At 65.7% G+C, this 42,849-nt stretch carries 47 protein-coding genes, 3 pseudogenes and 2 riboswitches; of the genes and pseudogenes, 24 read left to right on the top strand and 26 right to left on the bottom strand.

Going from position 1 to position 42,849, the window contains the following annotated elements:
* Together ACTS1X_RS01755 and ACTS1X_RS01750 are read right to left on the bottom strand one after the other, a co-directional pair.
* Positions 1-444, bottom strand: a pseudogene (locus ACTS1X_RS01755) (hypothetical protein); the annotation flags it as partial.
* Positions 445-455: 11 nt separating this feature from the next.
* Positions 456-1,259 (bottom strand): DUF72 domain-containing protein, encoded by an 804-nt coding sequence (locus ACTS1X_RS01750; protein WP_442612669.1) that lies wholly within the window; start codon positions 1,257-1,259, stop codon positions 456-458.
* A gap of 29 nt (positions 1,260-1,288) precedes the next feature.
* Here ACTS1X_RS01750 and ACTS1X_RS01745 point away from each other — a divergent pair, with 29 nt between their 5' ends.
* From ACTS1X_RS01745 to ACTS1X_RS01735, 3 genes are all read left to right on the top strand, one after another.
* A complete protein-coding gene (locus ACTS1X_RS01745) occupies positions 1,289-1,975 on the top strand; it encodes a hypothetical protein (protein ID WP_442612668.1) in 687 nt (228 codons plus the stop codon).
* 525 nt (positions 1,976-2,500) lie between these two features.
* The gene (locus tag ACTS1X_RS01740) at positions 2,501-2,683 is read left to right on the top strand and encodes a PspC domain-containing protein (RefSeq protein ID WP_176870028.1); all 183 of its coding nucleotides are present in this window, start codon (positions 2,501-2,503) and stop codon (positions 2,681-2,683) included.
* 93 nt (positions 2,684-2,776) lie between these two features.
* A complete protein-coding gene (locus ACTS1X_RS01735) occupies positions 2,777-3,193 on the top strand; it encodes a hypothetical protein (protein WP_442612667.1) in 417 nt (138 codons plus the stop codon).
* Here ACTS1X_RS01735 and ACTS1X_RS01730 read toward each other — a convergent pair.
* A complete protein-coding gene (locus ACTS1X_RS01730; protein ID WP_442612666.1) occupies positions 3,190-3,600 on the bottom strand; it encodes a GFA family protein in 411 nt (136 codons plus the stop codon). The genes ACTS1X_RS01735 and ACTS1X_RS01730 overlap by 4 nt on opposite strands.
* Before the next feature lie 230 nt (positions 3,601-3,830).
* Between ACTS1X_RS01730 and ung the strand changes: the two genes are divergently transcribed.
* Positions 3,831-4,538, top strand: coding sequence for a uracil-DNA glycosylase (gene ung / locus ACTS1X_RS01725; protein WP_442612665.1), 708 nt, complete (start codon positions 3,831-3,833; stop codon positions 4,536-4,538).
* On the opposite strand, the gene ACTS1X_RS01720 is transcribed toward ung, so the two are convergent.
* From ACTS1X_RS01720 to ACTS1X_RS01700, 5 genes are all read right to left on the bottom strand, one after another.
* Positions 4,535-5,347: a hypothetical protein gene (locus tag ACTS1X_RS01720; RefSeq protein WP_442612664.1), complete on the bottom strand. Its 813-nt coding sequence runs from the start codon at positions 5,345-5,347 to the stop codon at positions 4,535-4,537. The two genes, ung and ACTS1X_RS01720, sit on opposite strands and share 4 nt — an antisense overlap.
* Entirely contained in the window at positions 5,334-6,698 is a 1,365-nt protein-coding gene (locus ACTS1X_RS01715) for a flavin-containing monooxygenase (RefSeq protein WP_442612663.1), read from the bottom strand. Before ACTS1X_RS01715 ends, ACTS1X_RS01720 begins: the two co-directional genes overlap by 14 nt.
* Before the next feature lie 135 nt (positions 6,699-6,833).
* Positions 6,834-7,436 carry a DUF427 domain-containing protein gene (locus ACTS1X_RS01710; RefSeq protein WP_442612662.1) on the bottom strand — a complete coding sequence of 201 codons (603 nt, stop codon included), beginning with the start codon at positions 7,434-7,436 and terminating at the stop codon, positions 6,834-6,836.
* The gene (locus ACTS1X_RS01705; RefSeq protein ID WP_442612661.1) at positions 7,429-7,806 is read right to left on the bottom strand and encodes an EthD domain-containing protein; all 378 of its coding nucleotides are present in this window, start codon (positions 7,804-7,806) and stop codon (positions 7,429-7,431) included. Before ACTS1X_RS01705 ends, ACTS1X_RS01710 begins: the two co-directional genes overlap by 8 nt.
* Before the next feature lie 17 nt (positions 7,807-7,823).
* Positions 7,824-8,291, bottom strand: coding sequence for a hypothetical protein (locus tag ACTS1X_RS01700; protein WP_442612660.1), 468 nt, complete (start codon positions 8,289-8,291; stop codon positions 7,824-7,826).
* 53 nt (positions 8,292-8,344) lie between these two features.
* Between ACTS1X_RS01700 and ACTS1X_RS01695 the strand changes: the two genes are divergently transcribed.
* Positions 8,345-9,001, top strand: a complete 657-nt coding sequence (locus ACTS1X_RS01695; RefSeq protein WP_442612659.1) for a lysophospholipid acyltransferase family protein — start codon at positions 8,345-8,347, stop codon at positions 8,999-9,001.
* A gap of 34 nt (positions 9,002-9,035) precedes the next feature.
* Here ACTS1X_RS01695 and ACTS1X_RS01690 read toward each other — a convergent pair whose 3' ends face one another.
* A complete protein-coding gene (locus ACTS1X_RS01690) occupies positions 9,036-9,518 on the bottom strand; it encodes a DUF2505 domain-containing protein (protein WP_442612658.1) in 483 nt (160 codons plus the stop codon).
* Positions 9,519-9,700: 182 nt separating this feature from the next.
* Here ACTS1X_RS01690 and ACTS1X_RS01685 point away from each other — a divergent pair, with 182 nt between their 5' ends.
* Complete coding sequence (locus tag ACTS1X_RS01685) at positions 9,701-10,153, top strand: ferritin-like domain-containing protein (RefSeq protein WP_442612657.1); 453 nt, start codon at positions 9,701-9,703, stop codon at positions 10,151-10,153.
* Between the two features lie 141 nt (positions 10,154-10,294).
* Here the strand turns inward: ACTS1X_RS01685 and ACTS1X_RS01680 are convergent, their stop codons facing one another.
* On the bottom strand, positions 10,295-10,945 hold the full coding sequence (locus ACTS1X_RS01680; protein ID WP_442612656.1) for a TetR/AcrR family transcriptional regulator: 651 nt from the start codon (positions 10,943-10,945) through the stop codon (positions 10,295-10,297).
* Between ACTS1X_RS01680 and ACTS1X_RS01675 the strand changes: the two genes are divergently transcribed.
* Positions 10,944-11,393 carry an ester cyclase gene (locus tag ACTS1X_RS01675; protein WP_442612655.1) on the top strand — a complete coding sequence of 150 codons (450 nt, stop codon included), beginning with the start codon at positions 10,944-10,946 and terminating at the stop codon, positions 11,391-11,393. The genes ACTS1X_RS01680 and ACTS1X_RS01675 overlap by 2 nt on opposite strands.
* A gap of 65 nt (positions 11,394-11,458) precedes the next feature.
* Here the strand turns inward: ACTS1X_RS01675 and ACTS1X_RS01670 are convergent, their stop codons facing one another.
* Entirely contained in the window at positions 11,459-12,754 is a 1,296-nt protein-coding gene (locus ACTS1X_RS01670; RefSeq protein WP_442612654.1) for an O-acetylhomoserine aminocarboxypropyltransferase/cysteine synthase family protein, read from the bottom strand.
* A gap of 128 nt (positions 12,755-12,882) precedes the next feature.
* On the opposite strand from ACTS1X_RS01670, the gene ACTS1X_RS01665 reads away from it, so the two are divergent.
* The 3 genes from ACTS1X_RS01665 (at position 12,883) to ACTS1X_RS01655 (ending at position 14,915) form a co-directional block, all read left to right on the top strand.
* The gene (locus ACTS1X_RS01665) at positions 12,883-13,104 is read left to right on the top strand and encodes a DUF2945 domain-containing protein (protein ID WP_442612653.1); all 222 of its coding nucleotides are present in this window, start codon (positions 12,883-12,885) and stop codon (positions 13,102-13,104) included.
* A gap of 77 nt (positions 13,105-13,181) precedes the next feature.
* A complete protein-coding gene (locus ACTS1X_RS01660) occupies positions 13,182-14,672 on the top strand; it encodes a S41 family peptidase (RefSeq protein ID WP_442612652.1) in 1,491 nt (496 codons plus the stop codon).
* A 105-nt stretch (positions 14,673-14,777) separates the two neighbouring features.
* Positions 14,778-14,915 carry a hypothetical protein gene (locus ACTS1X_RS01655; protein WP_442612651.1) on the top strand — a complete coding sequence of 46 codons (138 nt, stop codon included), beginning with the start codon at positions 14,778-14,780 and terminating at the stop codon, positions 14,913-14,915.
* 84 nt (positions 14,916-14,999) lie between these two features.
* On the opposite strand, the gene ACTS1X_RS01650 is transcribed toward ACTS1X_RS01655, so the two are convergent.
* Entirely contained in the window at positions 15,000-15,521 is a 522-nt protein-coding gene (locus tag ACTS1X_RS01650) for a nuclear transport factor 2 family protein (protein WP_442612650.1), read from the bottom strand.
* A 226-nt stretch (positions 15,522-15,747) separates the two neighbouring features.
* Between ACTS1X_RS01650 and ACTS1X_RS01645 the strand changes: the two genes are divergently transcribed.
* From ACTS1X_RS01645 to ACTS1X_RS01630, 4 genes are all read left to right on the top strand, one after another.
* The gene (locus ACTS1X_RS01645) at positions 15,748-16,185 is read left to right on the top strand and encodes a GFA family protein (protein WP_442612649.1); all 438 of its coding nucleotides are present in this window, start codon (positions 15,748-15,750) and stop codon (positions 16,183-16,185) included.
* Between the two features lie 20 nt (positions 16,186-16,205).
* Positions 16,206-16,598: a hypothetical protein gene (locus tag ACTS1X_RS01640; RefSeq protein ID WP_442612648.1), complete on the top strand. Its 393-nt coding sequence runs from the start codon at positions 16,206-16,208 to the stop codon at positions 16,596-16,598.
* Between the two features lie 68 nt (positions 16,599-16,666).
* Entirely contained in the window at positions 16,667-17,101 is a 435-nt protein-coding gene (locus ACTS1X_RS01635; protein WP_442612647.1) for a GFA family protein, read from the top strand.
* Positions 17,102-17,395: 294 nt separating this feature from the next.
* A complete protein-coding gene (locus tag ACTS1X_RS01630; RefSeq protein WP_442612646.1) occupies positions 17,396-18,031 on the top strand; it encodes a DUF2726 domain-containing protein in 636 nt (211 codons plus the stop codon).
* Positions 18,032-18,141: 110 nt separating this feature from the next.
* Here ACTS1X_RS01630 and ACTS1X_RS01625 read toward each other — a convergent pair whose 3' ends face one another.
* Entirely contained in the window at positions 18,142-18,546 is a 405-nt protein-coding gene (locus ACTS1X_RS01625) for a type II toxin-antitoxin system death-on-curing family toxin (protein ID WP_442612645.1), read from the bottom strand.
* A 231-nt stretch (positions 18,547-18,777) separates the two neighbouring features.
* Positions 18,778-19,005: an AbrB/MazE/SpoVT family DNA-binding domain-containing protein gene (locus ACTS1X_RS01620; protein ID WP_442612644.1), complete on the bottom strand. Its 228-nt coding sequence runs from the start codon at positions 19,003-19,005 to the stop codon at positions 18,778-18,780.
* An 83-nt stretch (positions 19,006-19,088) separates the two neighbouring features.
* On the opposite strand from ACTS1X_RS01620, the gene ACTS1X_RS01615 reads away from it, so the two are divergent.
* Positions 19,089-20,132, top strand: a complete 1,044-nt coding sequence (locus ACTS1X_RS01615; RefSeq protein ID WP_442612643.1) for a restriction endonuclease — start codon at positions 19,089-19,091, stop codon at positions 20,130-20,132.
* 158 nt (positions 20,133-20,290) lie between these two features.
* Here the strand turns inward: ACTS1X_RS01615 and ACTS1X_RS01610 are convergent, their stop codons facing one another.
* Both ACTS1X_RS01610 and thiC read right to left on the bottom strand, forming a co-directional pair.
* Complete coding sequence (locus ACTS1X_RS01610) at positions 20,291-20,521, bottom strand: hypothetical protein (RefSeq protein WP_442612642.1); 231 nt, start codon at positions 20,519-20,521, stop codon at positions 20,291-20,293.
* A 225-nt stretch (positions 20,522-20,746) separates the two neighbouring features.
* Positions 20,747-22,537: pseudogene (gene thiC / locus ACTS1X_RS01605) on the bottom strand (phosphomethylpyrimidine synthase ThiC); the annotation flags it as partial.
* Positions 22,538-22,579: 42 nt separating this feature from the next.
* Positions 22,580-22,694, bottom strand: a riboswitch (TPP riboswitch).
* 106 nt (positions 22,695-22,800) lie between these two features.
* On the opposite strand from thiC, the gene ACTS1X_RS01600 reads away from it, so the two are divergent.
* Positions 22,801-24,855: a prolyl oligopeptidase family serine peptidase gene (locus ACTS1X_RS01600; RefSeq protein ID WP_442612641.1), complete on the top strand. Its 2,055-nt coding sequence runs from the start codon at positions 22,801-22,803 to the stop codon at positions 24,853-24,855.
* A 171-nt stretch (positions 24,856-25,026) separates the two neighbouring features.
* Here ACTS1X_RS01600 and ACTS1X_RS01595 read toward each other — a convergent pair whose 3' ends face one another.
* From ACTS1X_RS01595 to ACTS1X_RS01555, 9 genes are all read right to left on the bottom strand, one after another.
* On the bottom strand, positions 25,027-26,583 hold the full coding sequence (locus tag ACTS1X_RS01595) for a flavin-containing monooxygenase (protein WP_442612640.1): 1,557 nt from the start codon (positions 26,581-26,583) through the stop codon (positions 25,027-25,029).
* A 108-nt stretch (positions 26,584-26,691) separates the two neighbouring features.
* Positions 26,692-27,072 (bottom strand): hypothetical protein, encoded by a 381-nt coding sequence (locus ACTS1X_RS01590; RefSeq protein WP_442612639.1) that lies wholly within the window; start codon positions 27,070-27,072, stop codon positions 26,692-26,694.
* A 27-nt stretch (positions 27,073-27,099) separates the two neighbouring features.
* Positions 27,100-27,741 (bottom strand): hypothetical protein, encoded by a 642-nt coding sequence (locus ACTS1X_RS01585; RefSeq protein ID WP_442612638.1) that lies wholly within the window; start codon positions 27,739-27,741, stop codon positions 27,100-27,102.
* Positions 27,742-27,839: 98 nt separating this feature from the next.
* Positions 27,840-28,961, bottom strand: a complete 1,122-nt coding sequence (gene dinB / locus ACTS1X_RS01580) for a DNA polymerase IV (protein ID WP_442612637.1) — start codon at positions 28,959-28,961, stop codon at positions 27,840-27,842.
* Positions 28,958-30,112, bottom strand: a complete 1,155-nt coding sequence (locus ACTS1X_RS01575) for a serine hydrolase domain-containing protein (protein WP_442612636.1) — start codon at positions 30,110-30,112, stop codon at positions 28,958-28,960. Before ACTS1X_RS01575 ends, dinB begins: the two co-directional genes overlap by 4 nt.
* A 15-nt stretch (positions 30,113-30,127) precedes the next feature.
* Positions 30,128-30,517 carry a DUF2141 domain-containing protein gene (locus ACTS1X_RS01570; protein ID WP_442612635.1) on the bottom strand — a complete coding sequence of 130 codons (390 nt, stop codon included), beginning with the start codon at positions 30,515-30,517 and terminating at the stop codon, positions 30,128-30,130.
* Entirely contained in the window at positions 30,486-31,277 is a 792-nt protein-coding gene (locus ACTS1X_RS01565; RefSeq protein WP_442612634.1) for a sterol desaturase family protein, read from the bottom strand. The genes ACTS1X_RS01570 and ACTS1X_RS01565 overlap by 32 nt, the downstream gene beginning before the upstream one ends.
* A gap of 187 nt (positions 31,278-31,464) precedes the next feature.
* Positions 31,465-32,397, bottom strand: a complete 933-nt coding sequence (locus ACTS1X_RS01560; protein ID WP_442612633.1) for a cobalamin-binding protein — start codon at positions 32,395-32,397, stop codon at positions 31,465-31,467.
* Positions 32,397-34,319, bottom strand: coding sequence for a TonB-dependent receptor plug domain-containing protein (locus ACTS1X_RS01555; protein ID WP_442612632.1), 1,923 nt, complete (start codon positions 34,317-34,319; stop codon positions 32,397-32,399). The genes ACTS1X_RS01560 and ACTS1X_RS01555 overlap by 1 nt, the downstream gene beginning before the upstream one ends.
* A gap of 173 nt (positions 34,320-34,492) precedes the next feature.
* Positions 34,493-34,713, bottom strand: a riboswitch (cobalamin riboswitch).
* 109 nt (positions 34,714-34,822) lie between these two features.
* Between ACTS1X_RS01555 and crtY the strand changes: the two genes are divergently transcribed.
* The 4 genes from crtY (at position 34,823) to ACTS1X_RS01535 (ending at position 39,147) form a co-directional block, all read left to right on the top strand.
* Entirely contained in the window at positions 34,823-36,022 is a 1,200-nt protein-coding gene (gene crtY, locus ACTS1X_RS01550) for a lycopene beta-cyclase CrtY (RefSeq protein ID WP_442612631.1), read from the top strand.
* Positions 36,019-37,500 carry a phytoene desaturase gene (locus ACTS1X_RS01545; RefSeq protein WP_442612630.1) on the top strand — a complete coding sequence of 494 codons (1,482 nt, stop codon included), beginning with the start codon at positions 36,019-36,021 and terminating at the stop codon, positions 37,498-37,500. Before crtY ends, ACTS1X_RS01545 begins: the two co-directional genes overlap by 4 nt.
* 116 nt (positions 37,501-37,616) lie before the next feature.
* A complete protein-coding gene (locus tag ACTS1X_RS01540; protein ID WP_442612629.1) occupies positions 37,617-38,519 on the top strand; it encodes a phytoene/squalene synthase family protein in 903 nt (300 codons plus the stop codon).
* A gap of 148 nt (positions 38,520-38,667) precedes the next feature.
* Positions 38,668-39,147, top strand: a complete 480-nt coding sequence (locus tag ACTS1X_RS01535; RefSeq protein ID WP_442612628.1) for a hypothetical protein — start codon at positions 38,668-38,670, stop codon at positions 39,145-39,147.
* A gap of 194 nt (positions 39,148-39,341) precedes the next feature.
* On the opposite strand, the gene ACTS1X_RS01530 is transcribed toward ACTS1X_RS01535, so the two are convergent.
* Positions 39,342-39,875 carry a sterol desaturase family protein gene (locus ACTS1X_RS01530; RefSeq protein WP_442612627.1) on the bottom strand — a complete coding sequence of 178 codons (534 nt, stop codon included), beginning with the start codon at positions 39,873-39,875 and terminating at the stop codon, positions 39,342-39,344.
* A gap of 238 nt (positions 39,876-40,113) precedes the next feature.
* Between ACTS1X_RS01530 and sucC the strand changes: the two genes are divergently transcribed.
* The 4 genes and pseudogenes from sucC to ACTS1X_RS01510 form a co-directional block, all read left to right on the top strand.
* Positions 40,114-41,307 carry an ADP-forming succinate--CoA ligase subunit beta gene (sucC, locus tag ACTS1X_RS01525; protein WP_442612626.1) on the top strand — a complete coding sequence of 398 codons (1,194 nt, stop codon included), beginning with the start codon at positions 40,114-40,116 and terminating at the stop codon, positions 41,305-41,307.
* A gap of 82 nt (positions 41,308-41,389) precedes the next feature.
* On the top strand, positions 41,390-41,767 hold the full coding sequence (locus tag ACTS1X_RS01520; protein ID WP_442612625.1) for a hypothetical protein: 378 nt from the start codon (positions 41,390-41,392) through the stop codon (positions 41,765-41,767).
* Positions 41,768-41,810: 43 nt separating this feature from the next.
* Positions 41,811-42,557 (top strand): electron transfer flavoprotein subunit beta/FixA family protein, encoded by a 747-nt coding sequence (locus ACTS1X_RS01515; RefSeq protein WP_442612624.1) that lies wholly within the window; start codon positions 41,811-41,813, stop codon positions 42,555-42,557.
* Between the two features lie 101 nt (positions 42,558-42,658).
* Positions 42,659-42,849 (top strand): annotated as a pseudogene (locus ACTS1X_RS01510) (electron transfer flavoprotein subunit alpha/FixB family protein); the annotation flags it as partial.

Raw genomic sequence — 42,849 nt, 5'->3', positions numbered from 1 at the left:
CGCCGTTTCGGGTGCCGCGCCGCATCGCATGCGGATCGACATGCTGCCGTCGGGCGTGCTGACGGTCAGCCGTTCGCCGTCCGCGTCCAGCTCATAGGCGAGCGTTTCCTGCCATTCCTCGCCTTCGCCCGAAAAGCGGTGCACGACGGTGAGCGTCTCGGGTCCGGTCCGGGTGATCGTTTCCGGCGTGGCGGCGCTTTCGTAGTAGGCGATGCGGTCGGCCGCGATGTCGAGCCGCATCTCGCTCGCCGGGTCGCGGCAGGTTTCTTCCGAGAAATCCCAGCGGCCGTGAAAGTCGTCCGGCATCGCATCGAGCGTTTCGGCCGCGACCGCGGAGCCGTTCTCCATCCCGGCAGCGCTCGTATCCGGCCGGTCCTCGGGTTCGCTTCCACCCGAACATGATGCAACGGCCAGCGCGGCCAGTATGCTTGCGACACGCACCATCGTGGATCTCCTCATTGCGTAGTGCGGGCGATCAGCGCCTGGGCGGCCGCCGGCGCGCGCACCTTCGCCCCGTTGATGAAAAACATATAGACGTCCCGCCCGTCCGGCGCCGGCTCTTCCGGGGCAAGATAGGCCGGTCCGTCCGGACGGCGTCCTTCGGCCCATGTTCGCGCGGTATCGGCCCAGGCGTCGAGCTCGGCCTCGGGATAGCCGGTTTCAACGTCTTCGCGCGCGCCCAGCAGCCGGGCATAGGAAAAGTCCGCCGTCTGGTCGTCGATGCGCGGATATTTCCCGCTATGCGCGCAGACGATCGCCGCATTGTGCTGGCGCGCCAGTTCGACGAACGCGGCGCAGACGAAACTTTCATGCCGCACCTCGAGCGCATGGCGCAGCTCGATCCCCGCATGTTGCTTCGGCAGCATCGCGAGGAACGCGCCGAACTCCTCGGGATCGAATTTCTTGGTCGGCATGAACTGCCAGAAGAGCGGTCCGAGCTTGTCGCCCAGTTCGGCGATGCCCTGTCCGAGGAATTTCCCGATGCTCTCTTCGGTCTCGCGCAGGTCCTTGCGGTTCGTGCAATAGCGCGACGCCTTGACCGTGAACTTGAACCCGTCGGGCGTCGCGTCGCGCCACTTGGCGAAGCTTTCCGGCTTTTGCAGCCGGTAATAGGTGCCGTTGATCTCGATCGCGCCGAGCCGGCTCGCCGCATAGTCGAGTTCGTCGGCCTGGCGCAGGCCCTTGGGATAGAAGGTGCCGCGCCAGGGCTTGTACGTCCAGCCGCCGATCCCGGCCCGAATCCTGCCCGTGTCCGTCATCGCGTTCCTATGCCTCAAGCAAGCGCGGCGTGAAAGCCGCAAGCTGTCCGGTGATCCGGCTGGCGCATCGTCCGGTCTCCCGCTACGGTTCGGCCATGATCCGCATCTCCTCGTTTCCACTTCTCGCCGCCGCGCTGCTGCTTTCGGCCTGTTCGTCCCCGGACGACCGGTCCTCCCCGCTCCACACCGATCCCGATCCGCAGGTGGCGTTCACGGAGCGGCTGTTCGAACTGTGCGGACAGGCCTTTGCCGGGCGGCTGGTGTCCGACGATCCCGCCGATGCCGAGATCGCGGCCGAGCGCCTCGTCATGCACGTTGCCGATTGCGCGCCCGACCGGATCCGCATCCCGTTCCATGTCGGCGACGATCGTTCGCGGACCTGGGTGATCAGCGATACCGGGACCGCGCTGCTGCTCAAGCACGACCACCGGCATGCGGACGGCAGCGCGGACGCGGTCACCCAATATGGCGGCGAAACGGCCGATCCCGGCAGCGCGACCCGGCAGGAATTCCCGGTCGACGCGGAATCGATCGCGCTGTTCGAGCGCGAAGGGCTGGCGGCTTCGGTCACCAATGTCTGGGCGATGGAGGTCGACGACGCCCGTTTCGCCTATGAGCTGCGCCGCCCGGCGGGCGAGAATGAGCGCTTCTTCCGCGTCGAGTTCGACCTGACCGAACCGGTCGAGACGCCGCCGCCCGCCTGGGGCAGCGAATAGCCGCTCTCGCCGATCGCGTCGGATATTCGGCCAAAATTGCCCCACTGTTTGGGAAAAATCGCCAATAGTTTGGGCGCAACTATATGTCGCGAAACGCCGATTTTCGCGCAACCATATGAAAAACAACGATATCCGAAAACTGGCACGGTCCCTGCTTAATGTTGGATGAACCGGCGGACCGTCCGCCGGGCCAACAGGAGAAACACCATGTCGATCAATTTCAGCAATCTGCAGAGCGCCGCTTTTTCCGCCGTCGCCGCCTTCATCGTCAGCGCCGTCTGCATCAGCGCCGCCGTCGGCCCGGTTCTTCCCGTCGCCTGATTGGGCGCGGGACAACCGGGATACCATCCCCCTCTTTACGAAAGACACATCATGACCTTCAATCTCTCCACCCTGCAGAGCACCGCCTTTTCGGCCGTCGCCGCCCTGCTCGTCAGCGCCCTGTGCATTAGCGCTGCCATCGGCCCGGTCGTTCCGGTCGCGTAAATCGTCCGGAACCCCCAACCCCTTACGAAAGACAAATCCATGGCCCAGAATTTCGCCCTCGACCGCAGCAACGCCAAACTGATGGGCGTGTGCGCCGGCTTTTCCCGCTGGACGGGCTGGAACGTCATGGCGATCCGCCTCGGCCTCATCGCGTTGACCCTGTTCGCCCTCGGTCCCGTCGCGATCCTCGCCTATCTGCTCGTCGGCTGGGCCGCCGACTAGGCCCCTCGCCGCCCCGCGCGGCCGCTTGCCGAATGTTAACCTTCTGCCGTCTAGAATCGGGACCGGGTCGTTCCGATTGGAGGTTGCGGGACCATGTTCGCCGACATCCGGGCATTGTTCGAGGAGATCAAGCTCATCGCCGAGGCCTTTAACGGGCTCGAGACGCTGGAGCCGGCCGAAAAGGCGCGCGAACTGATCCGCCTGCGCCGCGACTATTCCGAAAAGAACGCCAGGGTGGCCACGCTCGTCGAGGCGCAGATCTGCGGTCCGCTCGAAAGCCGCGCCGACGCGCAGCCGCTGCTCCGCCGCTATCGCGAGACGGTGAACGAGGCGCGCGGCGCCGTTGCCGAGCATCAGGCCAACTGGCCGGCCACCAAGATCGATACCGATCCCGACTCTTATCACCTCTCCGTCCACCGCATCTCCGAGATGCAGTCGGCGCACCTCGCCTGGAAGATCGACACGTTCCTGCCCGAGGCCGAGCGGCTGCTGCGGGCGGCCGCCGCCTAGCCCGCCGGCGGATTGGCGTCGAAACGCGGCAGGCTCTCGTCGATCTCGATCCAGCCCTGCGCGCTCTTGCACCAGACATGGGTCTGCGGCGCGACCGCCGCTGTATCGTCGAGCGTCCCGGCCTTGAGGAAGGCCAGCCCCGGCATCGCCGACAGCGTCGAATAGAGCGGCGACCCGCAACTCCCGCAGAAATGGCGATGGACGAGATTGCCGCTCTCCGCCGTTTCGTCGAACACCTTCAATTCGCCCTCGCTCTCGATCGCCGCCTCGAGCACGCCGATATTGGTCGAAAAAGCGCTGCCCGATTGCCGCTGGCAGCTCTTGCAGTGGCAGACCGCAGTCATCATCGGCTCGGCCGCGATGCTGTATCTGTATTGCCCGCACAGGCATTGCCCGCTCATCGTCATCGTCCATCTCCCTCAAATCGCGCCATAATCCGTCCAGTTGTCACAAGAAGTCCCGCCTCCCCGCGCGCGAGGCGGCCCGGCCGGGCGGGGGCGGGAAAGGCGGAGGCGGCGCATATCCCGCCATCGGGACCAGCATGGCATAAAGGCGGGCGTGTAGGACAGCGCGAAATAGACAGGGGGCGGCCCGGCGGCGATTGCTCCGGCTGCCCGGTCCCGGCATAACGCCGGGCATGGCCGACGCGATCAAGCTTCACGACAGCTGGAAGAGACCGCTGCGGGGCGAATTCGAAGCGCCCTATATGCAGGCGCTGCGCGGCTTCCTGGTCGGCGAAAAGGACAATGGCAAGCGCATCTTCCCGGCCGGTTCGCTCTGGTTCCACGCGCTCGACGCGACGCCGCTCGACAGGGTGCGCGTCGTGATCCTCGGCCAGGATCCCTATCACGGCCCGGGCCAGGCGCATGGGCTGTGTTTCTCGGTCCGCCCCGGCGTCCGCCCGCCGCCGAGCCTCGTCAACATCTACAAGGAGATGGAGAGCGATCTCGGTATCCCGCCCGCACGCCACGGCCATCTCGAGCATTGGGCGCAGCAGGGCGTGCTGCTCCTCAACAGCGTGCTGACCGTCGAGCAGCACCAGGCCGCTTCGCACCGCGGCCGAGGCTGGGAACAGTTCACCGATGCGATCGTGCGATTGGTGGCGGAGAAGGAAGAGCCCGTCGTCTTCCTCCTCTGGGGCAGCTACGCGCAGAAAAAGGCAGCGTTCGTTCAGAGCGTCGAACAGGGCGGGCGGCACTGCGTGCTGAAGGCGGCGCATCCGAGCCCGTTATCGGCGCATAACGGGTTTTTCGGGTGCAAGCATTTCTCGAAGGCGAATGCGTTTCTGGAGAGCGTGGGCAGGGAGCCGATTGAGTGGGCTTTGCCGGGAGAATCCTCAACTTAACCTTTGCTAGGGCTAATCGGCTTTAACTGGCTATAGAAAGCGAAAAGGTGTGGCATTGTGTCTTCGAGATGCGAAAGAGCTTCAGGCTGGGTGACCTTTTCAACCATGTTGTTGTATCGTTCACGCATCCAAGAATATTTCACTCGTACGTGCGCTCGCCCATGATGGCTCGACCCCATTAGGCCTTTGCGGATAATATCTCCAAGCGCTTCGATGTATTGCGGGAAATCTAGATCGGGATCATTCAGCTCGCCGTGGGCTTTGTAGAAATAGTCAACGTAGTACATCCCATCAGAATCCTGCTCAAGCAGCGACCGGACGTAGTCCTTCTCATCCCGAGCAGAATGATGGTCAGCCCGAGCCTTGCCTGCTAGCTGAATCACCTCTCGGTCAAGTATAACTCGCGGATACTGAGCCGCCCTTGACTCAAGATTGTATGCTTCGATTAGCGCTGGGCCAAATACAAATTTGTTGGTGTGCAGAAGCTTGCCGCTGACCACCGCGCCACGCAGAAGAATGCCCCGCCATATCATGCGCATGATTAGGTGTTTGATTTCCAAAAGTGTCCAAAAAACCTGACTTTGTCCCTTGATATCAGCGGATACTACTATTGTATCAGAGAATATCGAAACCTGCTTTTCGCCTTCAGTCTCATCGGGGTTCCAAACTGACCGGATGACCTCATACGCTTCGTAGACAAAATCGATTTGCTCCTCGACGTCGTTTTTATTTTTGTCGATTGTACCGTCGATTATCTCTTGAAACCTCAAGACATCAATAAAGGCGACAATCCGATTATCGTATTGCATGTGCTCCTCTCCCTTTGCCCCGCCCAATCTCCTTCGCCAAATCTCGGCAATAGGTCCCGAAATCGACCTGGATCGTGTGGCGCTTCGAGGCGTAGAAATGGCCGAGATGGATTTTCTCGTCTTCGACGATCACGCGTTCCATCTCCGCTGCGTCCGGAAACGCATAGTCGCCGGTCAGCGCGGCGGCGACCAGCTTGCTCTGCTGCTCGGCCAGATTGACCAGCGTCGGTAGCGGCTGGGCGAGGCCGAGGAAGAACAGGCTTTCATAGCCCGGCTTCACCATGCGCTTGTAGAGCGGATAGGCGTTGTCCTTGGGCTGCAACTCGGGGTCCCTGAAAAACGGAAAGCTGATCTTGTAGCCGGTGGCCCAGATGATCGCGTCGAGTTCCTCCCGGCTGCCATCGGCGAAGACCACGCCGTCGCCGTCCAACCGGTCGATCGCGCCCTTCGGAATCACATCGCCGCAGCCGACGCGGGCGAGGAATTCTTCCGAGACGGTCGGATGGCCTTCGAGCGGTTCGTGGTCGGGTTTGGGGAGGCCGTAATCCTCCATCCGGCCGATGCGTTTCTTGATGAGCCGCTGGGCGATCCTGCGGCCGAGCTTGCGCGGCATCCATGCGGGCAGCACGGCCTTGTCCGCCGGCTGGCCGTTGGCATATTTGCTCAATACCCAGACGCCGCGCCGCATCGATACGAAGAGCTTTTCGGCGATCGGTTTCTGCGACAGCTCTGACGCGATATCCATCGCCGAATTGCCGCCGCCGACCACCATCACGCGCTTGCCCCGGAAATCATAGGGCTCGAACGGGTCGCAATAGGCGTGGCTGTGCATCTGGTGGCCGTGGAACTCGCCCGGATAGTCGGGCGTGCGCGGGTCCCAATGATGGCCGTTGGCGACGATCAGCGCGTCATATGTGCGGCTCTCGCCGGTCGAGAGCGTCACCTTCCAGCGCCCGTCGCCCTGCCGCTCGGCCGTCTCGACGCGCGTGTCGAAGGTGATGGCGTCGCGCAGCCCGAAATGATCGACATAATCGTGGAAGTACTGGAGCATCTGCGCATGGTGCGGGAAATCGGGCCAGTCCTCGGGCACCGGATAATCCTCGAACGCCAGGCGGTATTTCGAGGTGTCGATATGGAGGCTCTGGTAGCAGGCCGACATGCCGTTGGGATTCTTGTAATACCAGTTGCCGCCGATATCGTCCGACGCCTCGAACTGGTCATAGGCGAGGCCATGATCCTTCAGCCGCTTGGCCATGGTGAAACCCGAACAGCCCGCGCCGATGATGCAGATGGAGGGGGCGGGCGTTTCGGTGTCGGGCATTTCCGTATCGGGCATTTCCGTATCGGGCATGGGCGGCATCTTCTCTTTTTCGGTTCGGACCGGGCTTGTCGAAGCCCTGTTCTTCCTTTTCAACCATCTAAAGTGAAGGACGGCCCTTCGACAGGCTCAGGGCAAACGGTTTCGCGTTTCTGGAGCCGCCCTCCCTCACCACCCCTCGGTTCCCGGCGCGCCCTTGACCGGGCCCCTGATCGCGTCGGTCACCCAGCCCGCATAGAGGCCGCCGGGCTGTGGGCGGACGCGTTCGCCGTCGAGATAGCAGGCGAGCTTCGCCGGATAGAAGCCGAACCAGCCCGCGATCCGAGCAAAACCACGACCCAGATCGTCGAACGGATCGGAATAGGCGAAGGCCGCGTGGCGGACGGTCTCGCTCGGAGCGACGAGATCGAAATGCACGGCCGCGCCCTTCCATTCGCAGACAGTGACATGATCGGTCGGAACGAGCCAGTCGGTGCGGACGTCGTCGGGCGGGAGATAGTGGACCGGCGCGCCGGCCGTTTCGACGATGTTGAGCGCGCGGCCGCTCTGCGCCAGCACCCCGTCGGCGCACCGAATCTCGATTTCGCCGTCGGTCTCGCGGAGGGCGGGCGGGCGCGGATAGGTCCAGACCGATTCCTCGCCGGGGCCGGCGGGTTCGATTTTTTCGGGCCGCCTGCCGTTATCCCAGCCGGCGCGGTGCGGGATCGCGCGGCGCAGCAGGGCGGCCTTGTCGGGGAGCGACGGCAGTCCGTCCATAGCTGGATCAACCATCGCCGATCACGACATTCTCGTGCGCGAAGAAGAGGCGCGAGCGCGCAAAATCGATGAAGCGCGCTTCGTCCTTGGCGAGGATCGCGCCATGCCTGCGGCCCTTCTCGGTCTGCGTCGCGGCGAGCAGCGCGTCCTCGCTGTCGTACCAGAGTTCGGCGACGCCGTCATAGTCCCGCGCGTCGAGCCCGCGCCCGTCGCGGATCGCGGCGTCGATCGCGGTCGGGACCGTGTGCGACTGGACGTAACGGCGGATGCCGAGCGCCTGCGCCGCCGCGCGGACGAGCGGCGCATGGGTTTCGCGCCAATAAGCGTGGAACTCTGCGCGCGACAGCTCGGCGCGCCGGACGAGGCAATAGGTGAGCTTGAGCATGGGCGCGAGCCTAGCGGCTAGTGCGCATGGTCGCCATGGGGTCCGTAGGAGAATTCGCCGATGACGAGGCTGGCGATCTCGAAGGCCCAGCGTCCGGCGATGATCCGCTCGCCGACCGGCACCGCGCTGGAGGGCACCGTGCCGTAACCGCCATTGCCGGTGCGGTCGGCCAGCGCGTCGAAATAGAGGACCTCGCCGGTGCCGTTCTCCATCTCCAGCCAGGTCTCGCCGGCATCGGTATAGAGCACCGCGCGGACCTCGCCGGGCGCGAGCGGCGTCGCCAGCGCTTCCTCGCCGCGATGGCGGACGAGCAGCAGCTGGTGCGAAAACCCTTCGCCGAAGCCGAACACGACGCCTTCGCCGGGAGCGAGCGCGATCGAATCGACTTCCATGTTCGGATCGGTGACTTCCTGCCCCGCCGCCGCGGCGAGCGGCACGACCGCGCAGGCGATGGCGATCAGGATCGGTATCAGGCGCATCGGCATCTGCCCCCGGATCGGCTTGGACGACGCCGGCACGATAGCAGATATGGCCGGCCATGTCTGCGCCCGTCTCATATGGCGATTATGCCCATGGCAATTGCCCGGCCCTTGGTGCAGAGCGTTACGCGATGGAAACGAACGCCCGTCCCGATGCGCCGCCGATGGGCCTGCTCGCCCGGCTTGTCCGCCGCATCCTGATCTTCATCTACCGCCGGCACGGCTTCGAGGCGGTCGGCACGCCGCCCGAACCGCGCCGCTTCGTGATCATCGCGGTGCCGCACACCAGCAACTGGGATTTTCCCAACTATGTCGGGCTCACCGACGCCTTGGGCCTGCACACCCATTTCATGGCGAAGGACACGCTGTTCAAATGGCCGATCGGGCGCTTCATGCGGCAGGTCGGCGGGGTGCCGGTCGAGCGTTCGGCCAATCGCGACATGGTCCAGCAGATGATCGACGAGTTCGCCCGGCGCGACGAGTTCGTGCTGACCGTGGCGCCAGAAGGGACGCGGCAGAAGGTCGCCGGCTGGCGCACGGGTTTCTACCGGATCGCCCATGGCGCGGGCGTGCCGATCGTCTGCGGGTTCATGGACTATGCGCGCAAGCGCGCCGGAATCGGGCCGGTCATCGTGCCGACCGGCGATTACGAGGCGGACATGGCGCCGGCCTTCGCCTTCTATCGCGACATGCTCGGCAAGCGGAGCGGCATCTGAACCGGGCCGGCCGAACCGAGTTACCCGAACCGGTCTAGGCGTGCGCCGCGATCCAGGCGAATTCCTCCGCGATCTTCGCATCGGAATCGGTGATCATCAGCTTTTCGACCTTGCCGCCCATCAGCGGGATCGCGCAGCGCGCTTCCATCGTCGCATCGCAGCGGCATCCGTCGCCGTCGGCACTCAGCGTGGTTTCGCCGCGCATCGTCGCCGGCATGCCGACCGGCTGGACGTCGACCTCGGCCGTGTAGGGTCCGCCCGGCCCGCCGGTCCAGCGCTCGGTCTGGCGCACGCGCTGGCTGTCGCCGACCGCTGCCTGGAGCGGACCGGACACGTTGACCGGCACGGTCCGTTCGATCGTGACGACGGTTTCGCCATCCGCTTCGCTCACATCTATCTCGATATCGCGCGAGCCGAGCGCCTCGAGCTTCGCGCGGACCAAGGCGGGATCGGTGAAGGCGGCATAGACGGCATCGACGCCCCGGGCGAAATCATGGCGGTGGCTGCTGTTTCTCATGCGCCGCTCCTAGCCGCTCGCATCCGCGCCGCCAACCGTCATCCCGCCTGTTCGCCGGTCCGGCGGCCTCCGCCATGAATGCCGTAACATAACTGAAATATAAAGATTTTTCGGATCGATTTCGCGATTGGCGCGTTGACCCGATATCCGCAGCCCTGAAATGAAGTAAGAGGAGTTTCATCATGTTCAACGACAATGTCCGCACGCTCAACGGCCTGATCGCGACGACGCTCGACAGCGTCGACGGCTACACCAAGGCCGCCGACGATGCGACGAGCGAACGCTTCGCGCAGCTGTTCCGCGACCGCGCCGCCGAGCGCCTGCAGGTCGCCGACCAGCTCAAGGCGGAGGTCCGCCGCCACGGCGCCGAGCCGGAGGACGACGGAACGATCCTCGCCGCCGCGCACCGCGCCTTTCTTGGCTTGCGCGACGCGGTGACCGGCACCGACGACGAGGCGATCGTCAAGGAGGTCGAGCGCGGCGAAGACCATATCAAGGCGAAGTTCGAAGATGCGCTGCGCGACGACGATCTCGAGCCGCAATCGCGCGCCGTGGTCGAGCAATGCTTTACCTCGGTGCAGCAGGGCCATGACCAGATGAGCGCCATCCAGAGCATGATGGACCGGGCCGACTGACCCGGCCGCCCATCGTCGATGCGAACAGGGGCCGGCTCTATAGCCGGCCCCTTTTTTTGCCGATTACTACGGCCGAGCCGAATATCGTGAGTCTGGCGGAGCGTTTCGGATGCCAGGGGCATAACCTTCTAGCGGTCGGTCTCACCGATTGGTGGCACCGGTTTGCTTTTCACCGACCAAAAGATCGTACAGCACTTCCATATTGCGAATGCGCTCATCCCGGGTACGCGATACTGCGGCCGAGTATTCGCCGAGCCAGGATGAATAGGCGACGGGCGCCAGGCGCGTCGCTTCTGCCTTTTGCAAACCGATCTGTTGCAATAGCGCGGCTATATAGGCTGTCCGGCGCTCATCGACCTCCGCCACCACCGATTTCGCATCGGCATTATCAGCCATCCAGAGACGGATACCGACTTCGAAGCGACCATCATCTTCCGCACAGGCGATCAGCAGCCGTCGCAGCTTTTCCCTAGGGTCGCCGCCTGCGTCTTCATTTCGCGTTATCACCGACTCAGTTTGCCGATCTCGCCATCTGTGCAGCACCATCTGCATCAGGTCTGCGATATTCTTGAAATGCCAGTAGAAGCCGCCGCGCGTTACGCCCAGCGTCTTGGCGAGGCGATCGACCTTGACCGCGTCGACCCCGCCTTGCTCGAAGGCTTCGTATGCGGCGATGATCCAGTGGTCGCGCCCCAGCGTCTTCCGGCCTTTCTTTTCCATACAGGGTGTATTGACAAGCTTGCGGGTGAAAGGCAAATCGGTGCCATACACCCTGTATGGAGATTCGATCATGCTGCACTCCGCCGAGATTCGGTCTCCGCTTGAAAGGCGGCGGGTCGATGTGGCGTGCGGGATGTTCCGTGACGGATGGGGCGCAAATCCGGGATGGCAGGCTGTGTGGGAGGCCCATGCCGCGCCCGACATGATAGGATTTTTCAACGGGCAGCCTGAACCGAACAGGGGACGAAAGGCCTTTATCGCCTTTCAAGAGGCGCTGTTCGAAGGATTTTCAGACCTGAGTACTGATGTCACCGGCGTGACCGTCGAGCGAGAAACGGTCGTCGTGCAGTCGGTGCTGGATGGCGTCCAGAACGGAATGTTTCTGGGCGTGCCGCCGAGCGGCAAGCATGTGCACGTTCCCGATGTAACGATATTTCGATTCACGGAAGAGACCATTTGCGAGGTGCGCTATTTTACCGACCTGCTCTTGGTCATGAAAACCATTGGGGCCGTCGGTTGACTGCCCCCGGTCAATCAAAGGGCCTTGCCGGTCAGCCTGGAAACGCACCGCTCCCGGCGCCGGGATTATTGCGCCGCGGTCAGCGCCTGGTCGATATCGGCGATGATGTCGTCGATATGTTCGAGCCCGATCGAGAGCCGGACATAGCCGGGCGACACGCCGGTCGCCAGCTGCTCCTCGGCGGCGAGCTGGCTGTGGGTCGTCGAGGCGGGATGGATGGCGAGGCTGCGCGCATCGCCGATATTGGCGACATGGTAGAGCAGCTCGAGCGCGTCGATGAACGCCTTGCCGGCCTCCGCTCCGCCGGCCAGCTCGAAGCCCAGCAGGCCGCCGAGCCCGCCGGTCAGCACCGCCTCCGCCCGCGCCTGCTGTTCGCCCTCCAATAGCGAGGGATGGATGACCCGGGCGACGCCGTCGCGGCCGGTGAGCCAGTCCGCCACTTTCTGCGTGTTCTCGCAATGCCGGGGCATGCGCAGCGCCAGCGTCTCCAGCCCCTGGAGGAACTGGAAGGCGTTCATCGGGCTCATCGCGGCGCCGAGATCGCGCAGCAGCACGGTGCGCGCGCGCAGGATATAGGCGATCGGCCCCAGCGGCGCCGCCGCTTCGGTCCAGACCGCGCCGTGATAGCTGGCGTCCGGCGTGTTCAACAGGGGCTGGCGTTCGGCATGCGCGGCCCAGTCGAAATTGCCGCCATCGACGATCAGCCCGCCGATCGAGGTGCCGTGCCCGCCGATATATTTGGTCGTCGAGTAGACGATGATCGCGGCGCCGTGATCGAACGGCCGGGCGATCAGCGGCGCGGCCGTATTGTCGACGATCAGCGGGATGCCCATCGGCCGGCCCGCCGCCGCGATATCGGCCATGGGCGCGACGACGAGCTTCGGATTGGGCAGCGTCTCGACGTACCAGGCGCGGGTCCTGTCGTCGCTCGCATCGACGAACGCCTGCGGATCGGCCGGATCGACGAAGCGCGTCTCGATGCCCAGATCCTTCAGCGTGTTGGCGAAGAGATTGTAGGTGCCGCCATAGAGATCGGTGCCGCTGACGATATTGTCGCCCGCCCGCGCGAGATTCTGCACCGCATAGGCCGAGGCCGCCTGGCCCGAGGCCACGGCGAGCGCCGCCGCGCCGCCCTCGATCGCCGCCATCCGCTCCTCGAGGATCGCCGTCGTCGGATTGCCGATCCGGGTGTAGATATTGCCGAGCTCGGACAGCGCGAACAGGTTGGCCGCATGGTCGGTGCTGTCGAACTGGTAGCTCGTCGTCTGGAAGATCGGCGGCGCGACCGCGCCGGTGCCGGGATCGGCGCGCCATCCGGCGTGCAGCGCGAGCGTTTCGGGGTGGAGCGTCTTGTCGGCCATGGTCGTCTCCTCTTGCATCCGGCCGGTCCTAGCGCAGCCGCGCCGGGGAAACACCCGTCAAAATCACGCAACTTCCGTGGGCCGGCGTGCGTTGAATGGACGACAGGGGAAGACAGGAGATATCCGCAATGGCGAACAGCTTTCAGACCGATCAGTATGTCGAATGGGACTGGGGTTCCGGCACGGCCAAGGGCCAGATCGCGGACCGGTTCGAGCGCGAGGTGACGCGCACGATCCACGGCACCAAGGTCACGCGCAACGGGTCCGAGGACGATCCGGCCTATCTGATCCGGCAGGAGGATGGCGACGAGGTGCTGAAACTGGGCTCGGAAATCCGCGCCGCCGACTGAGGCGGGCATCTTCCGTCTTGCGCGCCGCTCATCTCCGGTTCAACCTGTTGCGAATAGAGGCCGATTCACGGTTCGGCATGCGGCAGGGAGGCGGGGCGATCAGGAGACCGGGAAAAATCGGCACGGCGCTGAGTGCCCTCGCGCTGCTCGCGGCCTGTGGAGGCGGCGGTGGCGGGGGCGGCGCGAGTTCCGCAGCACCTCCGCCGAGCGCCAGCGCGCCGCCCCCGCCGTCGCCGGCGAGCAGCCCCTGCTCGGTCGCCGCGCGCCAGCAATGGGCCGGAGCGCAGATCGACGAATGGTATCTGTTTCCCGAGACGCTGCCCGCCAACCGCAGCCCGGCCGGCTTCGCGACGGTCAGCGCCTATATCGACAACCTCACCGCCACCGCGCGTTCGCAGGGCCGCGACCGCTTCTTCACCCATTTGACCTCGATTGCCGAGGAGAATGCCTTTTTCCAGCAGGGCGCCAATGCCGGCTTCGGCATCCGGCTCTCCTATGACGGCGCGGGGCGGCGCCTGTTCGTCTCCGAAGCCTTCGAAGGCGCGCCGGCGCTGGCCGCCGGGATCGATCGCGGCACCGAGATCCTCGCCATCGGCACGAGCAGCGCGGACCTGCGCACGATCAGCCAGATCGTCGCGAACGGCGGACAGGCCGCGTTGACCCAGGCGCTCGGCCCCTCGTCGGCGGGCGTGCAGCGCACCTTGCGGGTCAAGGATCCGGTCAACGGCACGCGCACGCTGTCTGTCACCAAGGCCGATTTCGATCTCGACCCCGTCTCGCCGCGCTACGGCGCGCGGGTGATCAAGGACGGCGGGCGCGAGATCGGCTATCTCAACCTGCGCACCTTCATCGAGACGGCCGAACCCGCGCTCACCGCCGCGTTCGACGATTTCAAGGCGCGCGGCATCACCGAGTTCATCATCGATCTTCGCTATAATGGCGGCGGGCTGGTGAGCACGGCCGAGCTGATGGGGAACCTGCTCGCGCGCAACCGGATGAACGACGTCTTCGCCCGGCTGACCTATCGACCGAGCAAATCGCAGTTCAGTTCGGTCAAACGGATTTCGCCCAAGGCCGAATCCGTCGCGCCGACGCGGATCGCCTTTATCGGCACCGGCGCCACCGCATCGGCGAGCGAGCTCGTGATCAACGCTTTCATCCCGTTTCTCGGCTCGGACCTTGCGCTCGTCGGCAGCGATACGTTCGGCAAGCCGGTCGGCCAGATCGCCGAGGACCGCGCCCAATGCGACGACCGGCTCCGCATCGTCGCCTTCGCCACCGAAAATTCGGCGGGCAATGCCGACTATTTCGACGGGCTCGCCGGCAGCGTCGGGGCGAGCTGCGCGGCGGGCGACGATGTCGGCTTCGCGCTCGGCGATCCGCGCGAGAACTCGATCGCCCGGGCGCTCGATTTCCTTGCGGGACGCAGCTGCCAGCCGATATCGGCGACGGCCAGCGCCAGCGGCACCGAAGCGGGGCAGGCCGAACCCGGCCAGCTGCGCCAGCGCGCGATGCTGACGCCCGCCCGGCCCAGCGCCGCGCAGTTCCATTCGCCCGGAATTTTCTAGCGCCGCGACCGGCCCGATTCGGCCAATGCAGATCCTGCGCGCTTTTCGCCGCCAAAGCGCCTAGCGTCGGCGTTCGGGCATTCCGCCTGCGCGAAGGACAGCATCATGGCGAAAGGCCAGAAGAAATCGAACAAGGAAATCCGCAAGCCCAAGGCGGAGAAAAAGAAGAAGAACAACATGTCCCAGCCGTCCCAGAAGCCCGGGGTGGTCTCGGGCCTCGAGCATATGAAGAAGAAGGGCTGAGGCCGGGCCGGAACCTGGCCAGCCGGGGCCGCCGCTTGCCGCGGCCCCGGGGGACTTGCGCCCCCCCCCGATCGGCTGAGCGGCCTATTCCGCGGCAGCGGCGCGCGCGGCGCGCAGCGCGGCGAGGAAGGGCGCGTAGTCGGCGAAGTCGCGATGCGAGACAACCCGCCCGTCCTCGACCCGCAGAATCGTGACGAACGGCATCACGCTGGCCACTTCCATCCCGTCGTCGAGCCGCAGGGCCCAGTCGAGCTCGCCCTCGAACACCGAATAATGGCCCGAATGGAAATTGCGCATCGGGCGCAGCGTCATCCGCGTGATCCCTTCATAGCCGTCGCGGAACAGCGTCATCATCGCCGCCTTGCCCTCCGCCTCGGCGCCGCCGAAGACCAGCTCGGCCGTGGCGTCGTGAAAGCTCGCATCGTCGGCGAGCAGCGGCTCCAGCGCATCCCAGTCGCGCGCGATATAGGCGTCGAAATAGGCATGGCCGACCGGCTGGGTCGCGGCGCCGGCATCGTCGAAGCTGGGCCGCTCCTGCGCGGCGAGCGGCGCGGCGGGCAGGGCCAAGGCGATGGCGAGCGGAAGGGCGCGGAAGAAGATTTTCATGACGGGACGAACCTCGTGTTGCGGGTCGGAAACAATGCGATGGGAGGGCCGAAGCCGATCGCGCGGCGGTTGTCGATCCGGCTTTCGACGAGCGGCCGTCGCGCGGCGCCGGCTTTCGACGAACGTCCCGCACGGGACGGCGAAGAGCCGGTGCTGTCAGTTGACTTATGTCAAGGCCCCGCGCGATGTCCGTCGGCAGGATGGACGAGGATCGGAGGGAAGGACCATGGGCGATACGCCGACAAGGAGCGAGCGGGCGGGCAAGTGTCTGTGCGGCGCGGTGACGATCACGGCGAAGGCGGCGAGCCATGAGGTGGGCGCCTGTCATTGCTCGATGTGCCGCCGCTGGGGCAGCGGGCCGTTCATGGAGCTCGATTGCGGCACCGACGTCGCGATCGCGGGCGAGGAGCATGTCACGCGCTACGATTCCTCGCCCTGGGCCGAGCGCGCCTTTTGCGCCAGATGCGGCACCAATCTCTTCTATCGCATCAAGGAGGCGAACCAGCATATGGTAGCCGTCGGCCTGTTCGACGATGCGGACGGCCTCGCCTTCAAGACCGAAGTGTTCATCGACGAGAAGCCCGATTTCTACAGCTTCGCCGAGGACACCCGGAAGATGACCGGGGCCGAGCTGTTCGCGCTGGTGCAGGACGGCAAGATCTGAGCGCCGTCGCCGACAGCGCGATGGCCGGGGATACGGCCGCCATGACGGCGCTGCTCGAGGCGGCCGGGGAGGCGGGCGTCGATATCGTGCCGATCGTGTTCGACCGCTTCTTCGCGGAATTTCCCGAGGCCCGCGCGCTTTTCCCGCATGTCGAGGCGGCGGCCGGGCGGATGGTCAACGAGACGCTCGAGGCGATGCTCGGGCTGGCCGAAAACGCCTGGTGGGTCGAGACGACGATCGTCAATTTCGTCGACCTCCACCGCAATTACGGCGCGATTCCCGCGGCGCAATGGACGGCCTGGGTCGACATGACGGTCGACGCGCTGGCCGAAGCCGCCGGCGAGGGGGCGGACGGCGAGCGCGCCTGGCGGCGGCAGGCCGGGCGGCTGAAGGCGATGATCCGCGCCGCATAGCCGCGGTTGCAAGCGGCGCCGGCGCCTGTCAGGTTCGCCGCCCAACATTCCGGAAGAGGATCAGGAAGATGAGCGAAGAGACGCTGGAAGGGCGCTGCCTGTGCGGCGCGGTGACCGTCGCCGCGACGCCCGCGCGGCCGCATGTCGAGGCCTGCCATTGCACCATGTGCCGGCGCTGGGGCGGGATCGCCTTTACCGGCCTGCAGTGCGGCCAGAATGTCCGCTTCACCGGCGACGAGCATATCGCGCGCTACGCCTCGTCCGCCTGGGCCGAGCGGGGGTTCTGCCGGGAATGCGGCACCAACCTCTTCTACCGCTTCGTCCCGGCGGACAACTATTCGCTGACCGCCGGGCTGTTCGACGATGTCGGCGCGCTGACCCTGGGCGAGCAGATCTTCATCGACGAGAAGCCGGACTGGTACGATTTCGCGCAGGACACGCCGAAAAAGACCGGGCCGGAGATCATCGCCGAGGCCAAGGCGGCGGGGTTCGCGTTCGACTGAGAGGCGAGACCCTTTCGGCGATCCGGAGCGGCGGATGCGGCGCGGAAGGTGGCGAAGGTGGCGCGCATAAGGGGGCCGGAACGCCAGAATCGGCGGAAACCCGGCCTTTCGCGCCGACGCCGTCCCGAATCGCGCCACTTTGAGGCACTTTGCGCCAGCTTGCGCGTGAGCGGCACACCCTTCGGAGCGCGGAACGCGGCGGCCGCGCGGCGATCGGCAGGCGGGCGGACGCACCGACAACCCGCTTCGCGCATTGACGCTTTGGAAAGGAAAAAAGGGCATGATTTCCGCATCATGCCGCCCGAGATACTCGCCCTGATCGACAAGCCCTGGCTGCTGGTGATCGTCCTCGGCGCCGGCGCGGCGCTCGGCATCGCGGTCGAGCGGTTCGTCGAGGCGCTCAACCGCGCCGAACGCCGCGCCTACTGGAAAGGCCGCAACGCCGCCCGCAAGCGATCGGGCGCGCCCGGCGCGGGCGGGGCGCAGGGCGGCGCAGCCCTCGCCGCCGAGCAGCTGCGCACCGTGATGCAGGCCAGCTTCCGCGCGCGCCCGCTGATGAACAGGTCCGAACGCCGGCTGCTCGGCGTGGTCGACGCGGCGCTGGAAGCGGAAAGCCCGGGCTGGCGCGCGATGGGCCAGGTGTCGCTCGGCGAGATCCTGTCGAGCCCGGACAAGGCCGCCTATTTCGCGATCAATTCGAAGCGCGTCGACCTGCTGATCGTCGACGCCGACTGCCGGCCGCTCCACGCCGTCGAGTTCCAGGGCGCGGGCCATCACACGGGCAAGACCGCCGCGGCGCGCGACGCGGTGAAGAAGGAAGCGCTGCGCCGCGCCGGGATCGGCTATGTCGAAGTCGTCAAGGGCGACACCCCCGCCGAGGTGCGCGAGATGGTGCGGAAGCTGGCCGGAAGGGTGGCGAGCGGGGCGTAGCGGCGGCGTGGTGCGGAGCGGCTCGCGGCATCGCTTGCCGCTCTGGATTGCCGCGTCGCTCCGAAACGAGTTCGGGCCTCCTCGCAATGACGAGGTTTGCAAAGAGCCCTTCAATTCTCGACGATGTGCGCGCGAAACCAGCCCGCCAATTCCTCTTCGTTCAACTCTCCCGCGGCGAGGGTTTCGACCAATCGGACGGCAGCGACTTCGTCGAACGCAATATGAAGTCCGTTCAGGCTAAGGAACAGGTTGGCGATGACCCATCCGGTCCGTTTGTTGCCGTCGACAAACGGATGGTTGCGCACGATGCCGAACGCATAGGCGGCGGCGAGGGTTGCCGGATCGTCTTCGCCATGTTCCCAGCGATTGCGCGGGCGCGCCAGGGCGGATTCAAGCCCGCCCCGGTCACGCGTCCCCGTTCCTCCTCCATGCTCGGCCAGCTGGCGGTCGTGCACGGCCAGCGCGACCTCCTCATGCACCCAGATCGGCTGTACGCGAACGGGAGGGCGGGTCATTCAGGCGCGTTCTTTCGAGCGGGCCGGGCTTTATCATCACACATCGTCATTGCGAGCGACCCCTTCGGCTGGCTGGCAAGCCAGCCGCTCAGGATAAACTCCGGGAGCGCGGCAATCCAGAGCGGCAGGCGAAACCGCTTGTGGCTCTGGATTGCCGCGTCGGCCCAAGAAAGACATGGGCCTCCTCGCAATGACGGATCGGATAATTCCAAGCCCGTCACTGTCGGAAGATCACTTCGCCAGTTCGCGCAGGACGTTGCGATCCCGCCGCATGATGCGCTCCGCCGCTTCCATCTGCTCGGCGAAAGAGGGATCGGCGACGGTAATGCGAATGCCGTCCGGCGCCTCGGTCAGATGCACGACATCCCCCGGCCCCACCCGCAGCCGCGCGAGCACCTCCTTGGGCAGGATAACCCCGGCGCTGTTGCCGATCTTGGTGATCTTGAGCGGGATGTTCATACGGGTGTTATAACGTCGATACGGCTAGCGACAAGAGCATAAAGTGATAAAATAATTTACAAAGAATAGCCGAAGAGAAATTGATGCTGGATTTCACCAACCTCCCACAAGATGGCATACGCTTCGAACAGCTTGTTCGCGATCTTCTTTTGCGCGCAGGTTTAAGGCCAACGTGGACCGGTGTGGGCGCAGACAGTGGCCGCGACTTGTTGGCGATAGAAAGCCTAAGCGGCCCATTGCACTCAACCGATGTGACCTGGTTGGTTGATTGTAAACACTATGCGCATTCTGGTCGTTCTGTTGGTGTGGCCGACGTTCCTGACATCGTGGACAGATGCCGGCGCGTCAATGCGACCGGCTTTCTGATGGCAACCTCAACACAACCGTCGTCCGAGTTGTCTCGCAAACTGCTGGAGCTTGGCGACCAAACTGACCTTGTTAGCCTCGTATGGGATAACGTCGAAATCGAAAATCGGCTTTTGACCCACACAAACTACTCACTTGCTCAAAACGCCTTTCATGACCCAAGGCCCGAGACATGGAAGATATTTTATACCGAGCGGGAAGAACGTTGGACAGCGCACTACAATGGCTGTTTCCTTTTCGTCGAAAGTCGTTCGGGGGTGGAACCGCCAAGCCTACTATTCTTAGAAGAAATCATCGCGGAATTGGATCGAATCGCGGTGGGGCCGGACGAAGCCATTCGAGTTCGTGCCATCTGGCACGACACGCCCAACGGCTGCTTTTATAGCTGCTGGGCAGACTATCTCGTTCCAGCGTCGGCAGTTCCAACGCTGACCAAGTATGAGATCGAGCGACAGCTTAGAGATAATATCGATGGCCAAGTTATTGACTGGGCAGTCCGACTACAAATCACTCTGCCTTTTTCCGATTATTTCGATCCCGACGACGATGCGTTTTATTCGGAGTTCAAAGAGCCACTATACCATAAAATCTACCGTTCACAGCCGACATCTACCTCTGCGGAAGATCCAGATTGGTGGGAGGTGCGGCCGCCCAAAATCCGAAGCTTCAACGATGCGCATATGTGGAACGAGCACAGAGAAAAGCACGGGTTCCAAGATGGAATGACAATGTCACCGCCTTACCGGAAAGATAATAACTAGTTCATCCGAACCGAAGATGCGTAGGAATTCAAACTGCGCGAAGATCTTTGGTCACCCCTCCGCCTTCACATACAACTTCCCGCCTTCCTCGCGAAACTTCTCGCTCATCTCCCCCATCCCGGCTTCCGCATCCTCTGTCGCTCCTCGTCATCCGGCACTCAGGCCGCTTCGGGCTCCAATTTGCGAGGCGATGCAACGAAGGGCCGGTCGTCGAGATCGCGCAGGCTGCTTGCGATGCGGGTGCGGTCGCTGATCAGACGGATAAATTGTGCATCGCAGCCCGAGATCGGTGTCGGGTAATCGGCGATCTCGTGCAGGAGCAGCGACAGCGCGCTTTCCAGTTCCATGCGTGCGCGCTCCAGCGCGTCTTCATAGGGTAGTTGCGTCATGCTGGTCTCCTTCGGTTGGGCCGACGACACGCTTCACTTGGCCGGGACGTAAAGATCGCCGCCTTCGCGATATTTCTTGGCCATCTTCGCCATGCCGGATTCGGCATCTTCCTCATCCAAATCCGCTTGGGCTGAGCTTGTCGAAGCCCTGCCTTTTTCTTTGAGGTCAGAGGAAGAGAAGGACGACCCTTCGACAGGCTCAGGGTGAGCGGGGTTGGAGTTTTCAGCCGCCAGATAGCTGTCCGAATTCTGCTTCGCCGCGAACTCCCTGACCTCCTGGCTAATCTGCATCGAGCAGAATTTCGGCCCGCACATCGAGCAGAAATGCGCGGTCTTCGCGCCTTCGGCCGGCAGGGTCTGGTCGTGGAAATCCTCGGCCGTATCGGGGTCGAGCGAGAGGTTGAACTGGTCGCGCCAGCGGAATTCGAAGCGGGCCTTGGATAGCGCGTCGTCTCTCACCTGCGCGGCGGGGTGGCCTTTCGCCAGATCGGCGGCGTGGGCGGCGAGTTTATACGTTACCACCCCGACTTTCACATCGTCGCGGTCGGGCAGGCCGAGATGCTCCTTGGGCGTCACATAGCAGAGCATCGCGGTGCCGTACCAGCCGATCTGGGCGGCGCCGATGCCGCTCGTGATATGGTCGTAGCCGGGGGCGATGTCCGTAGTTAACGGCCCGAGCGTGTAGAAGGGCGCTTCGCCGCAGGCTTCGAGCTGCTTCTCCATATTCTCCTTGATCTTGTGCATCGGCACATGGCCGGGGCCCTCGATCATCACCTGCACATCCTGGTCCCAGGCGACCTTGGTCAGCTCGCCCAGCGTGTAGAGCTCGGCGAACTGGGCTTCGTCGTTCGCGTCGTAGACCGAGCCGGGGCGCAGGCCATCGCCGAGGCTGAAGGCGATGTCATAGGCCTTCATGATCTCGCAGATTTCGGGGAAGCGTTCGTAGAGGAAGCTCTCCTTGTGATGGGAGAGGCACCATTTCGCCATGATCGATCCGCCGCGGCTGACGATGCCCGTCATGCGCTTGGCGGCCATCGGGACATAGGGGAGGCGGACGCCGGCATGGATCGTGAAATAGTCGACGCCCTGCTCGGCCTGCTCGATCAGCGTGTCGGCGAATATCTCCCAGGTCAGCTCCTCGGCGACACCGCCGACCTTTTCGAGCGCCTGATAGATCGGAACGGTGCCGATGGGCACAGGAGAGTTTCTGATAATCCATTCGCGGGTGTCGTGGATGTTGCGGCCGGTCGACAGGTCCATGACGGTGTCGGCGCCCCAGCGGATCGCCCAGACCATCTTGTCGACCTCGGCGGCGACGTCGGAGGCGACGGCGGAGTTGCCGATATTGGCGTTGACCTTCACGAGGAAGTTGCGGCCGATCGCCATCGGTTCGCTCTCGGGATGGTTGATATTGTTGGGGATGATCGCGCGGCCGCGGGCGACCTCGTCTCTCACAAACTCCGGCGTGACATATTCGGGGAGCGCCGCGCCGAAGCTCTCGCCCTCGGCGAGTTTGGTGCGGGCCTGTTCGGCATTGAACGCCCGGCCGAGATTTTCGCGCTCGGCGACATATTCCATTTCGGGCGTGACGATGCCCTGCCGCGCATAATGCATCTGGGTGACGTTGTGCCCGGGCTTCGCTCTGAGAGGCCGCTTGACGACATTGGGAAAGGGATCGACCCCGCCCGACCGGTCCGGGCCGAGCTGGCCGTTATCCTCGGGCTTCGTGTCGCGGCCGTCATAGCTCTCGACATCGCCGCGCGCCTCTATCCACTCACGCCGCATCGCCGGAAGCCCGGCCATGATGTCGATATGGGCTTCGGGATCGGTATAGGGGCCGGAGGTGTCGTAGACGCGGACCGGGGGCTCGTCGCCTTCCAGATGGATCTCGCGCATCGCGACGCGGACGCCGCTGCCGGAGCCGTTCGTTCCTTGGGCGGCAACGTGGATTTTCTTGCTGCCGCGAATCGGGCCGGTCGTGACGCCGATCTCGGTGCGGGCGGGAATGTCTGCCATATATCGTCTCTCCATCGTGTCGGAGAGGGTCTGCGGGTGTCCGGATGAACCACGCTCCCTCCCTCCGCCGGTGTCAACCGGATCAGGTTCTGCGGGTCGCGAGCCCTCTATAACTCGCCTCTCAACCGCAATGGGTGCGGTCCCCCGGGGAATGGGCGACGATAGGCGAAACGGATCGGCTTGTCATGGCTTTTCGATGTGACGGCGGGCGCCGGATTGTGCACAAGGCCTTTCGGGGAATACCGAAAACAGGAGAATGTCCGTTGAAGAAATCGATCGCCCTTTTCGCCGGCGTCACTGCCGTCAGCGTCGCCGCCCTTGCCGCAACCCCCGCACTCGCCCGGCCGATGACGCCCGAGGATGTGAGCCGCCTCGCCGATGTCGGCGGGATCGCGGTGTCGCCGGACGGCGCGCGGATCGCCTTCGGGCGGGGCCAGCTGCCGGACATACTTTCGGGCGCGGAAAACGGGTCGACCGATACCCGCCTGCACGTCGCGACCGCGGCGATGGCGGCGCAGGACTTCCTGCCCGAGGGGATGGACGTGAGCGGCATCCGCTTCTCGCCCGACGGCCGGATGATCAGCTTCCTGTGGAAACCCGAGGGCGAGGACGACGCGCACACCGCGCTCTACGGCATCCCGGTCGCCGGCGGCGGCCATCGCCGGCTCGCCGGTATCGAGGGCGCCGACATCCGCAGCTATGAATGGGCGCCGGACGGGCGGACCGTCTATGCGATCGCCGCGGCGGCGACCGATCCGCGCCGGGAGGCGGAAAGCGAGGCCGGGTTCAACGCGGTGATCTACGAGGAGGAGCAGCGGTTCAACCGGCTGTTCGCGGTGACGCCGGGCAGCGAGGCCGAGCCGCGCGCGCTGGCGATAGAGGGGCATGTGACCGAGCTGCGCGTGGCGCCGGACGGCGATTGGCTGGCGCTGCGCTGGGCGCCGACGACACGGGTCGACGACAGCTTCACCTCGCAGCGGGTCGTGATCGTCGACGCGGACGACGGCGCGATCCGGACGACGGTCGAGACGCCGGGCAAGATCGACGATTTCGAGATTTCGCCCGACGGATCGACGCTCTCGCTGATCGCCGCGGTCGACCGGCACGATCCCGCGCCGACGACCCTGCACATGGTGAACCCGGTCACCGGCACTTTCACCGCCGTCAACGCCGGGGCGGCCGAAGCGGTCGTCGACACCGAATGGCTGGCCGACGGCCGGCTCGCGACGATCTTCCATGTCGGCGCGCAGAGCGAGCTGCGCTTCTACGACGCGAGCGGCACGGTGACCGCGACGGTCGATCCCGGGGCGCTGATCCTCCGCCGCATCGAGGCGGCGGGCGACCGGCTGGCCGCGGTCGCCGACGCGCCGACGCATGCCAACGAGCTGTTCCTGTTCGACGGCGGCGGGTTCGCGCGCTGGACGACGCTCAACCCCTGGCTCGCCGATATCGACATGGGCGAACAGCGGACGATGACCTACCGGTCGCGCGACGGCCATACGGTCGAGGGGATCGTGATCGAGCCCGTGGGCGGCGCGCCGTCGGGCGGGGCTCCCGCGATCCTCACCGTCCATGGCGGGCCCGAGGCGCATTATTCGAACGGCTGGCTGACCCGCTATTCGATGGCCGGGCAGGTCGGCGCGGGCCGCGGCTATGCGGTCTTCTACCCCAATTATCGCGGCAGCACCGCCTATGGCACGGACTTTTCCAAGCTCCACCAGGGCGATTATGCGGGCGGCGAGTTCAACGACCTGGTCGACGGCATCCAGGCGCTGGGCGCCGAAGGGCTCGTCGATCTCGACCGGGTCGGGATCACCGGCGGCTCCTATGGCGGCTATGCGACGGCCTGGGGCGCGACCGCGCTGACCGAGCATTTTGCCGCGGCCGTGATGTTCGTCGGCATCTCGAACCAGATCTCCAAATTCGGCACCGGCGACATCCCGAACGAGATGTATCTCGTCCATTCGCGCGCCTGGCCGTGGGAGGACTGGCAGGCGATGCTCGAGGTCAGCCCGATCTTCCACGCGGGCCAGGCGCGGACGCCGATCCTGATCCTGCACGGCGAGGACGACACCCGCGTCGATCCGGGCCAGAGCTACGAGCTCTACAACGCGCTCAGGATCCGGACCGAAACCCCGGTCCGGCTCGTCCTCTATCCGGGCGAGGGCCATGGCAACCAGCAGGCCGCGGCCCGCTACGACTATAATGTCCGCCTGATGCGCTGGATGGACCATTATCTGACCGGCCCGGGCGGCGAACCGCCGGCGCCGCGGATCGCGCTGCCGGAAGGGACGGTGGGGACTGCGGCGAGCGAATAAGGGTCGGCGCGGTTCATCAGGGACCGGCGATGCGAGCGATTGTCTTCATGCGCGTCGTCATTGCGAGCGCAGCGAAGCAATCCAGAGCCACTTGTGATGACGCTTGCGGCTCTGGATTGCCGCGTCGCCTTCGGCTCCTCGCAATGACGGTTTCGCCAAGAATAGTGGCCGTTAACCTGCGGTCGTCACCGCCTCCGGTTCCGCCTTCTCCGTCTCGCGCGTATAGACGAACTCGCTGCCCTCGAGATCGATCGCGGGGATGATGTCGCACTCGGTCCAGTAGTCCTGCGTATGCCGCCATTCGGGCTTGTCGCCGGCCTTGGGCAGCAGGTGCATGTCGCGCATCAGGTAATTGGGGTTGAAGTCGTCCGGATCGACCCAGGGGCCGATCGGCATGTCGGCGTCTTCGGGGCGCAGCGCGACCTCGACACGGGCCGTGCCCGTCGCGTCCATATGGTTGAGCAGCTTGCAGACGAAATCGGCGACGATGTCGACACGGAGCGTCCAGCTCGCCCGGAAATAGCCGAAGATCCAGACCATGTTCGGCACGCCGGTGAACATCATCCCGCGATAGGTGATCGTCTCGGGCCAGCGCACCGGCTCGCCGTCGACGGCGAAGGGGATGTCGCCGAGCACCGACAGGTTGAAGCCCGTCGCGGTGACGATGATGTCGGCCTCGATCTCCTCGCCCGAATTGAGCCGTACGCCCTTTTCGGTGAAGCGGTCGATCGTGTCGGTGACGATGCTGGCCTTGCCGCCGGCGATCCCCTGGAACAGGTCGCCATCGGGGATGAAGGCGAGCCGCTGCTGCCAGGGCCGGTATTTGGGGGTGAAATGCGTCGCGATGTCGAAATCCTCGCCGAGGAATTCGCGCACGCCCGCGAGCAGCTCTTCCTTCACGACTTCGGGTTCGGTCTTGCAGCGGCTCGTCGTCTGGAGCTGGTCGAACAGGATCTTCTTGCGGACGATCGGGTGGATGATCTCCTCGTCGATCTCGATCTCGCGCAGCGTGTCGGCCAGCTCGTTGGCGTTTGGCGCGGGCCAGAAATAGGTCGGCGAGCGCTGGAGCAGGGTGACATGCGCCACCTCTTCGGCGATCGCCGGGACGAGCGTCGCCGCCGTCGCGCCCGAGCCGATGACGAGCACGCGCTTGCCCTTCAGGTCGGCGTTCTCGGGCCAGAGCTGCGGATGAATGATCTCGCCGGCGAAATCGTCCATGCCTTCCCATTCGGGCGTGTAGGGCTGTTCGTGATTGTAATAGCCCTGGCACATCCAGAGGAAATTGGCGGTGAAGGTCTTGCGTTCGCCGCTGTCGTTATCCGTCGCCTCGACCGTCCAGAGATTGTCGGCGCGCGAGAAATGCGCGCCCGTGATCGTATGGCCGTAGCGGATATGCGGCGCGATATCGTTCTCCGTGATCACCTCGCCCATATATTTGAGGATTTCCTTGGCGCTCGCGATCGGGGCGGAGGTCCAGGGCTTGAAGCGATAGCCGAAGGTGTAGAGATCGCTGTCCGAGCGGATGCCGGGATAGGTATGGGTCACCCAGGTGCCGCCGAACGTGTCCTTCTTTTCGAGGATCAGGAAGCTCTTGCCCGGGCACTGGTTCTTCAGGTGCCAGGCGGCGCCGATTCCCGATATGCCCGCGCCGACGACCAGCACGTCGACATGGTTGCCGCCGGGAGCCGCATCGTCCGTCGCACCCGTCTGCTGGCTCGGCATGTCCATAATCTCTCTCCCTCGATGCTGCACTTTTGCTGCGCAGCATGGCGGCCCGCATTGACATGAGTCAAATGCCGGCGTTCCGCGAAAAGTGCGATCCCGCGCTCGGGGGTCTCAATCGGCCGGCTTGGCCCCGAACCCGGCGACGGCGTAGAACGCGGCGGCGGCCAGCAAAGTCGCGCTGCCGATGAACGGGCCGACCGCGCCGTAGATCAGCGCCGCATCCGCCGCGAGCAGAAGCGCGCAGCCGAACAGCAGCGCCCGGAGCGAGGCCAGGCCGAACCAGGCGGCGGCGAGCGCTCCGATCGCGATCGCGAGCCAGTGGACGGAGGGAAAGAGCCAGATCGTCGGAATGGCGCGGGCGAAGAAGGACCGGTCGGCAAGCCCGTCCACCCAGGCCGCGATCTCGGCAAAGCCGGTAAAGTGCAACGCGGCCGTGCCCGCCAATATGAGGCTGCCTGCCGCCACCAGGGCGATGGTTCCGCTGCGTTTCACCGTATCATCCCCGTCCGGCGCCGTGCATCATTCGCCCTCGTCCCAGCCGGCCTCGTTGCACTCGAACACGCTGCCTTCGCCCTCTGGCTCGACGAACGAGACGAGCCCGTAATAGTCGTACATCACCCCGTCCTCGCCAAGCGCGGTGCGCCGCATGCTGCCGTCGCGATTGACCGGATAGCCGGCATCGGCGAGCGCCGCGGCGACCGTTTCGACCGGCGCTTCGAAATGGACCCGCATCGCCGCGGGCATGTCGGTGCGCGGGAGGAATTTGTACGATACCGCGTCGACGGGCAGGCCGAGCCAGGATCCCGCGAGGCCGACGTAAATCGTATACCGGTCGTCGTCCGGAAGGGGCAGGATGACGCTCGGATAGACGGCAATGCCCGCCACCTCGAAACTGGGGTTCGAGACCGGCTCCATCTCCTCTTCGTCCGCGAACCGGAAACTGTCCTCGAGCAGCATCGCGCGTCCCGCATCGGTGAGGAAGTTGCAATTGGCCGCGTCGTCCGTCGCGAGAATGGCGTCCAGCGCCGGCGGCCCGGGTTCGGCCGTTTCGGTCCCGCCGGCGTCCGCCTCGGACGGCTGCGCATCCGTTCCGGCCGCGGTTTCCGAACAGGCCGTCAGCAGCATGATGCCGAACGCGGCCGCACCCCATGGCATTCTCATCGTCGATATCCCCCCTTTTGTATTTTCCCGCCGCGCAGATTTTCTTCCATATTAACAATTGTCAAGCCGTGCGGGAGCCGTCGCGGCGCGCCTGCTGCTCACAGTTCGAGGCCCAGCTGCGCCGGGCCGGTCTCCATCGCCGTCTCCTCCTCCTTCGCGCCGAAGCCCGACATGGTGAGCCCCAGCAGGCGCACGCCGCGCGGGTCGGGGATCAGGGTGTCGAGCAGGTCGATGCCGGTCGCGAGCAGCGCGTCGCGGCTGGCGACCGGTGCGGCGAGCGAGCGGGCGCGGGTCGGGGTCTCGAAGTCCGAGTAGCGCAGCTTCAGGGTCACGGTGCGGCCGAAGCTGTCCGATTTTTCCGCGCGTTCCCAGACGGTATCGGCGATCTCTTCGAGCTTGGCGACCATCGCATCGCGATCGTGCAGGTCTTCGCCATAGGTGCGTTCGGCGCCGAGCGACTTGCGGATGCGGTTGGGCCTGACCTCGCGGTCGTCGATCCCGCGCGCGGCGCGGTAATAATAGCCGGCGCTCTTGCCGAAATGCGCCGCGAGGAATTCGCGCGATAGCGCGCGCAGGTCCGCGCCGGTCTCGATGCCGAGCCGCTGCATCTTCTCCGCCGTCTTGGGTCCGACGCCGTGGAAGCGGCGGACGGGAAGCCGGGCGACGAATGCCGGCCCCTGTTTCGGCGTGACGACGCAGATGCCGTCGGGCTTGTTCTGGTCCGAGGCGATCTTGGCGAGGAACTTGTTGTAGGAGACGCCCGCCGAACAGGTGAGGCCCGTCGCCTCCTTCACCCGCGCGCGGATTTCCTCGGCGATCGCGGTCGCGGTCGGCAGCTTGCGATAGACGGTGACGTCGAGATAGGCTTCGTCCAGCGACAGCGGCTCGACGAGATCGGTATAGCTCCGGAAAATCCCGCGAATCTGGTTGGAGACCGCGCGGTAGATGTCGAAGCGCGCGCGCACGAATATGAGGTCCGGGCAGCGCCGCTTGGCGGTGACCGAGGGCATCGCCGAGCGCACGCCATATTCGCGCGCCTCGTAGGAGGCGGCCGCGACCACGCCGCGCCCGCTCGAACCGCCGACCGCGACCGGCTTGCCCCTCAGCTCCGGATTGTCGCGCTGTTCGACCGACGCATAGAAGGCGTCCATGTCGATATGGATGATCTTGCGCGGCGGCGGCGGATCGTCGGGGGCGGCATCGGGCGGCGTTTCGGTCACCCCCGCCTTATGCCGCGAACCGGCCGCGCCGTCAGCCCGCCTTGGGGCGACAGGATCGGGCTGGCAGTGCAGGGCGGGCGCGCCGCGCAGTCCGCGAGCAGCGCGGGGAGGATATGGTTTTCGATCAGCGCGTCGGTCTGTTCGTGCATGTCGCGGCGGTTGTAATTGGTGCTGAGGATCGTGACGACCGCGTCGAGTTCCGGGAAGACCGCGACCTTGTTGCCGCCATTGCCGGACATCATCAGCGCCGAATAGTCGCGCTCTGCGCCGGGCGCGCGGAAATTGCCGAACCACCAGAGATAGCCATAGGACTGGTCGGGCGTCGCCCGGACGCGGGGGCGGTAGAGCGCGCGGACCCAGTCGCGCGGGACGAGCTGGGCGCCCTCATGCGCGCCGCCGTCGAGCACGAGCCGGCCGAGCGCGGCGAAATCGCGGGCGCGCAGGCCGAGCTGCCCGCCGGTCTGGACGACGCCCTCGGGCGCGCGCCGCCAGACGGGATCGGCGATGCCGAGCGGATCGAAGAGGCGGCGCTGGACATAGGCCTCGAACGGCTCGCCGACCGCGCGTTCGACGACGCGGCCGAGCAGGAAGACGCCCGCCGTGCAATAGGAGAAGCGGCCCTGCCCGCTTTCTTCATGGCGGCGATACGCTTCGTCGACCGGGATATCGAGCGCGAAGCGCGTCCAGTCGCGCGTATCGTACATCCGCTCCTCGTTGCCGGGGCTCTGCATCGTCCAGTCATTGCAGTCGAGCGCCGAGGACATGGTCAGCGCGTCATGGAGCGTGATCGCGCGCTTGGCGTCTCCGTCATGGGCGATCGGCTCTTCCGCCGCGAAGAAGGACAGGAGCGGCAGGTCGACGCCCGCGAGCGCGCCGTCCCCGACCGCCATGCCGAGCGCGAGCGCGGTGATCGACTTGCCGGCGGACCGCGCATCGATCCGCGAGTCCGGGCCGCTCCCGCGATAATAGTCCTCGAACAGGGTCTCGCCGCCCCGGTCGACGACGATCGCCTCGATCCGGCGATAGTCGCCGCCGTCGATCGCTGCGGACAGGGCGGCGAGGCCGAGCGTATCGGTGATCGGCGGCGCATCGTCGGCCGCGGCCGGCGCCGCGAAAAGCAGCGCAAGGGCGATCGCGGCGATCCGGTTCATCCTCCGCGCCGACCCTTAGAGGAAGTAGCGCATCCGGATCATCTGCACGTCGCCGCGATTGCCGAGCGTGAAGCGGGCCGAGGAGAAGCGCGGCGGGCCGAAGGAGAAGCGCGGGTTGCGCGAGAAGCCGATGCCTTCGCGCGGGATGCCGGCGAACCGGTCGAGCCGCGAATTGCCGTTCTCGTCGTGCAGGATGGCGATCGCATAGTCGCCGGACGGCAGGTTGGCGAACCGCACCGTGCGGGCGTCGCGGACGCGGAAGGTTTCCTTGGTCGCGGCCGGGTCGTTTTCGCAGTCGGGAAAATGGGCTGCGTCGCGGGTCACGCAGACATGGAGCAGCCCGTTGTCGGATCTCAGATCCTCGATATTGACTTCAAGCTGGCCGCTCGGGCTGACCCCGCCCAAGAGCAGAAACGCCGCCGCCGCGGCCCCGGCTTTCGCCGTCGAAGCTGCCCAGCCCCGTGTCCGTCCGGCAGAGCCGGTCCCAGAACCGGAAATATAACCCATAATTACACCTATAGTCTGCGTGATGCCGCTGATGATGGCTTGCCGTTATCAGCCAGCGCCCTGCTACCCCTTCGACTATTAACCTAGGGAAAATTTCCCAGCCCATGTGATTTGTCACCCCCATTATCGTCATAACGATCAAAACGATAGCCAAAGCGACGGCATGGATGGGGATCAGGAAAACGAGCGCCGGGACGAAGACGGCCAGCGTCAGCGCCTCGATCGGGTGGAAGCTCATCGCGGCCCAGGCGGTGGGCGGGCGGCTGGCATGGTGGACGGCATGGGCGATCCGGAAGATGCGCGGCCGGTGCATCCAGCGATGGGTCCAGTAGAACCAGGTGTCCTGCGCGAGCAGGTAGAGGAAGACCGATACCGGCAGGTACCAGAGCGGATAGTCCGCGATATCGGTGTAGATCAGCGTCCAGCCCCGCGTGTCCCAGCCCCAGGCGACGATGCCCGCGGGCACGCCGTAGACCGCCGCGCTCAGCAGCGACCAATAGATTTCGCGGCCGATCTGCGGGCGCAGGCGCGCATAGAGGCCGGGGCGGACCCTGCCCGTCAGCCAGGCGAAAAAGCCGCTCGCGGCGAGATAGCGCAGCCCGACGATCAGCGTCATGGCGAGCGCCGAGAGCAGGATGGCGGTGAGGCTGCCGGTCATGCGGGGCTTCATAGCGCGGCCCCGTCACCGGGTATAGCGTATCCCGCACGACGTTTCCCTTGGGCAATCGGGCTTGGCCGTCATTGCGAGGAGGCCCGAACGTGTTCGGGGCGACGCGGCAATCCAGAGCCGCCTGCGATAGCGCCTGCTGCTCTGGATTGCTTCGCTCCGCTCGCAATGACGATGCTCACCTTGAAGTCATTGGTATCCAGTGTTCGGATCGCTCGCTCGATTGCCCGCGCCAGGCCGCGACGATCTCGGCCACGATTTCGGCCGATCCGACGATGCGCGGGCCCGGCCGATTGAAGAAATGATGGCCGTCGGCGATATAGACATGGCCGGTCTCGACCGCGCGCATCGCGGTCCAGCGCGGATCGCCGGCGACCGCCTCGATATCGGCGAGGCTCTGCGGAATCCGGTAGCCGCACGGCATCAGGATCAGCAGGTCGGGATCGGCCGCGACCAGCTCGTCCCAGTCGAGAAAGGCCGAATGTTCGCCCGGCTTCGCGAACAGCGGATCGCCCCCGGCGATGGAGATCAGCTCGGGAATCCAGTTGCCCGCGACCATCAGCGGGTCGAACCATTCGATCGCGGCGATGCGCGGCCGGGCCTGCCCGGGCGGCCGGCGCGCGATGAGATGGGCTAGCCGCGCCCGCAGGTCGCCGACCAGCGCGTCGGCCTGTGCGTTGCGGCCCGCCGCCGCGCCGACCGCGCGGATATCGGCCCAGACATCGCCGAGCGCGTCGGGCGCGGTCGAGACCAGCGCGGGCGGATCGCCCATCCAGTCGGCGAGCGCGGTTTCGAGATCGTCGGGCGTCACCGCGCACACCGCGCATTGCGTCTGGGTGAGGATGATGTCGGGCGCGAGCCGGCGGAGCAGCGGCGCGTCGACCTCGTACATCGAGAGTCCCTGGGTGACGATCTCCTGCACCCGCCGGTCGATCTCGACCGAGCGCAGCCCCTTTTCGAGCCGCGTCGAGGTGCAGACCGGCAGCTCCTTCACGAACGGCGGGAAATCGCATTCGTGCGAGCGCCCGACCAGGGCCTCGCCCAGGCCGAGCGCCACCGCGATTTCGGTCGCGCTCGGCAGCAGCGAGACGATGCGCGGTGCGTCGCCCATCAGAAACGCGCGCGCAGGCCGGCAAAGGCGCCGATGCCGGGATTGGCGAAGCTGAAAATCTGTTCGTAGGATTCGTCGAACAGATTTTCGACGCGCGCGGTCAGCTCGACGCCCTCGGCCAGCCGCAGCGAACCGGCGAGCGAAACGAGCGTGAACGCGTCGAGCGTTACCGTGGTCGGGACGAAGCTGGGGTCGAGAAAGGCATTGTCGGTCTGCGATCCGCTGTGGCGGACGATCAGCGCCAGCCCGCCGCGCTCTTCAGGCGCGGTCCAGGCGATCGCGACATTGGCCGTGTCGCGCGGCCGCCGGAGCTCGCGCACGCCGTTCTCCCGCGCCGTGAGCCGCGTATAGCCCGCATCGATCCGCCATTGCGGGCCGAGCCGGGCGCGCAGGAAGGTCTCCACGCCATGCTGGCGCGATTCGGTCGTGCGGTTGGCCGGGGTGGCGAGGAAGTCGGGCGGCGGGAAATCGGTGAAGATCTCGTCTTCCAGCCTGCTTTCGAAATAGGTCGCGCCGATCGTGACCGCGCCCTGGGCGAGCTCCTGTTCGAGCCCGATCTCCCAGCCTTCGGAGCGTTCGGGCGCGAGGGCCGCATTGCCGATAAAGCGGCCGTCGACGAAACCGAACAGCTCGAAGAAACCCGGATTCTTGATCCCCGAACCGGCGGCGGCGCGGGCGCGCAGGCCGAAATCGAAGCGGTAGCTGCCCTGCACGCGGTAGGTCAGCGTGTCGTCGAAGCGCGAATTGTCGTCGAAGCGCAGCGCCGCGCCGAGCGCCAGCCGGTCATTGGCGACCAGCCCATATTCGGCGACGAGCCCGAGATTGCGGATCTGGCGGCGGCCGGTGAAGGCGAAGCCGCCCGGCGTCGTGTTGCGGAAGCGCTCGCGCTCCCAGTCGCCGGCGAAGGTGATCGTATGGCGCAGCGCTTCGCTGCCGAGGCGCAGGCTCGACACGTAGGAGGCCTTGAGCCGCTGCCCTTCGCTGCCCGAATCGCGGACATCGTTGCCGAACCCGTCGCGCTCGATATCGGCGATCTGGCCGGTCAGCGCATGGGTCCAGCGGCCGTCGAGCAGGTCGACCTCGCCGCCGGCCAGCGCATAGAGCCCGCGATTGGAGACATGGGTGCCGGGCGAATCGACGGCGAATCCGAAGGTCGGGCTGCCGGGCGTGAAATCCTGGTTGTTGAACTCGCTGTCGGTGTCCGACCAGCGGCCGACGAAGCGGAGCCGGGCGTTGGGCGCGGGCGTCCAGAGCGCGTTGACCGAGACGCTGTCGGTCGTCTTGTCGAGGGTGCGCGTCCCGCCGCGCGTGCCGACCGTGCCGTCGGTGCCGAGATGCGTCGCCGAGATCGCATAGTCGAGATCGCCGGCGACCCCCGCATAGCGCGCGGCGGCGTTGAACGTGCCGAACGAGCCGCCCTCGGCGCGCAGCCTGAGGCCCGGTGCCTCGCGCCCGGACAAAGTGATGTAATGGATCACGCCGCCGATCGCATCCGAGCCGTAGAGCGCGCTTTGCTGGCCGCGCAGCACCTCGATCCGCGCCGCGGAATCGATCGCGAGGCTGCCGAAATCGAACTCGCCGAAAAAGGGATCGGAGACTTCGATGCCGTCGATGAGGACGAGCGTGTGATTGGCCTCGGTGCCGCGGATGCGGACCTGGGTCTGGCCGGCGATGCCCGATACCGCGAGGCCCGGCACGTCGCGCAATATGTCGGCGATCTCGCGCGCCTGGCGCCGGGTCAGCGCTTCGTCGTCGATCACGGTCAGAGCGGCGCCGATCCGGTCGGCGGGCACGGGATCGGGCGCCCGGGTTCCGGTGACGACGAGCTGTTCGCGATTGCCGTCCGGCGGTCCGGCCTGCGCGGCGGCGACGGCCGGGAGGAGCAATGCCGACAGGGCAACGCTTCTGGTCAGGATAGTCATGGGTCTTCGGTCTCCGCATGCCGAGCGATACCGGCGGGACCTCCGCGCCGATGCGCGGCCGTCCTGTCCGGGAAGCGGCATGCAGCGCCCGCCCGTACAGGCCGAAGCGGCCCCGGCCGCTTCATGTCGCTCAGACAGAAACCGTTCCGCGCCTGGCCAATCCTTGAGCCCGGCAAGAGCGACGCGCGTCGGTCGGTCTCCTGGCTCGCGGGTCGTCACGCCTCCTGCGCCTTCCCAGGTTTCCCCAGTGGCCGCCGCCCGTCCGGGCCGCGTGCAGGCTGCGCTCGCCGCTTACAGTTACAAGGATAGCTGCGGATTTGGGCCCCGAAGGTCCGCACCGCATTCCCGTTACCGGCGCGCATGAACGGCGCCGCCGGTCGCCCGGCATCGCCATTCGCGGAACGGCATAGCGCGATCGGCCGATTGCGCAAGTGGCGATCGGGCGCGCCCTGTCCCCAGTTACAGGCTGTTCGCCGCGCCGGCTTTTCGGTATTGCGCCCGCCATGGGTCAAGCGCGGGCCGGGTCCGGCCATAATCTCGACTGCGACATCGCTATCCTCGGCGGGGGTCTCGCCGGCGGGCTGATCGCGCTGGCGCTGAACCGCGCGCGGCCCGATATCCGCCTCAGGCTGATCGAGGCGGGCGACACGCTCGGCGGCAACCATGTCTGGTCCTTCTTCGAGGGCGATGTCGGCGCGGAGGGGATGGCGCTGCTCGAACCCCTGATCACCCATCGCTGGGACGATTACGAGGTGCGCTTTCCCGCGCACCGGCGCACGCTCGCCATGGCCTATCATTCGATCCGGTCGGCGCAGTTCGACGCGGTCGTGCGCGCCGCGCTGCCGGGCGATGCGATCCGGACGGGCGCGGCGGTCGCGACGGCGAGCGCGGACCATGTGACGCTCGACGGCGGCGAGGAGATCGCGGCGCGCGCGGTGATCGACTGCCGCGGCGCGGGCGATCTCGAGACGCTCGACGCGGGCTGGCAGAAATTCGTCGGGCTGGAGCTCGAACTCGCCGCGCCGCACGATCTGGCGCGCCCGATCATCATGGATGCGACGGTCGAGCAGATCGACGGCTATCGCTTCGTCTACGTCCTGCCGTTCGGCCCGACGCGCCTCTTCGTCGAGGACACCTATTACAGCGACGGGCCCGCGCTCGACGCCGAGACGGTGGAGCGCCGCGCGCTCGCCTATGCCGCGGCGCAGGGCTGGTCGGTGGCGGAGATCGTCCATCGCGAGAAGGGCGTCCTCCCCGTCGTCTGCAACGGGTCGTTCGGCGAATATTGGCGCTCGACCGGCGCGGTGCCCAAGGCCGGGGTGCGCGCCGGCCTGTTCCATCCGGTGACCGGCTATTCGCTGCCCGAGGCGGTGCGCAGCGCGCTCTTCATCGCCGGCCATGCGGACCTGCCGGGCGCGGAACTGCACGGGCGGCTGTTCGCGCGGGCGGCGCAGGGCTGGCGCGACGCGAGCTTCTACCGGATGCTGGACAGCATGCTGTTCTACGGCGCCGACACGTCGGACCGATATAAAATCCTCGAACGCTTTTATCGGCTGAAGCCCGCCCTTATATCGCGCTTCTATGCGGGGCGCAGCCGCTGGACCGACAAGCTGCGCATCGTATCCGGAAGGCCGCCTATCCCGGTTAGCCGTGGCGTCAAAGCCATCATCAAGAGCAAGACACGAAAGAGCGGACACACATGACCAAGGCAGCCGTAATCGGCGCGGGGTTCGGGGGACTGGCGCTGGCCATCCGCCTGCAATCGGCGGGCATCGAGACGACCGTGATCGAGGGGCGGGACAAGCCTGGCGGCCGCGCCTATTATTGGGAGCGCGACGGCTTCGTCTTCGACGGCGGGCCGACCGTGATCACCGATCCCGATTGCCTGACCCAGCTCTGGGAACTGACCGGCGCGGACATGAAGGACGATGTGGCGCTCGAACCCGTCTTTCCCTTCTACCGGCTCAACTGGCCCGACGGCACGAATTTCGACTATTCGAACGACGAGGTCGATCTCACCAGGGAAATCGAAAAGCTCAATCCGGCCGATGTCGAAGGCTATCGCCGCTTCCTCGAATATTCGGCCGGGGTGTACGAGGAAGGGTATCTGAAGCTCGGCGACGTGCCGTTCCTCGATTTCAAGTCGATGCTCAAGGCGGCGCCGGCGCTGGCGCGCAAACAGGCGTGGCGCTCGGTCTATTCGATGGTCGCGAGCTTCGTCGAGAACGAGAAGCTCCGCGAGGCGCTGTCCTTCCACACGCTGCTCGTCGGCGGCAGCCCGATGAAGACGAGTTCGATCTACGCGCTGATCCACAAGCTCGAAAAGGACGGCGGCGTCTGGTTCGCGAAGGGCGGCACCAACAGGCTGATCGCCGGCATGGTCGCGCATTTCGAGCGGATCGGCGGCACGGTGCGGATCGGCGACCCGGTCGTCGATATCGAGACCAAGGGCGAGCGGGTGACCGGGCTCGCCTGCGAAAGCGGCTGGCGCGACGATTTCGACGCGGTGGCGAGCAATGCCGATATCGTCCACAGCTATCGCGACCTGCTGACCAGCACCCGGCGCGGCGAGCGCGCGACGAAAAGCCTGATGCGCAAGCGCTATTCGCCCTCGCTCTTCGTCCTGCATTTCGGGGTCGAGGGGACCTGGCCGGGCATTCCGCACCACATGATCCTGTTCGGCCCGCGCTATCACGGGCTCCTGAAGGACATCTACGATCATGGCGTGCTGGCCGAGGATTTCTCGCTCTATCTCCACCATCCGACGATCACCGATCCGTCGATGGCGCCCGAGGACTGTTCGACCTTCTACGCGCTCGCCCCGGTGCCGCATCTCGGCAAGTTCCCGGCGGACTGGGACCGGATCGGCGAGGAATATGCGAACCGCATCCTCGACCATATCGAGGCGCGGCTGATCCCGGGGCTCAAGGAGCGGATCAAGACGAAATTCTGGTACAGCCCCAAGGATTTCGCGACCGATCTCAACGCCCATCAGGGCAGCGCCTTCAGCCTCGAGCCGATCCTAACGCAGAGCGCCTATTTCCGCGTCCACAATCGCGACGATATCGTCGACAATCTCTATTTCGTCGGCGCGGGCACGCATCCGGGCGCCGGTATTCCGGGCGTCGTCGGCAGCGCCAAGGCGACGGCCGGGCTGATGCTGGAGGATATGGCGCGGTGAAAAGCTGATGCGCCACTGGATCCGATATCCGCGATTCTTCTTGTTAGACTCGACCTGTCGGTCGAGCGCGGCGCCGAGGCGAAGCCGAGGTCTGACAAAGAGATCAGTCATCTCACATGCCTGATCGCGCAACCCTCGTCGCCCAGGCCCGCGAGGCGATCGGGCGGGGATCGCAGAGCTTCGCCATGGCCTCCAAGCTGTTCGATCCCGAAACGCGCGAGCGGGCCTGGCTGCTCTATGCCTGGTGCCGCCGCTGCGACGATCTCGCCGACGGGCAGGCATTGGGGCACGACATGTCGGCCGTCGCCGATCCGGTGGCGCGGCTGGCCGAGATCCGGACGAAGACGGCGGCCGCCCTGGCCGGCCGGGCGACGGACGATCCGAGCTTCGACGCGCTGGCCGTGGTGGCGAAGGAATGCCGCATTCCCCGGCCGATGATCGACGATCATATTGCCGGCTTCGCGCTCGATGCCGAGGGCTGGGCGCCGCAGGACGGCAACGACCTGATCCGCTACTGCTATCATGTCGCGGGCGTCGTCGGCGAGATGATGGCGCTCGTGATGGGCGTGGCGCCCGGCGACGCGGCGACGCTCGGCCGCGCCCGGGATCTCGGCATCGCCTTCCAGCTCGCCAACATCGCGCGCGACATCGGCGAGGACGCGCGGAACGGGCGCTGCTACCTGCCGCGCGACTGGCTCGCCGAGAAGGACATCGATCCCGCGCGGCTGATGGATCCGGCCCATCGCCCGGCGCTCGCGGAACTGGCGCGGCGGCTTGCCCGGCGCGCCGGCCATTATGAGGAGAGCGCCCGCCGCGGCACGCCGGCGCTTCCCTTCCGTTCGGCCTGGGCGGTGCTCGCCGCGGCCGGCATCTATGGCGATATCGCGCGCAAGGTGGCCGCGCGGGGCGCGGCGGCGCTCGACGAACGCGTCTATACGACGCGGCGCGAAAAGCTCGGCTGGCTGTTCAGAAGCTGGCGCCAGGCATTGAATCGCGAGGCATATCGTTCCGCAGCATGACGGTTGATCCGGATATGAAAAACCCCACGTCATTGCGAGCGTAGCGAAGCAATCCAGAGCAGCAAGCGATGTCGACAGCCGCTCTGGATTGCTTCGTCCCCCGGATCAAGTCCGGGGTCCTCGCAATGACGGATGGATAGAGAGCTACATGGAATTCAACGGCCATCTGACGATCGAGCGTCCGGGTATCGTAGCGGCGATCCGCGAGCGGTTGCCAAACGCGCTGGCGGCGGACGGCTTTGCGATCTTCTCCGCAGTCCCACTGCGCGGTCGGCGCAACATGGGCTGGTTCGAGCGCTTCCGCACAGAGGTCCGGCGCACGCGCGGCAAGCGCGATTTCTCCGTGCGGATGGCCAGGGCCGTCCGGTTCGAGCTGCCGCTCGCGGGTACCGGGCGGCTGTCCTACACGATCAGCAATCCGCATCATGGCCGGGTTATCGCGCTGTTGGTGCTGGCGGCGACCCTTGCCGCCTATTTCGCCGACAGCTTCTTCGCCGCGCTGTTCGTCGCGGTCGTCGGCAGCGGGCTGATCGGGATTTTGCTGCATTACCGGATGCGCAAGAGCGTCGTGCGCTATCTCGGGCTGCTGCCGAGCCAGTACGGCAATCACCGGCTGTCGATGGGGTAGGGTTGGGGCTCATCCCTTTCGGACAAGGACGAGCGTTCCCCTCCCCTTGATGGGGAGGGGTCAGGGGTGGGGTGACCTGTCCGCAGACGCCATCGCGTGCCGATGGCTCACCCCCACCCAACCCTCCCCCATCAAGGGGAGGGCTTCGTTGGCTCGCCCGTTCGAAGGGACAAGCGCCGACGGGTTGGAGCCCTCTAGATGCTCTCCGGCTGCCGGTCGCCCTCGCGGAAGGTGCCGACCGGGGCGCGCACGCCTTCATGGCCGCGGCGTTTGAGTTCGGCCTTCAGCGCTTCGGGCTTGGGCGCGTAGAGAAAGCCGAAGCTGACCGTGCCGTCTTTCGTCTCGACGACATGGTGGAGCCGGTGCGCCTGGATGATGCGTTTCATGTAATTGGATTTCGGGATGTAGCGGTGATTCAGCCGCTTGTGCACGATGATATCGTGAAAGCCGAAATAGATCGCGCCATAGGCGGCGATGCCCGCGCCGATCCAGGTGAAGCCCGGCCACCAGCCGAGCTGCACGCCGCCGAGCAGCAGCACGAAGGACGGAATCGCGAAGATCAGCGCGTATAAATCGTTGAGTTCCCAGTTGCCGGTGCGCGGCCGGTGATGGCTCTTGTGCAGGAACCAGCCGAACCCGTGCATCACCCAGCGATGCGCGACATAGGCGACGCCCTCCATGAACAGGACGGTGCCGAAAAAGAGCAGGATGCCGAGCGACCAGTGCATGGGGGCGATATAGCGATGCCGGATGCGAAGTGCGAGGGGAGCTATACTTAAAATCCGTTTGGGCTGAGCCTGTCGAAGCCCTGTTCTTTCTTCGGTCAAAAAAGAAAGGCAGCCCTTCGACAGGCTCAGGGCAATCGGGTTTTTGAAGCGCTGCCACCCTTTTCATGCCCGCCCGACTATGCTTTAGCCGCGTCGAACCTTTCCGACTCCATCTGCCTGTCAGGAGCGCTTTGCCGCCATGAACATCCACGAATATCAAGCCAAGGAACTGCTCGCCAAGTTCGGGGTCGGGGTGCCCCGGGGGATCGCGGCGACCAGCGTCGAGCAAGCCGTGGCGGGCGCCGAACAGCTGCCCGGGCCGCTTTACGTCGTGAAGGCGCAGATCCATGCGGGCGGGCGCGGCAAGGGCAGGTTCAAGGAACTCGGCCCGGACGCAAAGGGCGGCGTGCGGCTCGCCAAATCGGTCGACGATGTGCGGCACGACGCCGAGGAGATGCTCGGCAACACGCTGGTCACCGTCCAGACCGGCGAAGCGGGCAAGGAGGTGAACCGCCTCTACGTCACCGACGGCGTCGACATCAAAGAGGAATATTATCTGGCGCTGCTCGTCGACCGGGCGACGGGCCGGGTCGCGATGGTCGTCTCGACCGAAGGCGGCATGGATATCGAGGCGGTCGCGCACGACACGCCGGAAAAGATCGCGACGATCACCATCGATCCGCTCGCCGGCTTCACCGAGGCCGACGGCCGCAAGGCGGCGGACGCGCTCAGGCTATCGGGCGATCTCGCCGATGCGTGCGTCAAGCTGACCGGCAATCTCTACGAGGCCTTCGTCAAGCTCGATTGTTCGATGCTCGAGATCAACCCGCTCGTCGAAACCGATGACGGCCAGCTGCTCGTGCTCGACACCAAGATGAGCTTCGATCCCAATGCCGAGTTCCGCCATCCCGACTGGGCGGAACTGCGCGACGAGAGCGAAGAGGACCCGATGGAGCTCGAGGCCTCGAAGCACGACCTCGCCTATATCAAGCTGGACGGCAATATCGGCTGCATGGTGAACGGCGCGGGCCTCGCCATGGCGACGATGGACATCATCAAGTTGAACGGCGCCTTTCCGGCCAACTTCCTCGATGTCGGCGGCGGCGCGTCGAAGGAGAAGGTGACCGCGGCGTTCAAGATCATCCTGTCGGACCCGGCGGTCGAGGGCATTCTCGTCAACATCTTCGGCGGGATCATGCGCTGCGACATCATCGCCGAGGGTATCGTCGCCGCGGCCAAGGAAGTGGAACTCGACGTGCCGCTGGTGGTTCGTCTGGAAGGGACCAATGTCGCGCAGGGCAAGGAGATTCTCGCCGATAGCGGACTGCCCATCGTCAGCGCCGACGATCTGGGCGACGCGGCGCGCAAGATCGTGGCGCAGGTCCGCAAATAGGGCACTGGATTTTTGCAGTGCAGCATGATAGTGACGTTTACGTGAACGTAAAGAGCGGAATGCGGGGCCAAGGAGGATGACGATGACGATTCGACTGATGATCATCACGGCCGGCGCGCTGGCGGTTGCCGGCTGCTCGGCCTCGGAAACCATCGAGGATATCGCGGCCGAGGCGCGCGCAGAGCAGGAACGGCTGGCCGAGGAAGCCCGGACGCGGATCGACGAAGCTTCGGCCGAAGCCCGGACGCGGATCGAGGAAGGCGCGGCGGCGACCGACATGCTGGGCGGCGAGCTGGACCGGCGGGCCGACGAGGCCGCGGGCCGGCTCGGCGAGCGGCTCGACCAGCTCGACGCCGAGGCAGACCGGCGGGCCGCCGAAATCGGCGACGCGGCCGATCGCCATGCCCGCGAGCTGGAACAGCGCGCCGACGAACTCGGGCAGCGGGCCAACGGAAACTAGAAGGACGCTGGTACAACAGCGGAAAAAGCAAGGAAGCAGTCAGATGAAAATACTCGTGCCCGTCAAGCGGGTGATCGATTACAACGTCAAGCCGCGGGTCAAGGCCGACGGTTCGGGCGTCGATCTCGCCAATGTGAAGATGTCGATGAACCCGTTCGACGAGATTTCCGTCGAAGAGGCGATCCGTCTGAAAGAGGCCGGCAAGGCCGAGGAAATCGTCGCCGTGTCGATCGGTCCGGCCAAGGCGCAGGAAACGCTGCGGACCGCGCTCGCCATGGGCGCCGACCGCGCGATCCTGGTCGAGACCGATGACGAGGTCGAGCCGCTGGCGGTCGCCAAGATCCTCAAGGGCATCGTCGACGAGGAGCAGCCGGGTCTCGTGATCCTCGGCAAGCAGGCGATCGACGACGATTCGAACCAGACCGGCCAGATGCTCGCCGCGCTGCTCGGCTGGGGCCAGGGCACGTTCGCCAACACGGTCGAGGTCGGCGACGGCAGCGTCGAGGTGAAGCGCGAGATCGACGGCGGCCTCCAGACCGTGAAGCTCAACCTGCCGGCGATCGTCACCACCGACCTGCGCCTCAACGAGCCGCGCTACGCCTCGCTGCCCAACATCATGAAGGCGAAGTCCAAGCCGCTCGATACGAAGAGCCCCGGCGATTACGGCGTCGATACCGCGCCGCGCCTCACGACCAGCAACGTCTCCGAGCCGCCGAAGCGCGAAGCCGGCGAGATCCTCGAGGATGTCGATGCGCTGGTCACGAAACTCAAAGAAATGGGAGTCGCCTGACCCACACCGTCAGCCCTGAGCTTGTCGAAGGGTGGTTATCGGCGGAGAGGCGGGCTTCGACAAGCTCAGCCCTAACGGAATAGGATTGAAGGAATAGAGATATGAAAACGCTCGTCTGGGTCGAACACGACAATAGCGAAATGAAGGATGCGACGCTCGCCGCGGTGACGGCCGCGTCGAAGCTCGGCGAGGTCCATGCGATCGTCGCGGGTTCCGGCTGCCAGGCCGTCGCCGACCAGGCCGCCACGGTCGCCGGCATCGGCAAGGTGCATCTCGCCGACGATGCCGCCTA

Source organism: Parasphingopyxis sp., assembly GCF_052168275.1.
Classification (GTDB): domain Bacteria; phylum Pseudomonadota; class Alphaproteobacteria; order Sphingomonadales; family Sphingomonadaceae; genus Parasphingopyxis.
Note: the sequence above shows the minus strand (reverse complement) of the source record. Positions and strands in the feature narration are given on the sequence as shown.

Excerpts from the sequence above, each read along its gene's own strand:
- ACTS1X_RS01750 (WP_442612669.1), bottom strand. The coding sequence starts at position 1,259 with ATGACGGACACGGGCAGGATTCGGGCCGGGATCGGCGGCTGGACGTAC.
- ACTS1X_RS01740 (WP_176870028.1), top strand. The coding sequence starts at position 2,501 with ATGGCCCAGAATTTCGCCCTCGACCGCAGCAACGCCAAACTGATGGGC.
- ACTS1X_RS01735 (WP_442612667.1), top strand. The coding sequence starts at position 2,777 with ATGTTCGCCGACATCCGGGCATTGTTCGAGGAGATCAAGCTCATCGCC.
- ACTS1X_RS01730 (WP_442612666.1), bottom strand. The coding sequence starts at position 3,600 with ATGACGATGAGCGGGCAATGCCTGTGCGGGCAATACAGATACAGCATC.
- ung (WP_442612665.1), top strand. The coding sequence starts at position 3,831 with ATGGCCGACGCGATCAAGCTTCACGACAGCTGGAAGAGACCGCTGCGG.
- ACTS1X_RS01720 (WP_442612664.1), bottom strand. The coding sequence starts at position 5,347 with ATGCAATACGATAATCGGATTGTCGCCTTTATTGATGTCTTGAGGTTT.
- ACTS1X_RS01715 (WP_442612663.1), bottom strand. The coding sequence starts at position 6,698 with ATGCCCGATACGGAAATGCCCGATACGGAAATGCCCGACACCGAAACG.
- ACTS1X_RS01710 (WP_442612662.1), bottom strand. The coding sequence starts at position 7,436 with ATGGTTGATCCAGCTATGGACGGACTGCCGTCGCTCCCCGACAAGGCC.
- ACTS1X_RS01705 (WP_442612661.1), bottom strand. The coding sequence starts at position 7,806 with ATGCTCAAGCTCACCTATTGCCTCGTCCGGCGCGCCGAGCTGTCGCGC.
- ACTS1X_RS01700 (WP_442612660.1), bottom strand. The coding sequence starts at position 8,291 with ATGCCGATGCGCCTGATACCGATCCTGATCGCCATCGCCTGCGCGGTC.
- ACTS1X_RS01695 (WP_442612659.1), top strand. The coding sequence starts at position 8,345 with ATGTCTGCGCCCGTCTCATATGGCGATTATGCCCATGGCAATTGCCCG.
- ACTS1X_RS01690 (WP_442612658.1), bottom strand. The coding sequence starts at position 9,518 with ATGAGAAACAGCAGCCACCGCCATGATTTCGCCCGGGGCGTCGATGCC.
- ACTS1X_RS01685 (WP_442612657.1), top strand. The coding sequence starts at position 9,701 with ATGTTCAACGACAATGTCCGCACGCTCAACGGCCTGATCGCGACGACG.
- ACTS1X_RS01675 (WP_442612655.1), top strand. The coding sequence starts at position 10,944 with ATGCTGCACTCCGCCGAGATTCGGTCTCCGCTTGAAAGGCGGCGGGTC.
- ACTS1X_RS01680 (WP_442612656.1), bottom strand. The coding sequence starts at position 10,945 with ATGATCGAATCTCCATACAGGGTGTATGGCACCGATTTGCCTTTCACC.
- ACTS1X_RS01670 (WP_442612654.1), bottom strand. The coding sequence starts at position 12,754 with ATGGCCGACAAGACGCTCCACCCCGAAACGCTCGCGCTGCACGCCGGA.
- ACTS1X_RS01665 (WP_442612653.1), top strand. The coding sequence starts at position 12,883 with ATGGCGAACAGCTTTCAGACCGATCAGTATGTCGAATGGGACTGGGGT.
- ACTS1X_RS01660 (WP_442612652.1), top strand. The coding sequence starts at position 13,182 with ATGCGGCAGGGAGGCGGGGCGATCAGGAGACCGGGAAAAATCGGCACG.
- ACTS1X_RS01655 (WP_442612651.1), top strand. The coding sequence starts at position 14,778 with ATGGCGAAAGGCCAGAAGAAATCGAACAAGGAAATCCGCAAGCCCAAG.
- ACTS1X_RS01650 (WP_442612650.1), bottom strand. The coding sequence starts at position 15,521 with ATGAAAATCTTCTTCCGCGCCCTTCCGCTCGCCATCGCCTTGGCCCTG.
- ACTS1X_RS01645 (WP_442612649.1), top strand. The coding sequence starts at position 15,748 with ATGGGCGATACGCCGACAAGGAGCGAGCGGGCGGGCAAGTGTCTGTGC.
- ACTS1X_RS01640 (WP_442612648.1), top strand. The coding sequence starts at position 16,206 with ATGGCCGGGGATACGGCCGCCATGACGGCGCTGCTCGAGGCGGCCGGG.
- ACTS1X_RS01635 (WP_442612647.1), top strand. The coding sequence starts at position 16,667 with ATGAGCGAAGAGACGCTGGAAGGGCGCTGCCTGTGCGGCGCGGTGACC.
- ACTS1X_RS01630 (WP_442612646.1), top strand. The coding sequence starts at position 17,396 with ATGCCGCCCGAGATACTCGCCCTGATCGACAAGCCCTGGCTGCTGGTG.
- ACTS1X_RS01625 (WP_442612645.1), bottom strand. The coding sequence starts at position 18,546 with ATGACCCGCCCTCCCGTTCGCGTACAGCCGATCTGGGTGCATGAGGAG.
- ACTS1X_RS01620 (WP_442612644.1), bottom strand. The coding sequence starts at position 19,005 with ATGAACATCCCGCTCAAGATCACCAAGATCGGCAACAGCGCCGGGGTT.
- ACTS1X_RS01615 (WP_442612643.1), top strand. The coding sequence starts at position 19,089 with ATGCTGGATTTCACCAACCTCCCACAAGATGGCATACGCTTCGAACAG.
- ACTS1X_RS01610 (WP_442612642.1), bottom strand. The coding sequence starts at position 20,521 with ATGACGCAACTACCCTATGAAGACGCGCTGGAGCGCGCACGCATGGAA.
- ACTS1X_RS01595 (WP_442612640.1), bottom strand. The coding sequence starts at position 26,583 with ATGGACATGCCGAGCCAGCAGACGGGTGCGACGGACGATGCGGCTCCC.
- ACTS1X_RS01585 (WP_442612638.1), bottom strand. The coding sequence starts at position 27,741 with ATGAGAATGCCATGGGGTGCGGCCGCGTTCGGCATCATGCTGCTGACG.
- ACTS1X_RS01575 (WP_442612636.1), bottom strand. The coding sequence starts at position 30,112 with ATGAACCGGATCGCCGCGATCGCCCTTGCGCTGCTTTTCGCGGCGCCG.
- ACTS1X_RS01565 (WP_442612634.1), bottom strand. The coding sequence starts at position 31,277 with ATGACCGGCAGCCTCACCGCCATCCTGCTCTCGGCGCTCGCCATGACG.
- ACTS1X_RS01560 (WP_442612633.1), bottom strand. The coding sequence starts at position 32,397 with ATGGGCGACGCACCGCGCATCGTCTCGCTGCTGCCGAGCGCGACCGAA.
- ACTS1X_RS01555 (WP_442612632.1), bottom strand. The coding sequence starts at position 34,319 with ATGACTATCCTGACCAGAAGCGTTGCCCTGTCGGCATTGCTCCTCCCG.
- crtY (WP_442612631.1), top strand. The coding sequence starts at position 34,823 with ATGGGTCAAGCGCGGGCCGGGTCCGGCCATAATCTCGACTGCGACATC.
- ACTS1X_RS01545 (WP_442612630.1), top strand. The coding sequence starts at position 36,019 with ATGACCAAGGCAGCCGTAATCGGCGCGGGGTTCGGGGGACTGGCGCTG.
- ACTS1X_RS01540 (WP_442612629.1), top strand. The coding sequence starts at position 37,617 with ATGCCTGATCGCGCAACCCTCGTCGCCCAGGCCCGCGAGGCGATCGGG.
- ACTS1X_RS01535 (WP_442612628.1), top strand. The coding sequence starts at position 38,668 with ATGGAATTCAACGGCCATCTGACGATCGAGCGTCCGGGTATCGTAGCG.
- ACTS1X_RS01530 (WP_442612627.1), bottom strand. The coding sequence starts at position 39,875 with ATGCACTGGTCGCTCGGCATCCTGCTCTTTTTCGGCACCGTCCTGTTC.
- sucC (WP_442612626.1), top strand. The coding sequence starts at position 40,114 with ATGAACATCCACGAATATCAAGCCAAGGAACTGCTCGCCAAGTTCGGG.
- ACTS1X_RS01520 (WP_442612625.1), top strand. The coding sequence starts at position 41,390 with ATGACGATTCGACTGATGATCATCACGGCCGGCGCGCTGGCGGTTGCC.
- ACTS1X_RS01515 (WP_442612624.1), top strand. The coding sequence starts at position 41,811 with ATGAAAATACTCGTGCCCGTCAAGCGGGTGATCGATTACAACGTCAAG.